Origin of the sequence: Aequorivita capsosiphonis DSM 23843, assembly GCF_000429125.1 — a bacterium.
Classification (GTDB): domain Bacteria; phylum Bacteroidota; class Bacteroidia; order Flavobacteriales; family Flavobacteriaceae; genus Aequorivita; species Aequorivita capsosiphonis.
On record NZ_AUBG01000010.1, the window covers coordinates 207,316 to 264,986 of the forward strand.

At 37.2% G+C, this 57,671-nt stretch carries 56 protein-coding genes; 36 read left to right on the forward strand and 20 right to left on the reverse strand.

Going from position 1 to position 57,671, the window contains the following annotated elements:
• Positions 1 to 244 precede the first annotated feature (244 nt).
• From G440_RS0108705 to G440_RS19715, 7 genes are all read left to right on the forward strand, one after another.
• Positions 245 to 670, forward strand: a complete 426-nt coding sequence (locus G440_RS0108705; protein ID WP_026450953.1) for an ATP-dependent zinc protease family protein — start codon at positions 245 to 247, stop codon at positions 668 to 670.
• Positions 667 to 1,539 carry a 30S ribosomal protein S6--L-glutamate ligase gene (rimK, locus tag G440_RS0108710; protein WP_026450954.1) on the forward strand — a complete coding sequence of 291 codons (873 nt, stop codon included), beginning with the start codon at positions 667 to 669 and terminating at the stop codon, positions 1,537 to 1,539. Before G440_RS0108705 ends, rimK begins: the two co-directional genes overlap by 4 nt.
• A gap of 2 nt (positions 1,540 to 1,541) precedes the next feature.
• Entirely contained in the window at positions 1,542 to 2,522 is a 981-nt protein-coding gene (locus G440_RS0108715; RefSeq protein WP_026450955.1) for a succinylglutamate desuccinylase/aspartoacylase family protein, read from the forward strand.
• Between the two features lie 230 nt (positions 2,523 to 2,752).
• Positions 2,753 to 3,217 carry a DUF4168 domain-containing protein gene (locus tag G440_RS0108720; protein ID WP_026450956.1) on the forward strand — a complete coding sequence of 155 codons (465 nt, stop codon included), beginning with the start codon at positions 2,753 to 2,755 and terminating at the stop codon, positions 3,215 to 3,217.
• A gap of 229 nt (positions 3,218 to 3,446) precedes the next feature.
• On the forward strand, positions 3,447 to 4,031 hold the full coding sequence (locus G440_RS0108725; protein ID WP_026450957.1) for a 5-formyltetrahydrofolate cyclo-ligase: 585 nt from the start codon (positions 3,447 to 3,449) through the stop codon (positions 4,029 to 4,031).
• 34 nt (positions 4,032 to 4,065) lie between these two features.
• The gene (locus G440_RS20650; protein ID WP_051285241.1) at positions 4,066 to 4,380 is read left to right on the forward strand and encodes a CD225/dispanin family protein; all 315 of its coding nucleotides are present in this window, start codon (positions 4,066 to 4,068) and stop codon (positions 4,378 to 4,380) included.
• 85 nt (positions 4,381 to 4,465) lie between these two features.
• Positions 4,466 to 4,777, forward strand: a complete 312-nt coding sequence (locus G440_RS19715) for a DUF2752 domain-containing protein (RefSeq protein ID WP_169718952.1) — start codon at positions 4,466 to 4,468, stop codon at positions 4,775 to 4,777.
• A 25-nt stretch (positions 4,778 to 4,802) separates the two neighbouring features.
• On the opposite strand, the gene G440_RS0108740 is transcribed toward G440_RS19715, so the two are convergent.
• The 5 genes from G440_RS0108740 to G440_RS0108760 all read right to left on the reverse strand — a co-directional run bounded on the left by G440_RS0108740 (position 4,803) and on the right by G440_RS0108760 (position 10,916).
• Positions 4,803 to 5,435 (reverse strand): lipoprotein signal peptidase, encoded by a 633-nt coding sequence (locus tag G440_RS0108740; protein WP_026450959.1) that lies wholly within the window; start codon positions 5,433 to 5,435, stop codon positions 4,803 to 4,805.
• A 219-nt stretch (positions 5,436 to 5,654) separates the two neighbouring features.
• Complete coding sequence (locus G440_RS0108745) at positions 5,655 to 6,284, reverse strand: DUF4097 family beta strand repeat-containing protein (protein WP_026450960.1); 630 nt, start codon at positions 6,282 to 6,284, stop codon at positions 5,655 to 5,657.
• 133 nt (positions 6,285 to 6,417) lie between these two features.
• Positions 6,418 to 6,801: a TraR/DksA family transcriptional regulator gene (locus G440_RS0108750; protein WP_026450961.1), complete on the reverse strand. Its 384-nt coding sequence runs from the start codon at positions 6,799 to 6,801 to the stop codon at positions 6,418 to 6,420.
• Positions 6,798 to 10,208, reverse strand: coding sequence for an isoleucine--tRNA ligase (gene ileS, locus G440_RS0108755; RefSeq protein ID WP_026450962.1), 3,411 nt, complete (start codon positions 10,206 to 10,208; stop codon positions 6,798 to 6,800). The genes G440_RS0108750 and ileS overlap by 4 nt, the downstream gene beginning before the upstream one ends.
• A gap of 171 nt (positions 10,209 to 10,379) precedes the next feature.
• Entirely contained in the window at positions 10,380 to 10,916 is a 537-nt protein-coding gene (locus G440_RS0108760) for a hypothetical protein (RefSeq protein WP_026450963.1), read from the reverse strand.
• Between the two features lie 651 nt (positions 10,917 to 11,567).
• On the opposite strand from G440_RS0108760, the gene G440_RS0108765 reads away from it, so the two are divergent.
• From G440_RS0108765 to G440_RS0108840, 14 genes are all read left to right on the forward strand, one after another.
• Entirely contained in the window at positions 11,568 to 13,640 is a 2,073-nt protein-coding gene (locus G440_RS0108765) for a protein-disulfide reductase DsbD family protein (protein ID WP_026450964.1), read from the forward strand.
• Positions 13,641 to 13,846: 206 nt separating this feature from the next.
• Complete coding sequence (locus tag G440_RS0108770; RefSeq protein ID WP_034259292.1) at positions 13,847 to 15,337, forward strand: aminotransferase class V-fold PLP-dependent enzyme; 1,491 nt, start codon at positions 13,847 to 13,849, stop codon at positions 15,335 to 15,337.
• Between the two features lie 60 nt (positions 15,338 to 15,397).
• Positions 15,398 to 16,312: a DUF6268 family outer membrane beta-barrel protein gene (locus G440_RS0108775; protein ID WP_034259258.1), complete on the forward strand. Its 915-nt coding sequence runs from the start codon at positions 15,398 to 15,400 to the stop codon at positions 16,310 to 16,312.
• A 114-nt stretch (positions 16,313 to 16,426) separates the two neighbouring features.
• On the forward strand, positions 16,427 to 16,780 hold the full coding sequence (locus G440_RS0108780; protein ID WP_026450967.1) for a DNA gyrase inhibitor YacG: 354 nt from the start codon (positions 16,427 to 16,429) through the stop codon (positions 16,778 to 16,780).
• A gap of 143 nt (positions 16,781 to 16,923) precedes the next feature.
• Positions 16,924 to 17,457, forward strand: coding sequence for a lipid-binding SYLF domain-containing protein (locus tag G440_RS0108785; protein WP_026450968.1), 534 nt, complete (start codon positions 16,924 to 16,926; stop codon positions 17,455 to 17,457).
• A 363-nt stretch (positions 17,458 to 17,820) separates the two neighbouring features.
• Positions 17,821 to 18,906: a sensor histidine kinase gene (locus tag G440_RS0108795; RefSeq protein ID WP_026450969.1), complete on the forward strand. Its 1,086-nt coding sequence runs from the start codon at positions 17,821 to 17,823 to the stop codon at positions 18,904 to 18,906.
• A 5-nt stretch (positions 18,907 to 18,911) separates the two neighbouring features.
• Positions 18,912 to 20,225: a sigma-54-dependent transcriptional regulator gene (locus G440_RS0108800; protein WP_026450970.1), complete on the forward strand. Its 1,314-nt coding sequence runs from the start codon at positions 18,912 to 18,914 to the stop codon at positions 20,223 to 20,225.
• Positions 20,226 to 20,686: 461 nt separating this feature from the next.
• Positions 20,687 to 21,982 carry a Glu/Leu/Phe/Val family dehydrogenase gene (locus G440_RS0108810; protein WP_026450971.1) on the forward strand — a complete coding sequence of 432 codons (1,296 nt, stop codon included), beginning with the start codon at positions 20,687 to 20,689 and terminating at the stop codon, positions 21,980 to 21,982.
• Between the two features lie 89 nt (positions 21,983 to 22,071).
• Positions 22,072 to 22,488 carry a GreA/GreB family elongation factor gene (locus G440_RS0108815; RefSeq protein WP_026450972.1) on the forward strand — a complete coding sequence of 139 codons (417 nt, stop codon included), beginning with the start codon at positions 22,072 to 22,074 and terminating at the stop codon, positions 22,486 to 22,488.
• 29 nt (positions 22,489 to 22,517) lie between these two features.
• Positions 22,518 to 22,904, forward strand: a complete 387-nt coding sequence (locus tag G440_RS0108820; protein ID WP_026450973.1) for a hypothetical protein — start codon at positions 22,518 to 22,520, stop codon at positions 22,902 to 22,904.
• A gap of 41 nt (positions 22,905 to 22,945) precedes the next feature.
• A complete protein-coding gene (locus tag G440_RS0108825; protein WP_026450974.1) occupies positions 22,946 to 24,076 on the forward strand; it encodes an NAD(P) transhydrogenase subunit alpha in 1,131 nt (376 codons plus the stop codon).
• The gene (locus G440_RS0108830) at positions 24,034 to 24,375 is read left to right on the forward strand and encodes an NAD(P) transhydrogenase subunit alpha part 2 (RefSeq protein WP_245574844.1); all 342 of its coding nucleotides are present in this window, start codon (positions 24,034 to 24,036) and stop codon (positions 24,373 to 24,375) included. The genes G440_RS0108825 and G440_RS0108830 overlap by 43 nt, the downstream gene beginning before the upstream one ends.
• 138 nt (positions 24,376 to 24,513) lie before the next feature.
• A complete protein-coding gene (locus G440_RS0108835) occupies positions 24,514 to 25,902 on the forward strand; it encodes an NAD(P)(+) transhydrogenase (Re/Si-specific) subunit beta (protein WP_026450976.1) in 1,389 nt (462 codons plus the stop codon).
• A 70-nt stretch (positions 25,903 to 25,972) separates the two neighbouring features.
• Positions 25,973 to 28,411: a T9SS type A sorting domain-containing protein gene (locus tag G440_RS0108840; protein ID WP_026450977.1), complete on the forward strand. Its 2,439-nt coding sequence runs from the start codon at positions 25,973 to 25,975 to the stop codon at positions 28,409 to 28,411.
• Between the two features lie 18 nt (positions 28,412 to 28,429).
• Here G440_RS0108840 and G440_RS0108845 read toward each other — a convergent pair whose 3' ends face one another.
• Positions 28,430 to 29,050: a hypothetical protein gene (locus G440_RS0108845; RefSeq protein WP_157417905.1), complete on the reverse strand. Its 621-nt coding sequence runs from the start codon at positions 29,048 to 29,050 to the stop codon at positions 28,430 to 28,432.
• A gap of 105 nt (positions 29,051 to 29,155) precedes the next feature.
• On the opposite strand from G440_RS0108845, the gene G440_RS0108850 reads away from it, so the two are divergent.
• Together G440_RS0108850 and G440_RS0108855 are read left to right on the forward strand one after the other, a co-directional pair.
• Complete coding sequence (locus tag G440_RS0108850; RefSeq protein ID WP_026450979.1) at positions 29,156 to 30,721, forward strand: serine hydrolase; 1,566 nt, start codon at positions 29,156 to 29,158, stop codon at positions 30,719 to 30,721.
• Positions 30,722 to 30,833: 112 nt separating this feature from the next.
• Complete coding sequence (locus G440_RS0108855; protein ID WP_026450980.1) at positions 30,834 to 31,289, forward strand: hypothetical protein; 456 nt, start codon at positions 30,834 to 30,836, stop codon at positions 31,287 to 31,289.
• 57 nt (positions 31,290 to 31,346) lie between these two features.
• Here G440_RS0108855 and G440_RS0108860 read toward each other — a convergent pair whose 3' ends face one another.
• Positions 31,347 to 32,732: an NAD-dependent succinate-semialdehyde dehydrogenase gene (locus G440_RS0108860; RefSeq protein WP_026450981.1), complete on the reverse strand. Its 1,386-nt coding sequence runs from the start codon at positions 32,730 to 32,732 to the stop codon at positions 31,347 to 31,349.
• Between the two features lie 123 nt (positions 32,733 to 32,855).
• Between G440_RS0108860 and G440_RS0108865 the strand changes: the two genes are divergently transcribed.
• The gene (locus G440_RS0108865; protein ID WP_034259261.1) at positions 32,856 to 33,434 is read left to right on the forward strand and encodes a GNAT family N-acetyltransferase; all 579 of its coding nucleotides are present in this window, start codon (positions 32,856 to 32,858) and stop codon (positions 33,432 to 33,434) included.
• Between the two features lie 2 nt (positions 33,435 to 33,436).
• Here the strand turns inward: G440_RS0108865 and G440_RS0108870 are convergent, their stop codons facing one another.
• From G440_RS0108870 to porZ, 3 genes are all read right to left on the reverse strand, one after another.
• Positions 33,437 to 33,991, reverse strand: coding sequence for a ferritin (locus G440_RS0108870; RefSeq protein WP_026450983.1), 555 nt, complete (start codon positions 33,989 to 33,991; stop codon positions 33,437 to 33,439).
• 105 nt (positions 33,992 to 34,096) lie between these two features.
• Positions 34,097 to 34,816 carry a DNA repair protein RecO gene (gene recO / locus G440_RS0108875; RefSeq protein WP_026450984.1) on the reverse strand — a complete coding sequence of 240 codons (720 nt, stop codon included), beginning with the start codon at positions 34,814 to 34,816 and terminating at the stop codon, positions 34,097 to 34,099.
• On the reverse strand, positions 34,816 to 37,128 hold the full coding sequence (porZ, locus tag G440_RS0108880) for a type IX secretion system anionic LPS delivery protein PorZ (RefSeq protein ID WP_026450985.1): 2,313 nt from the start codon (positions 37,126 to 37,128) through the stop codon (positions 34,816 to 34,818). Before porZ ends, recO begins: the two co-directional genes overlap by 1 nt.
• 492 nt (positions 37,129 to 37,620) lie before the next feature.
• On the opposite strand from porZ, the gene G440_RS0108885 reads away from it, so the two are divergent.
• Complete coding sequence (locus G440_RS0108885; protein ID WP_026450986.1) at positions 37,621 to 38,421, forward strand: THC0290_0291 family protein; 801 nt, start codon at positions 37,621 to 37,623, stop codon at positions 38,419 to 38,421.
• 76 nt (positions 38,422 to 38,497) lie between these two features.
• On the opposite strand, the gene G440_RS0108890 is transcribed toward G440_RS0108885, so the two are convergent.
• Positions 38,498 to 39,640: a cystathionine gamma-synthase gene (locus G440_RS0108890; protein WP_026450987.1), complete on the reverse strand. Its 1,143-nt coding sequence runs from the start codon at positions 39,638 to 39,640 to the stop codon at positions 38,498 to 38,500.
• A gap of 234 nt (positions 39,641 to 39,874) precedes the next feature.
• Here G440_RS0108890 and G440_RS19720 point away from each other — a divergent pair, with 234 nt between their 5' ends.
• Entirely contained in the window at positions 39,875 to 40,633 is a 759-nt protein-coding gene (locus G440_RS19720) for a DUF3298 and DUF4163 domain-containing protein (protein ID WP_051285243.1), read from the forward strand.
• Between the two features lie 9 nt (positions 40,634 to 40,642).
• A complete protein-coding gene (locus G440_RS0108905; protein WP_026450988.1) occupies positions 40,643 to 40,999 on the forward strand; it encodes an arsenate reductase family protein in 357 nt (118 codons plus the stop codon).
• A gap of 105 nt (positions 41,000 to 41,104) precedes the next feature.
• On the opposite strand, the gene G440_RS0108910 is transcribed toward G440_RS0108905, so the two are convergent.
• Positions 41,105 to 41,587 carry an acyl-CoA thioesterase gene (locus G440_RS0108910; RefSeq protein ID WP_026450989.1) on the reverse strand — a complete coding sequence of 161 codons (483 nt, stop codon included), beginning with the start codon at positions 41,585 to 41,587 and terminating at the stop codon, positions 41,105 to 41,107.
• A gap of 137 nt (positions 41,588 to 41,724) precedes the next feature.
• Between G440_RS0108910 and G440_RS0108915 the strand changes: the two genes are divergently transcribed.
• The 5 genes from G440_RS0108915 (at position 41,725) to G440_RS0108940 (ending at position 46,191) form a co-directional block, all read left to right on the forward strand.
• Positions 41,725 to 42,690: a YheT family hydrolase gene (locus G440_RS0108915; RefSeq protein WP_026450990.1), complete on the forward strand. Its 966-nt coding sequence runs from the start codon at positions 41,725 to 41,727 to the stop codon at positions 42,688 to 42,690.
• A 70-nt stretch (positions 42,691 to 42,760) separates the two neighbouring features.
• Positions 42,761 to 43,618, forward strand: a complete 858-nt coding sequence (locus G440_RS0108920; RefSeq protein WP_026450991.1) for a YicC/YloC family endoribonuclease — start codon at positions 42,761 to 42,763, stop codon at positions 43,616 to 43,618.
• Entirely contained in the window at positions 43,619 to 44,194 is a 576-nt protein-coding gene (gene gmk / locus G440_RS0108925; RefSeq protein ID WP_026450992.1) for a guanylate kinase, read from the forward strand.
• A 41-nt stretch (positions 44,195 to 44,235) separates the two neighbouring features.
• Positions 44,236 to 44,817 (forward strand): nicotinate (nicotinamide) nucleotide adenylyltransferase, encoded by a 582-nt coding sequence (gene nadD, locus G440_RS0108930; protein WP_026450993.1) that lies wholly within the window; start codon positions 44,236 to 44,238, stop codon positions 44,815 to 44,817.
• A 369-nt stretch (positions 44,818 to 45,186) separates the two neighbouring features.
• Complete coding sequence (locus G440_RS0108940; protein WP_026450994.1) at positions 45,187 to 46,191, forward strand: NAD(P)H-dependent glycerol-3-phosphate dehydrogenase; 1,005 nt, start codon at positions 45,187 to 45,189, stop codon at positions 46,189 to 46,191.
• Positions 46,192 to 46,251: 60 nt separating this feature from the next.
• Here G440_RS0108940 and G440_RS0108945 read toward each other — a convergent pair whose 3' ends face one another.
• The 7 genes from G440_RS0108945 to G440_RS0108975 form a co-directional block, all read right to left on the reverse strand.
• On the reverse strand, positions 46,252 to 48,411 hold the full coding sequence (locus G440_RS0108945) for a prolyl oligopeptidase family serine peptidase (protein WP_026450995.1): 2,160 nt from the start codon (positions 48,409 to 48,411) through the stop codon (positions 46,252 to 46,254).
• A 103-nt stretch (positions 48,412 to 48,514) separates the two neighbouring features.
• Positions 48,515 to 48,895: a hypothetical protein gene (locus tag G440_RS0108950; RefSeq protein WP_026450996.1), complete on the reverse strand. Its 381-nt coding sequence runs from the start codon at positions 48,893 to 48,895 to the stop codon at positions 48,515 to 48,517.
• Between the two features lie 231 nt (positions 48,896 to 49,126).
• The gene (locus tag G440_RS0108955; protein WP_026450997.1) at positions 49,127 to 50,116 is read right to left on the reverse strand and encodes an aspartate-semialdehyde dehydrogenase; all 990 of its coding nucleotides are present in this window, start codon (positions 50,114 to 50,116) and stop codon (positions 49,127 to 49,129) included.
• Positions 50,117 to 50,351: 235 nt separating this feature from the next.
• Complete coding sequence (locus tag G440_RS0108960; RefSeq protein WP_026450998.1) at positions 50,352 to 50,942, reverse strand: N-acetylmuramoyl-L-alanine amidase family protein; 591 nt, start codon at positions 50,940 to 50,942, stop codon at positions 50,352 to 50,354.
• A gap of 190 nt (positions 50,943 to 51,132) precedes the next feature.
• Entirely contained in the window at positions 51,133 to 51,543 is a 411-nt protein-coding gene (gene mscL / locus G440_RS0108965) for a large conductance mechanosensitive channel protein MscL (protein ID WP_026450999.1), read from the reverse strand.
• 69 nt (positions 51,544 to 51,612) lie between these two features.
• Entirely contained in the window at positions 51,613 to 52,737 is a 1,125-nt protein-coding gene (alr, locus tag G440_RS0108970) for an alanine racemase (RefSeq protein WP_026451000.1), read from the reverse strand.
• 104 nt (positions 52,738 to 52,841) lie between these two features.
• Positions 52,842 to 53,501 carry a thymidine kinase gene (locus G440_RS0108975; RefSeq protein ID WP_026451001.1) on the reverse strand — a complete coding sequence of 220 codons (660 nt, stop codon included), beginning with the start codon at positions 53,499 to 53,501 and terminating at the stop codon, positions 52,842 to 52,844.
• A gap of 182 nt (positions 53,502 to 53,683) precedes the next feature.
• Here G440_RS0108975 and G440_RS19725 point away from each other — a divergent pair, with 182 nt between their 5' ends.
• From G440_RS19725 to G440_RS0108995, 4 genes are all read left to right on the forward strand, one after another.
• Positions 53,684 to 54,511, forward strand: coding sequence for a hypothetical protein (locus G440_RS19725; RefSeq protein WP_051285245.1), 828 nt, complete (start codon positions 53,684 to 53,686; stop codon positions 54,509 to 54,511).
• Positions 54,512 to 54,522: 11 nt separating this feature from the next.
• Entirely contained in the window at positions 54,523 to 54,879 is a 357-nt protein-coding gene (locus tag G440_RS0108985) for a DoxX family protein (protein ID WP_026451002.1), read from the forward strand.
• A 3-nt stretch (positions 54,880 to 54,882) separates the two neighbouring features.
• Entirely contained in the window at positions 54,883 to 55,554 is a 672-nt protein-coding gene (gene rsmI, locus G440_RS0108990; protein WP_026451003.1) for a 16S rRNA (cytidine(1402)-2'-O)-methyltransferase, read from the forward strand.
• Positions 55,555 to 55,655: 101 nt separating this feature from the next.
• Positions 55,656 to 56,852, forward strand: a complete 1,197-nt coding sequence (locus tag G440_RS0108995) for an ATP-binding protein (RefSeq protein ID WP_026451004.1) — start codon at positions 55,656 to 55,658, stop codon at positions 56,850 to 56,852.
• A gap of 195 nt (positions 56,853 to 57,047) precedes the next feature.
• On the opposite strand, the gene G440_RS0109000 is transcribed toward G440_RS0108995, so the two are convergent.
• A complete protein-coding gene (locus G440_RS0109000) occupies positions 57,048 to 57,638 on the reverse strand; it encodes a carboxymuconolactone decarboxylase family protein (RefSeq protein WP_026451005.1) in 591 nt (196 codons plus the stop codon).
• Positions 57,639 to 57,671: the final 33 nt, after the last annotated feature.

Below are 57,671 nucleotides of genomic sequence, written 5' to 3' on the forward strand. Positions count from 1 at the left end.
TGGTCAAAAATTAAAATAAGTTGGCGGCTTTACAACTTTGCGCGATAAAAAAGCAGCATTATTTAGTATTCAAAATTTATAACCTTGACGTCCATGCGTTGTCGGCAGGTAGGTGACTTTGTGCGAGATAAAAAGTAGCAGTTTTCAAATAAAATTTAATTTGAATTAGTTTTAGTCGGTTTTCGATTTCGATTTCGATTTCGATTTCATTTTCATACCTTGCAATTATAAAACCCCTAAAGCATTGAAAATAAATATAGGCAGAATTGATAAAGCAGATTTTCCATTGCTAAATCTCTTTGATATTGAAGTAAAAATAGATACTGGAGCATACACCTCTTCCATTCATTGTAGAAATATAAAAGTGGAAGACAACTACCTAAGATGTATTTTTTTAGACCAAGAACATCCCAGTTATCACGAAAGGGAAATCATTTTTGACGAATATGACGTAAAGGTCGTAAAAAGTAGCAATGGCCAATCTGAAGCCAGATATAGAATTAAAACAGAAATCGTTCTTTTCGGAAAAACACAACCCATTTATTTAACATTAAGCGACCGTGAAGAAATGCGTTTTCCTGCACTTCTAGGACGAAGTTTTTTAAGTAAAAAATACATGGTTGACATTAACAAAACCAATCTTTCCTTCAAACTAAAAACCAAAAAATGAAAATCAGGATATTATCGTCTAATGCAAATTTATATTCCACCAAACGTCTTGTGGAAGCGGCTAAAGCAAGAAAGCATGACGTGGAGATAATAAACCATGCCAAGTGCGATATCGTAATTGAAAAGAAGAACCCGGTAATTATTTACAAAGGCCATAAACTGGACCATACCGACGCTGTTATCCCGCGTATTGGAGCTTCAGTAACTTTTTATGGAACAGCCGTGGTGCGACAGTTTGAGATGATGCGCGTTTTTACAACCACAGAATCCCAGGCGCTGGTTCGTTCCCGAGATAAACTGCGAAGTTTGCAGATACTCTCCCGTGCCGGATTGGGATTACCGAAAACGGTCTTTACCAACTATTCCAAAAACGTAGAGGAAATCGTAGATCAAGCCGGTGGTGCGCCCGTTATCATTAAGTTGTTGGAAGGAACACAAGGGATAGGCGTTATATTGGTGGAAACCCGAAAAGCGGCAGAATCTGTGATTGAAGCTTTCAACAACCTGCAAGCCCGCGTGATTGTTCAAGAATTTATAAAGGAAGCCGGCGGTGCAGATATCCGTGCCTTTATTGTGGACGGACAGGTTGTTGGCGCCATGAAACGACAAGGGAAAGAAGGTGAATTTAGAAGTAATTTACACCGTGGCGGATCGGCTTCAGTGATAAAGCTTACCGATGAAGAAGAAACCGCCGCCCTTAAAGCTGCCAAAGCCATGGGCCTTGGGATTGCGGGAGTAGATATGCTCCAATCTTCTCGTGGCCCTTTGATCTTAGAGGTGAATTCCTCCCCAGGTTTGGAAGGAATAGAGACTGCAACAGGCAAGGACATTGCAAATACAATCATAAAATATATTGAACGGAACGTGTAAGTATGGCCAAAAAAGAAGAACGTGATATCGTTATTTTAAATGAACGCATCGCTTTGGGCGAAAGCCGCACGGTAGATTTTAGCATTGCGAAACTCTACACCTCAACAAAGGTTGAAATCCCGATTATTATAGAACGTTCAAAAATTCCCGGACCAACGGTTTTGATTACGGCTGCAATTCATGGCGATGAAATAAACGGTGTTGAAATTGTGCGTCAGCTTATTGCCCGAAAATTGAACAAGCCAAAACGAGGGACTATTATCTGTATTCCTATCTTAAACGTTTTTGGATTTTTGAATGGCGATCGTTCATTTCCTGATGGAAGGGACCTCAACAGAGTTTTTCCTGGAACCAAATCGGGGTCTTTGGCAAGCCGAGTGGCATATCATTTTACTAAAAAGATTTTACCGCACGCCGATTATTGTTTAGACTTTCATACAGGTGGCGCAAGTAGATTTAATGCAGCGCAAATTAGAATAAAACCTGGCGACGAAAAATTGCTAGAACTCGCAAAGGTTTTTAATGCTCCTTTTACGGTCTATTCTAATACACTTGATAAATCATACCGCAATACCTGCCAAAAGATGGGAATACCAGCTTTACTTTTTGAAGGAGGAAAAAGCCAAGAAAGCAATAAGCACATTGCCAAGGAAGGTGTTGATGGCATATTGCGATTCCTGGAACACTTGGATATGTTGGGTAAAAAACTACCTGCTCCAGCACCAAACTCAAAAACAGTTATAATTGAAAAAAGCAAATGGATTCGCGCGCACCGAAGTGGTTTACTCCACGTAAAAGTTGATTGCAACAAACACGTAGAAAAAGGCGAGTTCCTTGCAACAATTACCGATCCGTACGGAAAAATGCGATTTAAAGTCACCTCCCCTAACGAAGGTTACATCATCAATGTAAATCAGTCGCCCATTGTAAATCAAGGAGATGCTATTTTTCATATCTCCACTTTAAATACTGTAGACAACTAAGGTCAGGAATTGTAGGATTGAGATTTTAGCCTCGATTATTAGCAATAAAATCATAAAATTCTATTAATTTAAAGTTAATGATGGTCTTTTAATTGTCAGTGTTTCCTGATGCCATTAGATTTGAACTTTTCTGGATTGTACCTAAAAAATTTAGGGTCGCTGGCTTTAAGTGAATTGCCTATTTTTCAATCCTAATTAATCAAATTTGATATTAATTTTAAAAAACAATTATGTTTAAATCAGTAAAAGTTAAAAGCTTATTTTTATTTGTTGCCATGATGGGAACTTTTGGTCTTTTTGCACAAGTTGCACAGGAAACCGAAGTTAGCGATGCCGAATTGACGCAATTTGCGAATGCATACAAAGAAATGCAAGTTCAGAATCAAGAAGCACAACAAGAAATGGTGAAAATTATTGAAGCCGAAGGAATGGACGTACAACGTTTTAGTACAATTCAACAAGCTTCTATGGATCCAAACCAAGAAGTTGAGGCTACGGACGCTGAAATGAAAATGCACGACAATGCGATTGCGAAAATGCAACAAATGCAACCTGAATTGGAGAAAAAAGCTTCAGAAAAGATTGTTGCAACAGGTTTAACTATGGAGCGTTTTGAAGCCATAGCTGCTGTTATACAAAAAGATCAAGGTTTGCAACAACGCTTACAGGCGATTTTAATGAAAAATCAGGGATAAAAAATTATTCCTTAAGAATTATGAGAGAGGTGATTTTCACCTCTCTTTTTTTATGGAATTCACTTTTATAGCAACAGTCTTCTAAGTTTAAAACTAACTTTATAATACTTGATTCTAATGGATGACAATTAAGAACTTCAAAGAATAAATCAATTCATCTATATTTGTGTGAATTTCCTTTTAAGAATTTTCTCAACTTGAAAACTTTTGAAGCCATTCAAATAAACCAATGACTGATAAACTTACATTAAGAAAAAAATATAAAAAACTTCGCGAAACAATTTCGGAAGATTCCATGGAAGAAATGAGTCTTGAAATTGCAAATCAAGCCTTAAAACTGTCCATTTGGGATAAAACGTATTATCATATCTTCCTTCCTATTTCAGAAAAAAAAGAAGTAAACACAGAATATCTTATGCATATTCTACAAGGGAAGGACAAAAGCATCGTGGTTTCAAAAGCGGATTTTTCAACCGGTGAAATGACACATTTTTTACTACAGGAAAACACAGTTTTAAAAAATTCGAAATACGGGATTCCAGAACCAGTATCCGGGATTGAAATTTCCGCCGAAATAATTGAAGTAGTCTTTGTGCCGCTGTTGGCTTATGGCAAAAACGGGCATCGCATAGGCTACGGAAAAGGGTTTTATGATCGATTTTTAGAGAAATGTAATCCCAACACAAAGTTTGTTGGGCTTTCTTTTTTTCAACCCGAACCAGAAATTTCTTTTGAAGCAAATGATGTTCCTTTAGATTTTTGTGTCACCCCACAAAATATATTTGATTTTACAGATAAGAAGCTATCTTTATAAATTCATGTAATACTTAACCAACCAATTAAAAATTATGGAAACACCAAGCAACCCACCAATGGGAACTCCCGAGCCTAATCAACCTATGAGTCCTCCACCCGACAACAATTTAGTATGGGCAATACTTTGCACCGTATTATGCTGCATGCCTTTAGGAATTGTATCGATTATTAAATCTACCCAAGTAAAAGAACTATGGCTCAAGGGTGATACTGCTGGAGCGCAAAAAGCAGCTAATGACGCTAAGAAATGGGCCATTTGGGGCGCCGTTATTGGCCCGGTTATTTATATCCTTTTTTTGGTTGTGTATTTTTTGATTTTTGGTCTTTATGCTCTTGGAAGCTACTAAAACATTAAAGATAGCCCTCATCTTTACAGTGCTTGGGGGCTTTATTCTTATATATTATTTCTTCAATCCTTCCACGAACTTTTTTTTGCCCTGCCCTATTTATTACACCACAGGCTTCTACTGTCCTGGCTGTGGATCGCAAAGAGCCATTCATTTACTGTTGCACGGGAACATTATTGGTGCTTTTAGGTTTAATCCGTTAATGGTGCTAACATTGCCACTACTAATTTACGGCTTAGGAATTACGGTTGCCAATTGGATTTTTGGAACAAGTTATCGGTTTATGCTTTTTTACAGCAAGCTCTTTATTTTCGGCTATTTCGGAATTGCTATTCTTTATTGGGTGCTTCGGAATTTGCCCTTTTATCCGTTTAACCTTCTTTCACCCAGTGGATAAATTCTAAAATCAGTTTCGCTCAGAACTAATCTACTTGCGCCGCTAGTCTGGTTTTTGGATCTCGATTTGGAAAAGCAGTTTTGTTGAAAAGAAGCAACAATATTACACCACAACTTATAGAGGCATCTGCAATATTAAAAACCGGGTCGAAAAAAGTGAAAAACTTTCCTCCCCAAAATGGCACCCATTCGGGTAGAGTCCCTCCGTATAAAGGGAAATAAAGCATATCTACTACCTTCCCGTGGAAAAGAGTTCCATAGCCGCCTGCTTCAGGAAACAAGGTAGCCACTTGATGATGGCTATCGCTGAAAATTAAACCGTAAAAAACCGAATCTATAATATTCCCCAAGGCGCCAGCAAAAATAAGAGCTATACACAAAATCAAAATACGCGACATGTTTTTACGTACAGAGTCCCATAACCAATAACCAATACCACCGATTGCAACTATTCTAAAAAGCGTCAAAAAAAGTTTTCCGTATTCACCAGGAATTTTTGCACCCCAGGCCATTCCTTCGTTTTCCACAAAAAGAATTCGGAACCAGCCAAACACGGGGACTTCTTCACCTAAAACAAAATTTGTTTTAATATAAAATTTTGAAATCTGATCTATCAATAAGATCAAGATGATTATAATTGTAGCTTTTTTTAGGCTCATAAAAAGATTCATTTCTATTTCCGAAACAGTCTATACTTAGAATAACTCTAGTTCTTCGAGGTTTTGGAGGATGATGGCTCACTTTCGCTTAAGCGAGCGATGGCATCCCTTCGCTAGCCTCCTTCGCCATAGTAGCATGGCTACGAAGGCCGAAAGGCTTCGGAATGCGATGGCATCCCTTCGCCAAGGCTTCGGAATGCGAAGGCAAAAGTAACAATATTAATTGGTTTGTAACATGTAAATATCACCATTGATACTTTCGGCTTCAACAAGGAATTTTCCTTCCTTGAAAAGTGTATTTACCACAGTTCCATTCCGTGAAACGGCTTTTCCAGAAACTTCTTTTTGGGCCTTAAGCTCGATGTTTCCAGTTATTGTTTTTAAACGGGCCCTTCCTGAAAAATCTGTTAAAATACAACTTCCATTTTGTAAGGAAACCGAAAGATTTTGAATCTTTCCTTTTGTTTCCAAGGAGGCAAGTTTCGATTTTATTTCTACGGAAATAGTTTCGGGAATATACATTTCTACTTCAATTGCCATTACTTTATGCACGGCGAGTTTATCTTTTTCAAAAGTAAAGTAAGGCATTACCGCTGTTTTTAATGCAAGCTTCCCTTGGAAACGATTTTCTTCAATTATAATAGCTTCTGCATGCTCCCCAGAAACATGAACCTTCATCTTAATGGATTCTCTTTTTGATGAATTAATTTTTATACTGAAAATAGAATCATCAGCTATAGACAATCTATGGATCCCTTCGGCAGAAAATTCCTTTTCAATAATTTTTTGAGCCATTGCAGAATAACTTCCGAAGAAAAGAAAAGCAATTATAAAGGTTATTTTATGCATAGTTTAACCACAAAGCTACAGATTTTGCAAAGGCCAAGAATAAATTTTTTCAATGAAAAAGCCCCACGAGATTGCGGGGCTTTAAAAATTATCCATTCAACTTCCTTCCCTTTGGGAAGAGCTGGGGATGGGACTACTTTTGTAAGTTTTTCGCCTCAATACTCAAAGTAGCGTGAGGAACTAACTTTAAACGCTCTTTGTTTATCAACTTCCCAGTTACTCTACAAACGCCGTAGGTTTTGTTTTCAATACGCACCAAGGCATTTTTAAGGTCACGGATAAATTTTTCCTGACGAATGGCTAGCTGCGAGTTTGCCTCTTTGCTCATCACCTCACTACCTTCATCAAAAGCTTTGAATGTAGGTGAAGTATCGTCGGTTCCGTTATTGCTGTCGTTTTTATAGGAACTTTGAATCATCTCCAATTGTTCCGAAGCCTTCTTTATTTTTTCATTTAATAGTGTTCTAAACTCTTCCAGTTCGGCATCTGAATATTTTGTTCTTTCTGTGTCTGTCATGATTTGTGTTTTTTAATGCTGATTAGCGTTTCAATGTCATCGAATGCAATTTCCGTTCCTTGATCAATTTTTGTTTGAAATTGCAAAATCTCCGTCAATGTCTCTTCTTTAATATAATCCAGATTTTGGTTTACGGCCTCTTTCAGTCTTTCATTATCCTGAAGCCTAACCTCAACCCTATCCGTCACTTCAAAACCACTGTCCTTTCTAAGGTTTTGAATTCTGTTAACTAGCTCTCTTGATATGCCTTCATTTCGCAATTTAGGTGTTATAACCACATCAAGCGCTACGGTAACTCCGTCTGCATTTGCAACCAACCAACCCTCAATATCTTGGGAACTTATGATTACATCCGCAAGCGCCAAAATAGTATTTTTTTCGTTAATAGAAACTGATATTTCCCCGTCTTTCTCTAAAATACCAATTTGTTTCTGATCGAAGGCTGAAATGGCTGCAGCCACTGCTTTCATATCTTTTCCAAATCTTGGACCTAGGGCTTTAAAGTCTGGTTTTATTTGTTTTACCAACATTCCAGATCCTTCGTCAATCAGTTCTATTTCCTTTACGTTTACTTCGCTCTTTATTAAATCTGAAACCGCTAAAATCTCTTCTCCTTCCGAAGCTTCCAAAATGGGAATCATTATTTTTTGAAGCGGCTGACGCACTTTTATTTTCTCTCTTTGGCGTAACGACAATACCAATGACGATATTGTTTGCGCCTTTTGCATTTTGTGCTCTAACTTTTTATCGATAAAAGCACTATCTGCTTTTGGGAAATCGGTTAAATGCACCGATTTCATTCCTTCTTTTGTGGTTCCAGAGCTTAAATCTTTATAAAGCCTATCCATAAAGAATGGCGCCACAGGAGCACTTAGTTTTGCAACTGTTTCCAAACACGTGTAAAGGGTTTGATATGCCGAAATCTTATCGTCGTTATAACTACCCTTCCAGTATCTTCTTCGGCTTAAACGAACAAACCAGTTGCTGAGGTTTTCCTGAACAAATTCTGAAATAGCTCGTGTTGCTTTTGTAGGCTCATAATCTCCATAATAATCATCTACTTTTTGAATGAGCGTATGCAACTCTGAAAGTATCCAACGATCTATCTCTGGCCTTTTCTCTAGCGGAATATCGTCTTCAATATACTCAAAATTATCTAGATTGGCATACAGACTGAAAAAACTATAAGTGTTGTATAGCGTTCCAAAGAACTTATTACGCACTTCGGAAATTCCGTCTTGGTCAAATTTTAGATTATCCCAAGGGTTGGCATTGCTTATCATATACCAACGCGTGGCATCTGGGCCAAAAACGTCCAAAGTTTCAAATGGATCTACCGCATTACCGAGACGTTTGCTCATTTTTTGACCGTTTTTATCTAAAACTAGTCCGTTTGAAACTACGTTTTTATAAGCAACATCGTCAAAAATCATGGTTGCAATGGCGTGCAATGTATAAAACCACCCACGGGTTTGATCCACACCTTCCGCTATAAAATCTGCCTTACGCCAAGTTTTTTCAACTTTCTCCTTGTTTTCAAAAGGGTAATGCCATTGCGCATACGGCATGCTTCCGCTGTCAAACCAAACGTCTATCAAATCGGCTTCGCGCTGCATTGGCTTCCCACTTGGTGAAATAAGCGTTATTCCATCAACAATGTTTTTATGAAGATCGACATTAGCATAGTTTTCTTCGGAAAGATCCCCAACTTTAAATTCTTCAAAAATATCCTTCTCCATCAATCCAGCCGTAACTGCTTTTTGCATTTCGGCTTTAAGTTCTTCAATAGAACCAATTATAATTTCTTCCTTTCCATCTTCGGTTCTCCATATTGGCAACGGGATTCCCCAATAGCGTGAACGAGAAAGATTCCAATCGTTGGCATTTGCAAGCCAGTTTCCAAAACGGCCTTCCCCGGTTGATTTTGGTTTCCAGTTAATCCCTTTGTTCAATTCGAACATTCTATCCCGAAATTCGGTCACTTTTATAAACCAAGAATCTAGCGGATAGTATAAAATGGGTTTATCAGTACGCCAGCAATTAGGGTAACTGTGGACGTATTTTTCTACTTTGAAAGCTTTATTCTCCGTTTTTAGTTTTATCGCAAGCTCAACATCTACAGATCTCTCCGGCACATCGGCATCTTCATAATATTCATTTTTCACATATTTTCCAGCCAGTTCCTTCATTTCCGGACGAAACTTCCCTTGAAGATCCACAAGTGGAACAAGGTTTCCGTTGTCGTCTTTTACTAACATAGGCGGAATTGGCGGCACTGCTTCCTTCGCAACCTTGGCATCATCAGCACCAAATGTAGGTGCTGTATGTACAATACCAGTTCCATCTTCCGTAGTCACAAAATCTCCAGCAATTATTCTAAAAGCGTTTTCAGGATTGTCATGCGGTTTGGCGTAATCTAGTAACTGTTCATAGCGGATGCCTAATAAATCTGAACCTTTAAATTCCTTCGAAATGAAATATGGAATCAATTTATCGCCTTGCTTAAAAGCCTCCAAAGATTCCTCATTCGGCTTTTCTTCGAATCTATTAGCAAATTGGCTCGTAACCAAATTTTTCGCCAAGATCACATTTATAGGCTGAAAAGTGTATTGGTTAAAGGTTTTTACCAACACATAATCAATTTTAGCACCAACGGTTAGGGCCGTATTACTCGGAAGCGTCCAAGGAGTAGTGGTCCAAGCAATGAACCAAATATTGTTTGATTCTTCAGCTAAGAAATCTGGTAAAGTTTCAGCCATTGCCTTAAACTGGGCAACCACGGTTGTATCTGTAACATCTTGGTAGGTTCCAGGTTGGTTAAGCTCGTGCGAACTTAGTCCCGTTCCCGCTTTCGGGGAATACGGCTGAATAGTGTAGCCTTTATAAATTAAATTCTTGTTGTAAATTTCTTTTAACAGCCACCAAACGGTTTCCATATATTTGGGTTCGTAGGTAACATAAGGGTCACTCATATCTACCCAATACCCATAACTTTCGGTCACTTTATTCCACACATCGGTGTAGCGCATCACTGCTTTTTTACAAGCTGCGTTGTATTCTTCCACCGAAATCTTTTTGCCGATGTCTTCCTTTGTAATACCAAGTTCTTTTTCAACACCCAATTCAATTGGCAGACCGTGTGTATCCCACCCCGCTTTTCTATCCACTTTAAATCCTTTTTGGGTTTTATAGCGGCAGAAAATATCCTTTATGGCGCGGGCCATAACGTGGTGAATTCCCGGCAAACCATTGGCAGAAGGCGGTCCTTCAAAAAACACAAACGGCGTTTGGCCCTCGCGAATGGAAATACTCTGCTCAAAGATGTTTTCTTCCTTCCAGAAATCGAGTATATCTTCCGCCACTTTAGGGAGGTTTAGCCCTTTGTATTCTTTAAAATTCTTGCTCATAATGTGATTGTTACAATAAAGTCCTGCCCAATTTGGCAGGCAGGCTGCAAAAGTAAGGTTTTTTGGAGAATTAAATGATTTCTTTAGCCTTGGTGATTTCACACATTTATAAATGAAAAAACGCCACTTTTATAAAAAGTAGCGTCTTCAAATTTTAATTAAACAATAAGCCTATCTAGAAAAACGATATTCTCGTGTTGTTTTTGTGGAACTATTATCTAAAAGAGTTGTCTCTTCAGAATAAAGTGTCATTCCCGTTTCATTATAATCTCTGATTTCAAATGCACTTGACTCATCTTCATCATTAGTAATTGTTAATGTACTATTTGCAATGTTCAATGTATAAGTGCCTGACTGGTCTAAACTCACAATCACGGGATCTCCAACTGTGGAAGTTCCATTTGTATTAGTAACTGTAGTCACCGTATTATACAATCCATTAGCTGTAAAACTATTGTTGGAATTGAACGTATAGTTAACATTTTGAAAAACACTCCCTACTTTGGTAGAAGTTGAAGTTGAGGTAGTTCCATTACCGAAAGTAATCGTTTCAACTTCTTTAACTTCCAAAAATTTCATTTTGTAGGAATCTACAAAATTTGTAGTGGACAGCGTATAAGGTTCTGGTCCATTGTCATCATCATTTTTACTACAACTTACCGTTGCAATAGCAAGGGCAAAAAGAAAAACCAATTTTGTAATCTTCATAGTTTGATTATTTGTTAGGATATATTAGTTATTTGTTTGTAATTCAATTTTACAAGCCAAAAAGGAAAACTTTACATTGTCCATTTTATTGTATAATGTTCCTTAAGCATGGCGCAAATTTAACATACTTACTTGTTTTATAGTAGAATCTGTTAAATTTTATTTGTCTCAAAATGAGTTAGAAGCATCCACTTTAATGAATCTCCTTTCCTATAATCTTCAGAGACCAAAGATTTTAAAACCTATGGCACTTTATTGCATAAAGGCTTAGCTTAATTGATTGTATCAAAATTCATCAGAACAACGAATATATCTTGCTGGCGTATAGCAATGGTGAAATAATAGTTGTTGTTACATTTTCTTGAATTTAAATTAATAATGCTTTCACAGCGTTGAAGAAGCTTTTTTTGAAATGTAACCAATTAAATATTACGATTTGACACATTTTATTGTTAAACTTCTCATTCTTCCGCAATTGGTGATAGGAAAGAAATTGGAAAAAACAACTTTTGGTAAATAAAAACCCACAGCTATCAGTATATTTGTGGATTATCTTTTAAGGGTTTCACAGAAAAAGTGGCTCTTAAACATAGTATTTCATGAGTTACTGCTTTCAAGCCATTCTTTTGTGGGCAAAAAATTAAATCGACAATGAATAAAATTTTTCTCTACCTCCTCTTAGTATTTGTTTCAACTACTTCCATGCAGTCGCAGATTTTGGATCCCGTAAAATGGTCCACTAGCGTAAAAAAAATATCGGAAACTGAATACGATTTAATTTCCAAGGCTACTATCGATGAAAACTGGCATTTGTATTCTCAAGAAGTTCCAGAAGATGGCCCGCTGCCAACGGTATTTACTTTTGAAGAAAATAGCGCATACAAATCGGTAGGAGAAGTAAAGGAAAGCAAAGGCACCACGGAGCACGATCCGGTCTTTGATATGGTTATTACCTTCTTTTCAAATACCGCTACTTTTACGAAACGCATAGCCTTAACAGGTAATGAAGGCACGACGGTTACAGGCGAAGTAGAGTTTATGGTGTGTGATGATACGCGTTGTTTACCACCACATTATGTAGATTTAGAATTTAAAATTCCAGCTCCAGGGAAAGGCTCCGAAACTGGCATAGTTCCAGTAGGTTCTGATAATTCAGCCGCCGCCGAAACTGGCGCTGAAACTACTGACGAAGCAGTTACAAGTGACACCGAGAAAACAGATGTTGTAAAAGACAGCGATCAATCCTCAGACTCGTCGAAAGCAGCGGTTGAACAAACAAAAAAACAAGAGAATAAAGGACTTTGGACCATTTTTTTAGTAGCCTTCCTTTTTGGGTTTACGGCCCTGCTAACGCCTTGTATTTTCCCAATGATCCCGATGACGGTCAGCTTTTTCACAAAACAAAGTAAATCGCGAGCTGAAGGAATTAGAAATGCGATAATTTATGGTCTCGCAATAATTATAATCTACGTAGTTCTAGGAGCAGTTGTAACGTGGTTCTTTGGTGCTGACGCTCTTAATGCACTCTCCACCAATGTATGGTTCAACATTGCCTTCTTTTTATTATTGGTGATTTTTGCACTGTCTTTCTTGGGAGCATTTGAAATCATGTTACCTAACTCTTGGGCAAACAAAGTAGACAAGCAAGCCGACCGAGGCGGGTTGATTGGAATCTTCTTTATGGCATTGGCGCTGGCAATTGTTTCCTTCTCGTGTACCGGTCCAATAATTGGAACACTACTCGTTGAAGCCGCCTCCAAAGGTGGAATTGCACCGTTTGTAGGTATGTTTGGGTTTTCATTAGCCTTGGCTATGCCGTTCGCGCTATTCGCAGCATTCCCAGGATGGATGAATTCACTGCCAAAATCGGGCGGATGGTTGAATACCGTTAAAGTATTTTTAGGATTTTTAGAATTGGCTTTTGCTTTCAAATTTCTTTCGAATGCCGACTTGGTTCTTCAATTACACTGGTTGGAAAGAGAAGTTTTCTTAGCAATTTGGATCGTAGTTTTTGGAGCACTGGCTTTATATTTATTTGGAAAATTCCAACTTCCGCACGATTCTCCTATGAAACACCTGTCAGTTGGGCGCTTAAGCTTAGGCCTTATTGTAGGAGCATTTACCATCTATTTAATTCCAGGTTTATGGGGCGCACCTTTAAAATTGATTAGTGGTTTCCCACCTCCAATGCAATATAGTGAATCTCCTTATGGTGTAGGTTATACAAAGCTAGGCTCTGGTGGTGGCATATCTAGCACTGCAGAATTCCCGGAAGGTGCCCATCTTGGACCACACGATATTATAGCTTTCCACGACTACGACACCGGACTGGCCTATGCCAAAAAAGTTGGCAAACCAGTACTGGTAGACTTTACAGGCCATGCTTGCGTAAACTGTAGAAAGATGGAAGAGCGTGTTTGGAGCGATCCAAAGGTATTAAAGCTACTAAACCAAGATATTGTTCTTATTTCGCTTTATGTAGATGATAAAAGACCACTTCCCGATGATGAAGTCTATATTTCTGAATTATCTGGGAAAAAGTTGAAATACATCGGTCAGAAATGGAGTGAGTTCCAAATACTAAAATATAAAGCAAATGCACAACCCTTCTATGTCTTGATGGATCACAATGAAGAAAATCTGATTGATCCGGTGGGTTATACTCCAGACATAGAAGAATATTATAGCTGGCTTCAGAAAGGAACGGGTGCTTTTGAAAAATAAGAAGCCGTATGCATTTAGTTTTGAATAGTATTGATTATTTCTATTCAGAATCATTTGTTATCGAACCCAAAGGGTTCAAATATTTATAGAAAAAAGCATCTTATAATTATTCGACCCCTTCGGGGTCGTACAAATCAATAGCAAATGCGTTTCTATAAATATATCATCCTTTCAGGATGCTAATAAGAAATAAAAAATTAAAAATGATGATTTCTTCACAGGAAAAAGTAAAAGCTACAGCGCTGGAAAAATATTTTGAACCTTTCCGAAATAACATCGTGGGCATTGATCAAGAATTTGACTCCCCATTCGGAAGAAAAAAAATTATCTATACAGATTGGACGGCAAGCGGGCGCTTGTACGCTCCAATTGAGGAAAAAATACAAAATGATTTTGGGCCGTTTGTGGCAAATACCCACACAGAAACTTCTGTTACGGGAACGGCAATGACGAAAGCCTATCACGAGGCTCGAAAGATCATTAAAAAGCACGTAAATGCTAGTGAAAATGATGTTCTCTTAACTGCTGGAAGCGGAATGACAGGCGCCATAAACAAGTTTCAACGTATCTTAGGATTAAAAATTCCGGAGAATATAAGAGCCTATACCAGCATTCCAGATGAAATAAGACCTGTAGTGTTTGTAACTCATATGGAACACCACAGCAATCAAACATCTTGGTTGGAAACTATTGCTGATGTAGTGGTAATTCCGCCCAATGATGATGTTCTAGTTTGTCTAGAAACCTTTGCTGAAATTGTAGAAAAATACAAAGACCGACCAATTAAGATCGCGGCTGTTACTGGTTGTTCGAATGTTACCGGAATTCAAACCCCGTATCACGAAATTGCAAAACTGATGCATAAAAATGACGGTTTGTGTTTTGTTGACTTCGCATGTTCTGCACCTTATATTTCAATAGACATGCATCCTGAAGAGGAAGACGCGCATTTAGACGCCATTTTCTTTTCACCACATAAATTTTTGGGAGGTCCCGGAACCAGTGGCGTTCTTATTTTTAACAATAATCTTTATAAAAACACCATTCCAGATAATCCAGGAGGCGGTACTGTTGAATGGACCAATCCGTGGGGAAACCATAGATATATTGACGATATTGAAACTCGAGAAGATGGTGGAACACCGGGTTTCCTTCAAACAATTCGCACCGCGCTATCTATTAGATTGAAAGAAAAAATGGGGGTCGAAAACATCCTTAAACGCGAACACGAACTCTTAGCTATTGTTTTTGAAGAAATAAACAAGGTTCCGAATCTTAAAGTTCTCGCACCACAAACGCAAGATAGATTGGCGGTAATCAGTTTTTATATTGAGGATCTGCATTTCAATTTAGGAGTAAAACTTCTCAACGATCGCTTTGGAATCCAAACTCGTGGAGGTTGTTCTTGCGCCGGAACCTACGGGCATTATTTATTACACGTAGATCAAGAAACTTCAAACACTATTACCTGCGAAATTGATGGTGGCAATCTCACCCACAAACCGGGATGGATACGAATGTCTTTCAATCCAACGAGCACAAATGCCGAAGCACATTTCGTTTGTAATGCGCTAAAACAATTAGCAGAGAATTTTCAACTTTGGAGCAAGGACTATAAATACAATTCAAAAAGCAACGAGTTTTTTCATAAGAACGAACCTGCCGATAATAAAATGGAGAACTGGTTCACGTTCTAGTGATTATTTATTTTATCTTTAAAACGATAAAATTTAATCCATACCAATTCACCATTTAATTTGAAAAAACTATTATTTCTAACGCTTCTTTTACCATTTTTCACTTCGGCACAGGAATATGTGGATCTTTTCCGAATTGGCTACGGACAAACCCTAAACAATAATTTTGAAGGTGTTGATAGCAGTACTAATGTAGCATCATTTGAAGTTGGGTTTACGCTTCCGGTTGTTCTCAATGAAAATCACGCCTTAATAACTGGCGCCGATTTCAGCTTCAATAAAGTACAGCTTTTCCCCAAAGAAGATTATTCCAGCCTTTTCAGCACCAATCTTAAATTGGGAATGGCCAGCATTTGGTCTGAAAAATGGAGTTCGACCATTGTTTTACTTCCAAAAATAGCTTCAGATTATAAAAATATTACCAGCGCAGATTTCTATTTTGGTGGGTTCGCACTTCTGAAATTAAAGAAGAATGAAAATTTTAAATATCGTTTTGGGATTTATGCCAGTCAAGAAGCTTTTGGTCTTTTCACTACACCTATTATAGGTTGGTATTATTTAAGCCCAAATAAGCGTTTTGAAATGGATATGAGTTTACCTATTTCAGCAGATGTTAGCTATAAATTTGGCACGACAACACTAGGCGTGGATTACTTCGGAATTGGACGGAGTTATAATGTTCATTATGAAAACGCTCCTACCCTTTATGCAGATTTGAGTTCTTTGGAATTTGCTGGGTATTTACAGTTTAATACATTTGAAGAAAGTATTCTTTTACGTGCAAAAGTGGGCTATTCCAGCAACAATTATGAAATGTATCCCGAAGGAGAAAAAATAGATTTAGGAGTTTCCGCATTTAGCTTTGGTGATGATAGAACACAATTAAACCCTTCCATCAACGGTGGGATTTTCCTGAAATTTGAAGCGATCTATAGGTTTCACATAAAGGAAAAATCCAAATCCCAATCCCGATAGAGTTATCGGGATCAAATAACAAATAACTTACTGATTTCAAGCATCAAACACAAAAAGACCAACATTCAGTTTTGGAATTTGGAATTTGTTGCTTGAAATTTTTATATTTAGACTATGGAACGAACCTGTCCAGAATGTGGTGATAAGATTGTGGGGCGCGCTGACAAAAAATTTTGCAGTGATGCCTGTCGCAATGCGCATAACAATTCCCTAAATAAGGACAATAAAAATTTGGTTCGCAATATCAATAACCGTTTACGTAAAAACTACCGAATATTAGAAGAGCTAAATACTGAAGACAAAACGAAAACTACTAAAAGTAGATTGTTACGATTGGGATTTAGTTTTGAGTATTTTACCAGTATTTATACAACAAAATCAGGTTCTACTTATTTTTATTTATATGATCAAGGTTATCTTCAATTGGATAATGACTTTTACCTTTTGGTGAAAAAAGATCTTAAATAATCTCCATAAAATCATTGATATATCTACAAAAAAACATTTATTTCATTAAAATTGGCATATTCTTATGCTTAATGTAACAATACCTTAACCTACAGCACTTTCTATAAAAGGTATCTTTATAATCGAATAAATAAACCTCAATTATGAAAACAAAAAATCTTTTAATGATGATGATGCTGTTTTTCAGTATCTCAATTTTTGCCCAAAATGCAGACGATAAAAAAGTAATTAAAGATGCCGAAAAAGCAAAGACTGCTTTTCTTGAGGCCAATCCAAAATTACAAGGATACTTTGACGATGCCAAGGCTTACGCTATTTTTCCAAATGTGGGAAAAGGTGCTATTGTAATTGGAGCTGCCTCCGGAAATGGGGTAGTTTATGAACGTGGCGTTCTTGTGGGAATGGTTAGTATGAAGCAATTGGACATTGGTGCCCAAATTGGTGGAAAAGCTTTTAGCGAAGTGATTTTCCTTAAAACTGACAACGCGGTTCAAGAATTTATGGACGATGAATTCAGTTTTGGATCTAACATCTCAGCTATTGCAGCAAACCAAAGCCCGCCATCATTGGATGTAACTTATACTGATGGAGTTGCTGTTTTTACGCTCCCAAAAGACGGTTTGATGGCTGAAGTATCAGTTGGAGGACAAAAGTTCGACTTCGAAGACTTCGACTAATTAATAAATTCAACTCCCTCGGGAAATAAATTTGAACCGTTTTAAACATAAAAATGTTTAAAACGGTTTTTTTATTCTTCAAAAGAAAGAGAGTACTTTAAAAAACTACTACCCCAAGGAATTTTTTTAAGCGTCTCTCTTCCAAAATAAAGTATCATTAAAACCACATCGGAAAAAGCTTAGGAATGTCATCAACTTTGTAATAAAAAATCCAGCTTATTGTTGCTTCCATTATCAATATTGGCCAGAAATTTATAGATAAAGTAAATAATTTTCTTTTCCCAACCAAATATTGATGTGGCGCTTCACCTAAAGATACAAGCATTTATTTGATACCTTTGAAAAAGATAGAAAAGCTACTAAATGACTTTAGAAGAAAACCTTAATAAACGTATCAAGGAGCTTACGTGTTTATACGAAGTATCTTCCATTATTGTAAATAACGACTACAAAGAACTTGACAAAACGCTATATTCCATAGTGTTAAGCATCAGAAAATCGTTGCAATACAACAAAAAAGCTATTGTTGAAATCCAATCTGGACCGTTCCATCTCATTTCATCTTCGCTTCCAGAAAGTGTTTATATAGAAAGTGCCATAAAAGTTTTTAACGAACCTAAAGGCTCGATAAAAATTCATTATCCATCATCTAAATATGTTCTGGAAGATTTTTTAACCGAAGAAAAAAAACTTCTGCAAAATGTTGCCATAAATGTTGGCGATTTACTGGAACGCGCATCCATTCGTGAAAATGAGGCAGTACTAAAAAGAAAAATGGAACACGCCGACCGCTTGAGTATTTTAGGTGAAATAACTGCGGGAATTGCCCACGAACTCAACACCCCATTGGCTAATATTTTAGGCTTTGCAGAACTGCTAAAAGCTAAGGAAACTGATGACGATCAAACCACTAAAGACCTTGATAAAATTATAAATAGCGCTATCTTTTCTCGTGAAGTAGTAAAAAAACTAATGTTTTTTGCCTGTGAAATGCCACAGAATCTGGACGAAACAAATATCGTTCCAGTGATAAAAGATGCGATGAACTTATTGGATCCAACATTCAAAAAAAATGAAGTTCGTTATAAAGTCAATCTCCCCGAAGAACCCGTGCTTCTAAAGGCTGATACCATTCAACTGACTCAGGTGATTTTTAATTTAGTGCTAAATGCTATTTATTTTTCACCTAAAAATGGATTGATTGAGGTAAGCTTAGAAGAAATCAATAAAAAGATAAGGCTTAAAATTATTGATGAAGGCCCTGGGATTGCGCCAGAAAATGTAGATAAAATTTTCCAGCCATTCTTCACTACCAAAACAGTTGGTGATGGATCTGGTTTGGGATTGAGCGTGGTTCATGGGATCATTAGAAGTCATCGCGCTACTATAGATTACCAGTCCAATAAACCTTCAGGAGCCATTTTTATTATTAATTTTCCTAAACAATAAAGAAAATGCTTCACAAGGAAAACATACTGATAGTTGATGACGACATCAATATTCTCGAGCTAATTCAGCGGCATTTACATTCTCTGAACTATCACACTTATAAAGCTGTTTCTGTAAAAGAAGCCGTTGCGATTCTTCGTGACACAGAAATAGATTTGTTGATTACCGATTTAAAAATGCCAGAGGTGGATGGTTTTCAACTAATCCAATTTGCTTCAGAACATTATCCAAACATGCCAAAACTAGTTGTAACCGGCTATCCTTCGGTGCAAGATGCACTTTCTGCAATAAAATCTGGAGTAGTTGACTATTTGGTAAAACCATTTACAAAAGAGGAATTAAAACAAGGCGTTATAAAATCACTCTCTTCAAGGCCCAAAAAGAAAATTCTGGATCATGAAGATATAAAGTACACCTATAACGAAATTATTGGGGAAAGCGACGCCATCAAAAATGTAACTCAGATAATAGAAAGGGTAAAGGACAACAAAGCCACCATTTTTATAAGTGGTGAAAGTGGCACCGGGAAAGAGCTTGTAGCACGTTCCATTCACTATAATGGCAAGTTTTCGCGCGCTCCATTTATTGCGGTAAACTGTGGTGGAATCCCTGAAAACCTTTTAGAATCAGAACTTTTCGGTTATGTGAAAGGAGCTTTTACAGGAGCTAATGAAAATCGTGATGGATTTTTCCAAGCTGCAATTGGCGGCACCATTTTTTTAGATGAGATTGGAAACGCTCCACTTTCGGTACAATCCAGACTTTTACGCGTACTACAAGAAAAAGAAGTGATGAAAGTTGGCCAACGGAAGAGTGAAAAAATTGATGTTCGGGTGATTGCGGCAACCAACAGTAACTTACGCGAAATGATTGCAAAGGAAACTTTTCGTGAAGATCTTTATTATAGACTTACCGTAGTAGAAATAGCAGTTCCACCACTTCGAGAGCGGAAAGAGGATATTCCGTTAATAGCAGATAAGTTTCTTTTTAAATATGGAAACGAATATAAAAATCGCTATATAACTATGGATAATGAGGCTCATACCCTGTTACAGCGTTATGATTGGCCAGGAAATATCCGTGAACTCGAAAATGTAATTCAGCGGGCGGTCATTATGTGCGATAGAACCATCAGCATAAAAGACTTTCCCGAAACTTTAAAGTACAAAATAGATTTTCCCGAAGAAGCCTTGCTCTCTTTAAAAGAAATGGAGAAAAAATATATAGAAAAAGTACTTGGTTCAACAGATAATAATCAAACCAAAGCCGCCGAAATCCTCAAAATTGACCGGAAAACACTTCGAGGAAAAATTAAGTAGTAAAACATCTACACGCTTTACTTTAATCTATGATTGACTCCAAAATTTACATTCACTTTTCAGGAGTTCATCTTCAACTTCGGTTTCAATTTCGATTTCGATTTCAGAAAAAGGGTAATTTCTCCCCACCAAAGGAAATATTCCCCTCAATTCGCATAAAACACCTTTTAAGAATAAATAATCAATAAGCTGAATATTAGCCTCTTGACTCTAATCTTTAAAAACGGGTCATTGTTGGCATACAGCTTGAGCATTAGAGAGGCAAACAAAAAGTGCCTATGGATTCGAACTCTAAAAATTTCGCGCCTATTTTGTGTAAACACCGCACATCTTATGAGTTAAGACATAATAAGGGTGCTATTTTCTTCTGTAGCGAGTTCGACAAAATTTAACTTCAGATTCGATTTAGGAAGGATAACAACAAACAAGCATTAAAATAATTCACTAAAAGAATAATAACGATGACAAACGAACAAACTGTGGAAAAACCAAAGCCTGCAAAAAAAGGAATGTTGGACAATGTGTTGGAGCAATTCAACCATGCGGCTGACAAAATAGATTTGAACCCAAACGTTCGAAAAATTCTTAGTATCACAAACACTGAAATCATAATTCACTTTCCAGTGCGTATGGATAATGGCGATGTAGAGATCTTTACTGGATATCGAGTACAGCACAACAATGCTTTAGGTCCTTATAAAGGTGGACTTCGTTATCACCCAACGGTAGATATTGATGCAGCACGCGCTTTAGCTATGTGGATGACTTGGAAAACCTCTTTGGCTGGTTTGCCTTATGGAGGTGCAAAAGGAGGAATCCAAATTGACCCTTCTAAATATTCAAAAGGCGAATTGGAGCGTATAACCCGTAGATTCACTTATGCTTTAGGTGAAAATATTGGACCAGAACACGATATTCCTGCACCAGACGTAAATACCAACGCACAAACCATGGCTTGGATCGCCGATACATATATGAGTACAAAAAGTACTTCAGAGCGTTCTAAAAACCAACACGTAGTTACCGGAAAACCTGTTGGAAGCGGTGGCCTTGAAGGTCGTGACCGTGCTACTGGTTACGGTGTGTTTTTGACCATTAAATTTTGGTCAGAAAAAAATAAGGAAAGTCTAAAAGGCAAAAAATTCATCGTGCAAGGCTACGGAAACGTTGGCTATTGGGCAGCGCACTTTCTTCAAAGCGAAGGAGCGAAAATGGTGGGTGTTCAAGATGCCTTTGGAAGTATTCAAAATAATGAAGGAATTAAAGTTGAAGATCTTTTTAACTACGCAAAAGCTAATGGCGGTAGCATTGTAGATTTTCCAGAAGCAACGTCCTTGGACGGAAAAGAATTCTTTAGTTTGGATTGTGATATCTGTATTCCTGCAGCTTTGGGGAACCAAATTACAGCAAGGAATGCACATTCCATAAAAGCAAGTCTTATTGCGGAAGGAGCCAATGGCCCAACAGATGTTGAAGGTGAAAAAATATTGATGGACCGTGGCATTACTATTATTCCAGACATTATGTGTAATTCTGGTGGGGTAATTGGAAGCTATTTTGAGTGGCTTCAAAACCGTAATGGAGAGCTTTGGCAAATGGACGAAATTTTGGAAAAATTAGAGAAAAAACTTTTCACTACATTCAAAAAAGTGACAGCTTATTCTGAAGAAAATAATGTAGATATGCGTACGGCAGCTTTTAGTCTTGCCATTGGACGTATTGAGCAAGCTTATATTTTAAGAGGAATTTTCCCATAATCAATTAATAATACTTGAAAAGATGAGGCTGACTAAAAAAAATTGTTAGTCAGCCTCATCTGTTTTAAGTAAACAATGAATTTTGAACTATGAAATATGGAAATTTGATATTGGAAAAAAAGGAATATGTTTTCTTAAAGCGCCTATTGAATGTCTCTGGGTTTTATAAAGATGAGAACACAAAAGTTTCTCTAAATAATTTAAGCTCGGAATTAAAGAGTGCAATTATATATGACCACGAAGAAATGCCGGAAGATATTATTCGTTTTAATAGTGTAGTAACTGTTGAGTCTGGCGCTTGGCAAAACCAATTCCAGCTAGTAATTCCAACAGAGCGAGATATTGCAGCAAACAAGATTTCCATTTTAGCACCAATGGGTTCAGCCGTTATGGGCTATGCAGAAGGTGATTCTGTAACTTGGAACTTTCCAAACGGTACTAAAGAGTTAACAATTACAAGCGTTAAGCAGGCCACAAGACCTATTGACATTGACGTACTATTATAGTATAATAATTTACAATTTTTATTAAAATCATGGAAATTTACAATCACGATTCCCCAGAAGCAATAACATATAAACACAACTCAATAGAATCTGAAAATTGGGTTGAGCACCTCAACTATATAGATAAGGAGATTACCAATCTATTAAATATTGGGAAGGTTGAGCTCTCTAAAAACAAGGAACTTCAAAACGTTATTTTAAAATTAAAAAACGAGAAAGCAGATAATACGGATGCTATCGATACTTTTTTAAAGTATCGAGAGAGCCTTCCAAAAGCTGCAGAATGTGAAGATGTGGAATGTGATATGTTCTATGTTGGGGAACATGAAAAATTTAGAAAAGCCTATACTTCACATCTCAAAAAATACCGACAGGTAAAAGAAGCGTATTTTAATGTTTTAACCTTGGAAGCTTAAATCAGCTTTAAAAGTAGTAAAAATCAATTTTGAAGAAATCTATGAGCGAACAATTACGGTCAAAAACAATAGGAATTCTAAAAACACCAAATGATCCCAGGGTGTGTTTGTTACCCAAAGAAATAAAGCGACTTATTTCAGAATTTGACCTCAAGATTCTCTTTGAGCCAGACTTGGGAAGTTCATTACAAATTAAAGACGAAGAATATGTGCAAGCGGGTGCAACTTGCCTTCCACGTGAAACCATCTTTAAAGATGCGAATACTATTGTATCGATAAACCATACTTTTAGCGAAGGGGAAATGAAAAAGGGCTGTAAATTCATTGGAATTTTCAACCCTTTATTTCATGATTCCAAATTCGCAATATATAAAGATCACGCTGCAACTGTTTATAGTTTAGATTTACTGCCAAGGACAACCCTAGCACAATCTATGGACGTTCTCTCTTCTATGGCATCATTGGCAGGTTACAGAGCGGTTATAATAGCTTCAGAATTATACAATGGCATCTTACCCATGTTAACCACTGCAGCGGGAACACTGAGACCTGCAAAAGTTTTGGTTCTAGGTGCTGGAGTAGCCGGTTTACAAGCCATTGCTACTGCTCGTCGTTTAGGTGCTATAGTTGAAGCATTTGACGTTCGTAAATCTGCAGGCGAGGAAGTTAGAAGTTTAGGAGCAACCTTTATTGAAGTTGAAGGTTATACCGAATCTGCGAGTGCGGGAGGATATGCTGTTGAACAAAGCAAAGAATACCAAGAAAAACAAAAAGAATTAATTCACGAACATATTGCTTCAGCAAATATTGTGATAAGTACAGCTAATATTCCTGGAAGGAAAGCTCCGTTACTTATTGAAACTCGCTCTGTTGAAGCCATGAAAGCAGGTAGTATCATTGTTGATCTTGCTGCCGAACAAGGTGGAAACTGCGAGCTTTCAAAAAATGGAGAATACATAAAACACAATGGAGTCACTATTTTAGGAAATTCAAGTCTTTCGGCTGATATTCCTGCGGCAGCTTCACAATTACTCTCAAATAACTATTTTTCATTTTTAAAGTATATGGAAAAATCTGACAATCCAGATGACCCTTTGCTTTCTGCCTCCAAAATATTAGACAACGGCGAATGGAAACATCCGCATTTCATCCAAAAACTACAACCAGCCTAACTATGGAATTCTTAAATCAAAACATTGAAGATATTTATTTTGTAATCTTCTGTATCTTCATCGGAATTGAAGTAATCTCAAATGTTCCAGCAATTTTACACACTCCATTAATGTCTGGAGCAAATGCCATTAGCGGTGTAATTTTAGTTGGAGCTGTATATATGATGCTAACCATTCCGGCAGATGACTACCTCAATTTAACTTTAGGTGGTATCGCAATTTTTCTAGGCACATTAAATATCTCTGGTGGATTTTTCGTTACCGGACGTATGCTTAAAATGTTTAGTTCTAAAAAATAATCTCAGACTAAGATGAAGTTAATTCCTTGCGAATCGACAAAAACTTACGCCTTACGAGGTTCTATTTTACAAATTCCAATTTTCAACCAAATCAAACAACCACCTGTCATTGTCAGGTTCTGAAAACAGCAATACTCGATGGAGATAATTATTAAAGTGGGCTATCTAATAGCCGCAGTTTCCTTTATACTGGGACTAAAATATATGAGTTCCCCCAAAAAAGCAAAAACCGGAAACCTCATCGCCGCCATGGGGATGGTTCTAGCAGTAGCACTAACCTTCTTTACCCCAATAGGGCATTCAATTCCTACTACTAATTTAATTATCATGCTTGTTGCTATAGCAGCTGGTACTATTGTAGGGAAACGATATTCGGACAAAGTACAAATGACCGGAATGCCACAATTAGTATCCTTATTTAATGCAACTGGAGGTGGATGTGCCATGCTTTTGGGATTGGTAGAAGCCAATCCAATGGAGCCGAGACCCGAAATATTAAGTATGCAAATTTTACTTATTGCAGGTCTGATAACCGGTGCAATAGCATTTACAGGAAGTATCATTGCAGAACGTAAATTGGCAGGTAAAGTAAAGGATTATCGCACCATGGGCGTAGTTTTTTCAGCAAGAATTCTCTTGGTGCTCATGATTCTTCTACCTGTAGTTTATTTCTTTGGGCTAATTCCTCTTGGCTTCGCGCCTTTTATGTATTTCTTGGCCTTTTTGGCGATGATTTATGGAGTACTCTTCGTTCTTCCCATTGGAGGAGCAGATATGCCCGTAGTCATTTCATTATTAAACAGTATCACAGGAATTGCGACAGCATTTACCGGTCTTGTTTACGGAAACAAGGTGATGATTGCTGGAGGTATTTTTGTTGGAGCTGCAGGTATCTTCCTCACGCTATTAATGTGTACTGCAATGAACCGTTCCTTGATGAAAGTACTGGCTGGAAAATTCAAGAAAAGCAGTGGAACCGGAACAGAAGAAGAGCAGGAAATTAAAGAGATAAGCGTTGCTGAAACCGCGCTTTCGCTCTCATACGCTCAAAAAGTTGCTATAATTCCAGGGTACGGACTTGCAGTAGCCCAAGCGCAACACGTATGCGGTCAATTACAGCAAATGTTAGAGAAAAGAGACTGTGAAGTAGATTACATCATTCACCCTGTTGCAGGCCGTATGCCTGGACATATGAATGTTTTGTTAGCTGAAGCCAATGTAGACTATGCCTCTTTAAAAGAAATGGACGAAGGCAATGAAAATATGTCTCAATATGATACCGTTCTAGTTATTGGAGCCAATGACGTAGTAAACCCAGCTGCAGAAAACAAACCAGACAGTCCAGTTTACGGAATGCCAATTATTCGCGCCCACGAGAGCAAACAGGTTATAGTTATGAAACGAAGTATGGGGAAAGGTTATGCAGGAGTTCAGAATGATCTTTTTGGATTGGACAATTGTAGTATTTTATTTGGCGATGCGAAGGCTTCGTTGCAAGAGATTATAAATCAGTTGAAGCTGATATAAACAGAGATATTCTCAATGCCCTTTTAATCAAGAAGTTTTAATATATTGCGATTCTATTTAACAGAAACGTATGAAATTAACAATACTTCCTGCAATTATTGCCTGTGTCCTATGCATTAACGCTATGGCACAGGTAAATTTTCAACCTCATTTAATTATAGATGAAGGTAGCACCAATGGCCCACGTGCAGTTTTTGCCGCCGATCTAGATGGTGATGGCCATTTAGATCTGGTTTCTGCCTCGGAATACGACAGTAAAATTGCTTGGTACAAAAATGATGGTGCCGGCAATTTGGGAGCGCAACAGATTATTTCCTTGGATGTTAAATCTCCCATAGAAGCACACGCTGTCGATTTTGATGATGATGGCAATGTGGACATTTTAGTTTCTTCTTCAGAAAATAGTAAAGTAGTTTGGTTCAAAAATAATGGTTCCGGTAGTTTCAGTGTGCCACTATTAATAACGGATAATTTAGACGGTATCTCTCACAGTATTCCTGCTGACATCGATGGAGATGGAGATCTTGATGTAGTGGTCAGTTCCTATGGTGAAGAAAAAATATTTTGGTTTGAGAATATAGATGGACAAGGTACATTCGGGACCCAGTTAATGGTGTCGATTAATATTGAAAGGACTGGTGAAATTGCAGCTTTTGACCTCGATAATGACGGCGATTTGGATATAATTGCTTCAACTATATATCAGCAAAAAACGGTTTGGTATGAAAATCTGGATGGACAGGGAAATTTTGGAAGCGAAAATTTGATTGACACCAACGCTTCTGCAGCATATGCATTTTATGGATTTGACATAGATGACGATGGTGATACCGACATCATAACAACTAAATCCAATTCACTTATATATTATGAAAACCTTAATGGACAAGGAAATTTTTCAACGGCAAGAACGCTACTACCAGATGAAATAAGTTATTTTCTTTTTCAAGATATTGACCAGGATGGAGATAAGGATATTCTTTCCATTGTGGGAAAACAAGAAATTGCCTGGTACGAAAACTTAAACGGTCAAGGCAATTTTGGAAATAAGCAATCCATCGTATCCGTTAAAAGAATTAGTTTTTTGAATATGGCAGATGTTGATGAAAATGGTAGCTTAGATATTCTTACTGCCAAATTTGCTAAAGACGAAATATCTTGGTATCCCAGTAGCGTTCCGGGAACTTTTGGCAATGAAAACGTTATAAGTGTTGTAGATGGTGCACAAGGAGCTTATAGTGTTCAAGAAGCAGATATAGACGGTGACGGTGCTATAGACGTTGTTTCTGGCAATATTGACGCTGAAACTATTACCTGGTACAGAAATATAGATGGACAGGGAACTTTTGGACCCCAAATAATCGTGGGGTCAAATATTCAGTACGTGCAATCTATTTATATCGCTGATTTAGATGGTGATGGCGATATGGATATTGTTTCTTCATCTGATGAAGACAATCTCGCCACTTGGTACAAAAATGTAGATGGACAAGGAAATTTTATTAAGCAACAGCCTTTTTCCGTTGAATTCGAAAGCCCCATGTTTGTAACCTCAGATGATTTGGATGGCGATGGCGATATGGATATTATAGTTTGGGACTTTAATTTTAGAATGGCCTGGTTTCCGAACATAGACGGTTTGGGAAACTTCGGCTCAGCACGAACTATAGATGGACAAGCGGATTATTCCGAATCTATTCATGCTGTAGATTTGGATAATGACGGCGACAAAGACATAATTACAGCTATCAATGGTGATCGATTATTCGCTTGGTATGAAAATTTGGATGGGCAGGGAAATTTTAGCACTCAAAATATCATTGAAGATAATTTAAATGGGGTTATTGAAATATATTTCTCTGATTTAGATGCAGACGGTGATATGGATATTTTAGGCTCCATAATAAGAGACGACTTGTTAGTGTGGTATGAAAATATGGATGGCTTGGGAACTTTTGGCCCACGAAAAATTATTTCCGACACTGCTCAAACTCCCGAAGAAATCAGAACTTTTGATGCAGATCTAGATGGCGATTTGGATGTGTTTGTTGCAGATTATACAGAAGATAATATCTATTGGTATGAAAATATAGATGGTCTCGGAAATTTCGGTTCTCAGCAAATAATAGACACAAATATGAACGGCACCCTATCACTCGGCGTTGCAGATTTTAACAATGATGGAAAAATAGATCTTTTGGCAGGCGCATGGTTGGGAGATAAATTAAAATGGTACGAAAACTTGGGTTCTTTAGGTTTGCAAGACAACAATCTAGATATTACAATACTTTTCCCTATTCCCTCCAATGATATTTTAAATATCAAAAGCAATTCAAAAATTGTAGAAGCAGTAGTTTATAATGAATTGGGGCAACTACTCTTAAAAAGTCAAAGTCTTGAGGGCATAAGTACAATAAATATTGAGATACTTTCCAGCGGAATTTATTTCATTAAACTAACAGATTTAGAACAAAACACGATTACGAAAAAGTTTATAAAGCAAAATTAAGAAAGGTGTCAATTAAAGTTATTCAAAACTGTTAAGGCAGACTTCAAGCATTTCTAACTCAAAAAATTCGTGCTCGGAAGTTGCGTTATGGGTAAAGAAAAGACAATTAATTTTTTCGCCTACAAAACGTTCTCCCCATAATTCTTCAAAAATAGCCATAAAAGCATTTTCCAGTTCGGTATCATCTATTTCTGCAAGGTTCAATGGAAGTAGCAACAAAAGATCAAAAATATCTTTCTCTGGATCCCAGGAATACACTGTAAATCGGATATCTTTTGGGGTAATGGAAAATCCTTCAAAAGTAAATGGCTCCAACAGCATTTTAGGATCCGTTTCTATCTTCCCGTCTACCAGTGCTTTAATATCCCAATGCTCTATTTCCGGTACCAAGTCTATCAAACGATTCACATATAGTAACAAGTCTCTATTTCCAGAACAGGATACACTTAAAATATAATTTTTGCTTATATCTTTTTCTGGAGCTGAGATATTTGGAGTTAGCCCATGACAATAAGACTCCAGTTGAGAACATAGATATGAAAATGTCTCCATTTTTTTATCTTCTTTTACAAATTCTAACTCGTGCCGAAGCCCTTCCTCGTAACCTTTGAACTCTTCCCAAAATTCCTTTGCCGTCATAAGATTAATTTTTGCAGCCGCAATCTTTGCAGGTGAATGATTAGTTGTTCTAAAATTAAGCAAAAGATTTAATACCTTTAACCTCTGTATTTCAAACCTATATTTATGAAGCTATCTGTATTTAAAATTGCAACAATTTCCATTTTTTTTCTATCCCTAAATCTATCGCTAAACGCACAAGCATTAAGTGGTTCTCAAATAGATAGTCTGGTTGAAAAAACTATGAAAACCTTCGATGTTCCGGGAATGGCGGTAGCGGTTTTAAAGGATGGCAAGATTTATCATAAAAATACTTATGGAGTACGTTCACTAAAAACAAATGCCGAGGTAAACGAAAACACACTGTTTGGAGTCGCTTCAAACACCAAAGCTTTTACTGCCGCAGCATTGGCACAACTTGTTGATCAAGGAAAACTTAGTTGGGACACCAAAGTGAATGATATTATTCCTGAATTTAAACTTTATGATTCATATGTTACAGCTGAGTTCACAGTGCGTGATCTTATTACACATAGAAGTGGTTTAGGCCTCGGCGCCGGCGATTTAATGGTTTTTCCTGCAACAAACACCACCACATTGCCGGAAATGATCCATAACCTTAGATATTTAAAGCCTGTTTCCTCTTTCCGTTCAAAGTTTGATTACGACAATTTACTATACATAGTTGCCGGAGAAATAGTTGCTCGTGTTTCAAAGGAATCTTATGATGATTATATTAGAGAAAACTTCTTTAAACCACTTGGCATGACTCGTTCCTTGCTTTCCATTCCTAAAATTGCTGCTGATGACAATCGAATTGATGGCCACGCTCCAGTAAATGGAAAACTGGAAATAACAGGAAATACTTTTACACAAATTGCAACGCCAGCAGCGGGTATCTATGCATCCATCAATGATATGACTACTTGGCTACAAGCTCAGTTGGACGAAGGAAAATACGGGGCTCAGCTTAAGGACAGTCTTTTTAGCAAAAACGCACATCTTGAAATGTGGACGCCGCAAACGATTGTAAGAACAGGAAGGGGACCTTACAACACTCACTTTTTAACTTATGGCTTGGGTTGGTTTTTAAGTGATATAAATGGTTATTTCCAAGCTACACACACTGGAGGATTATTAGGTATCGTCAGTCAAGTAATTGCCTTTCCTGAACTCGATTTGGGTATTATCGTACTTACCAATCAACAAAGTGGCGCAGCGTTTAATGCGATTTCCAATTCCATTAAAGACGGTTATTTCGGTATAAAAGGTGAAAATAGAATAAAGGAATACAACGAACGTCGCCTGGCGGGAGAACGCAAAGCGGACAGTATTGTTTCCGCAGTAGAAAAAGATATTACCACTCAACTTAAAAGCAAAACAGCGAAACCCGATCAAGCAAATTATCTAGGGACTTATCAAGATCCATGGTTTGGAGATGTTATCATCAGCAGTGAAAACAAAAAACTTCATTTTAGAGCGGTAAAGCTTTCTGATCTAACTGGAACTATGACTTTTTATAAAGGAACAACTTATGCAGTTCGATGGAACGATCCTTCGCTTAAAGCGGACGCCTTTGTTACTTTTAGCTTAGATATTGAAGGTAAGGCAAACGGTTTTACTATGAGTCCTATCTCGCCATTGACAGACTTTAGCTATGATTATCAAGATTTGGATTTTAAGAGAAAGTAAAATATCGAGCTGAAAATTGAGTTACAACTATATATTTAGCTAAAAATATCAAAAAATTGTTTGATTTCTTCTTCACATCTATTAATTTCATAAGAGATTAAAAGGATGGATGATGAAAACGACAAAAAGACTGGATAACGCATTAAATAAACTCTACACTGCATTCCACAAAGGAACGTTAAATGCAGAGTGCTGCAACAATTGCGCTGTTGGAAACATTTGCGATAATACCGATAGTTGGAAACACCTCAGCGATAGTCACGGCTCGCTACAATTGAACTATATTGGACAGGTACACCAAGGTTTAGGACGCAAGTTTCACGGTTATACTCCTTTAGAACTCTTAAGTATTGAAGCCAAATTTTTAAAAGCTTGTGGTTATATACTTCCGTTGAACTACACAAACCCAAAACCGAAAGACCCCACATCTAAAGAAACACTATTTAATGGGCTATGCGCGGCTGTTGAGTATTTGTGTTTTCTGGATGGTGTTCAAAATGTTATGGAATACCAACAGCTACTTGAACAAGAAGTTCAAGAAAATTATAGCTTAGAAACAGTTCAATAAAAAACCCCTTTCATTGCTTAGGCAACAAAAGAGGTTATTAGTATATTTCTTAAAGTTTTACAGGCGCATTATCGCTTTTTCATTTACAAATTCCTTCATCCCAAAACCTCCGTGCTCTCTTCCATAACCGGAATCTTTCACGCCGCCAAAGGGCATATTTGGTTGTGCCAGACCAAAGCAGTTTATGAAGATCATTCCTGTATCAAAATATTTTGAGGCAAGCTCCATGGCTTTCTTTTCATCTTTTGAAAAGATTCCACCACCAAGACCATACTTACTATCGTTGGCAATTCGCATAGCATCATCTGTATCCTTCGCTTTAATGAGGGAAGCTACTGGGCCAAAAAGTTCATCATCATAAGCCGGTTGTCCCGGTTTTACATTTTCGAGAACTGTAGCTGGATAATAATATCCTTTCCCTTCAGGCAATTCACCACCACATAAAATTTTCGCTCCATTTTTCACGCTTTCTTCAACTTGCTCATGAAGTTTTTCACGCAGATCTTTTCGTGCCATGGGTCCAATTCTAGATTCTTTTTCCATTGGATCGCCGTGATTGGTTTTCTTCATTCTTTCTACAAAAGCATCCCGAAATTCATTATACACTTTCTCATCTACTATAAAGCGTTTCGCTGCTACGCAAGTTTCACCATTATTGTAAACTCTTCCCTGAACACAGGTTTTGACGGCTAAGTCTATATCTGCATCTTCTAAAACAATATAGGCATCATTACTACCCAATTCCATAACGGTTTTCTTTAGGGCGGCTCCCGCTTTTCCAGCAATTTTTCTACCCGCACCGGGACTTCCTGTTAATGTTACGCCACGCACTAATTTGTGCTCAATGATTTTATCGCTTTGATCATGGGTTATTTTTAAAACCGTAAAAAGATTTTTGGGCAATCCAGCATCTTCGTAGATTTTCTGTAACATCATGGCACAGCCGGTTACGTTTTCTGCATGCTTCAATAAGATGCCATTACCAGTCATTAAATTCGCAATAGAATAGCGAATCACCTGATAAACAGGAAAATTCCAAGGTTGGATTCCATAAATAACGCCTATAGGAGAATAAGTTACAACTCCTTTTCCACCGCCGGGAATTTCGCGATTTTCATCTTTTAAGTTTTCGGGGCCGTTTGTGGCTGTCCAATCACAGATTCCCGCACAAAGCTCAATTTCCTGGTTACTCTGTTTTAAGAGCTTTCCCATTTCATTGGTCATCAATTTGGAAAGTTCATCCGCATTCTTCTTTAATTCTTTCCCAATGGCTGCAATAGTTTTTGCTCTTTCTTTTGCAGGAACCATGCGCCAATCCAAAAAAGCTTTATGACAATTTTCAACAGCTTCATCTGCTTGTTTGTCTGTCATAAGTGGGTACTTCTTAATTTCTTCTCCAGTACTTGGGTTTATGGTAATTAAATTCTTTTGTTCTTCTTTCATAGTATTTTTCTTTTTGTTGAATATATTATTTTGTGAAAGAAGTCTATCATAAAAAACTGTTATACTTTTATTGCTTCCTAGATGAAGTGCTTCTCATGCATTTCATTTATTAAATTTGTGAATATGGAAATTGAAGTAAACCAAAATATACGTCCCGCCCGTACTGAAGATTTTAAACAGGTGGCGCCACTTATTGTACAAGCCATGGAAGATTTGGCCTGCACTTTTGCGAATACAGATCAGATTGAAAATTCCTATCCACTTTTTGAACATTTTTTTCAGAAAGCATCAAATCAATACAGTTATGAACATACGTTGGTGTTTGATGAAAATCAAGAGGTAATTGGTTCCATAACATTTTATGATGGCAAACTTCTTCCTAAATATCGCAAGCCTTTTTTAGACTATATAGCAGAAAAATACAACGTGAAAGATCTAGTGATTGAAGATGAAACCGTTCCAGAAGAAGTTTATATAGACACGCTTAGTGTTTCTCCAAAACACCAAGGAAAAGGAATTGGCAAAAAATTAATTGTGGCTGCAATTGCGCAGTCAAGAGCGGAAAATCAGAAAAAAGTTGGCCTCTTAGTGGATCTAAAAAACCCCAAGGCCAAAAAATTATATTCAGCTTTGGGGTTTGAAAGTGTTGGAAAAAAACAGCTCGGCAACAATGTTTATGAACATTTACAGCTCGAACTGTAATCTTATTGTGGGCTCTCTACACTCGCGTCTCTAGCAAGGTCGGCGTCGTCATCTTGTTGACCAATTTTACTGTCCAAGTAAAGCAAGGATTCGCTTGTAGCTTTAGCACCTCCAGCAATTTTAAGTTTGTCGAGAAGATCCATAACAAGTGTTTCTTCCTCAATTTGTTCTTTTACAAACCATTGACCGAAATTCCATGTTGCCCAATCTTTTTCATCGTGCGATAAGCTTACAATTTCATAAATGGCGTTTGTGTTATCCACTTCGTGCTGAAAGATTTTTTCAAAGCATTCCTGAAGGTTTTTAGGATCTTTTGGAGGAGCAGAGAGCGCTGTAACCTTAGCTCTTCCCCCGCGTTCTTGAATGTAATCGATAACTTTCATCATATGGTCACGCTCTTCCCCGGAATGCCTAAAAAGTAAGTTGGCTACTCCTGCGTAACCTTCGCTGTCGGCCCAAGTGGCGTAAGAAAGGTAGATTTGTGCTGCTTCGGCTTCCTTTTTCACTTGGTTGTTTAAAATATCTGTAATCGCTTTTGATAGTCTATTTGTATCCATAATTTAAGTTTTACCTCTAAATTACTGAATGTTATGGAAACCTCGTTTTACCTTAACAATATGTTAGCGGTATTTTTTCCACGAAATTATTTAGAAGAGTTTGTGCTACGAAAACAATTGGTTCAACACAGCCAAGGATTTTGGTTTCTGATATCCCTGTACGTGGAAACTGTAATAGGACAAGACTAATTCCAACACGTTTTGACGCTCTGTTTTGGATAATTTAATTGAACTCAATGTTTCCGGGTTTATATTGAAAAAAAGCTTAAAACTTTCTATTTGAGCGCCTTCCAAACAATAATCATTTGTATTTGTAGCTTGAAAACTTCCTTCCATTACATTAAAGTATTTTTCTTCAATATTGGCAGCATCGGGATAAAAACCTAAATACATACTTAGTTGTAATAAAAAGAAGATATGAAAATTGGCAACCTCTTCATTTTGGTCAAGCCAATTAAAGGAATTTTCCAAAAAAATATAGAGCGCTTTATTGGGTTCCTCTTCGCGAATGCAATTTTTGAGCATTTCAGACAAAAACATAACTAACCCCGATTTTAAGATGGTTGTATGAAGGGTTTTATAGGGTTCAAAGACTTTTGCTTCTTTGATATATTCAAGCGTTCCCTTGTTTTTATGTTCGGCAATAAGCTCCAATTGGGTTAGTGGCTGGAAATAGGAAACCTTTAATTTTCCCTTTTTTGATTTGAGAACGCCTCGTAACAAATAGCTTTTAATCCCTGCGACTTCGGTATAACAACTAACAATAAGATCTGCTTCTGAATATTTTATTGCTGAAAATACAATGGCTTTCGTAGCAACAATCATTAGCGGATAATCATTATTTTAGCAACTTTCGTTTCCATACTGTCATCAGTTGTTACTAACACAAGATATACTCCGGAACGAACTTTATATTTGCCAAAAGCTGTAGTGTCCCATAGAACACTTCCCCCTTGAGACGTTTCCTCAAAAACTAGATTCCCAGTAATATCCGTAATTTTCACATTAGCTCTAGCCGTAAGACCATCAATAGTAACGTCTCCACTGAAGCCTGGACGTACGGGATTCGGGAAAGCGTGCAGATTATCTAAGTTGTTGCCAGGTGCCGTGGCCGTTCCCTTATAGGCAACAAGCCCTTGCGTAGTGGCAAAATAGACAACTCCAGTAAACGGATCTATGGCAATATCCTGTACATTATCTGTTGGCAGAGGTGAATTATCTTTTGTAAAACGAAGCAGCGTTTCTTGTCCATCCGGAGTTAAATAAAACACTCCAGAATTTGTTGTCGCGATCCATACATTGTTGGAACCATCCACTTCAATATCCGTAATGGATTGTTCATACAAGAGTTCTTGTGCTACACCATTTTCAACAATTATAATGGGTCGAGTTTCAGGAATTTGTTCTGAATCAAAAAAACTGCCCGGACTGTAAAGCACTCTCAATCCCTGTACGGTTCCAATCCACAATTTATTTCGAGCGTCAATTGCTAAAGCTCTTACTATAAGAGAAGGCAAATTGCCAGCTCCTTGACCTTTTCCTATTTTATTGAATTTATCTGTTCTGGTATTGTAACCAATAAGTCCATTTTTATTGCTGCCAAAAAAAATGTTATTATCATTACTCACCACTAATTTGGTCAAGGCCAACTCACTTTCTGCATTAATTAAGTTTGATAAATCGTATTTTTGAAACTGACCGCTCGGTGATAATTTAATAAGGCCTTCATTTATCCTACTCTGTACAAACCATAAATTACTCTGTTTGTCAAACTGTGAACCATAAATTCTTATTCCAGCATCTGCAGGTTCACCGTTGGGTTGTGGTATAAGTACTCTCTCCAAAGGACTATTGGTTTCATCATAAAGAACCGCAGGAGTATCTTCGATAATTTTTAAAAGTCCTTTTTGAAAAGAGCTCATATAAACCTCATCAGGATTTTGAGGATTAATGGTGACCTTAACCAGATCCGTAGGTTCTCCTCCCACTTTTAAGCTCAAATCTTCGTAGGAAGTATTTGTCCACAGTGTATCTTTTAACTGACTAATTCCAAATCGTGAAAGCGGATACGGATTATAATCAACATCTACTTCTCCGAAACTCACCCAAAGTTGACCAGGAGATGCGTCAATGGCAAAGGGTGAGTTCTTTATTGGGCCATTCGGTAGCACTTGACTAGGTTTTGTACTTCCAAAAGGAACAATTAACAGACCATCATCCTTGGTTCCTAAATAAAAATTACTTCCAAAAGCATAGCCAGACTGAAGGTCTAAATCAAACTCCTGAACATTTGTTACCGAAGCTTCCTCCACAAAACCTTCGGAATATGAATGAATGGAATTACTAGTGGAAATAGTAAGCAAGCCATCCACCGATCTGAATTTCTGAATATTAGAACTGAAATTTTGTACAGTAGTCATGTTTCCTTCCGAAGTAAAACGCACTACAGTATTCGCTCTATTGGAAGCATATAGCTCACTTCCCACTTTCTCCATGGCTTTAAAGCCCCCTCCCATAATGGTTGTCCAATTTCTATAATCAATCAAATTGTCGTCGTCCACCATGGCGCGTCGCACTCCATCACCTGCACTAGCAGCAAAAATATACGGCTCTTGGACCGTAGTTTGTACAATATCTATTTGTCCTCCTCCGTCACCAATAAAATAGGTGTCCCCAAATTCAAGTCGCGCAAGGTCATAAACTGAAATACCATATTGCGTAGAAATAAAAAGCTTGCCATTGTATTCCTCAAAATTATTGATGCGTTTTTTATTGGGCGGAATGGTCTGTTTTTCGAATATATCTACTACTTTCAATATATTTTCCTCGCCATCCTTTATTATGTCCATCAAACCATTTTCATAGCCAATGATCAACAATTTATATTCTTCGCTGTAATGAATGGTTGTGATAAATTCACCTGAAAGTCCATTTACGGTTGAAAGGGTTTTGATTCCCAATGTTGAGAGATCATAGGTAAACACGGCATTTTCTGCCCCTACAAAAACTTTGTTGTTGCCTCTAGAGATATCTTTTACGGAAACATAAGAGAAGTGACCAGTCCAGCGATCTTCGAAATTCTGGGAACTAGCCAGAAACGGAATTAGTAAAAGGAAAGCAATAGCCCACCGCCTCATATAAAATGGTTTTGTTTATTAACACACGAAAATACTATTTATTGCAGTATATGAGGTAAAAAGCCCTTTCTAATATTCTATTTATAAGAATGAAAGATTGTTTCCTTTTTATTACTTTCTATGTTTTACATCACATTTTGGAGAAACATAGCCTCGGAAATTTTAAAGAAGCTCGCCATGTTTAAATTTCTTATTTAATCAATAAAGCTTCATAATCTTTCCAGTAGCTTATGAGCCCTCATAAATCGATGAAATTTTTTACACTTTGCCTTATTGTTTAATTTTTGTCTTACTTTTAACATTTTTCATCAACATTTTTTAAATAAGATGTTTTTCACAAATCATTTTTTAAATTATTCTAAAAAATGCTTAACAATCATTATTCAGTCATCAATTCATTTTTTTGTTGATATTCGAAATAGAAATAATAAATTCCCCTGTTAAATATGTTTTTATATATTTGTTATGTTTCAACCTAAACCCATTTTATTAATGAATACCAGATATTTATTAATGGTATTTCTCCTTTTGTTTTTTGCAAAACAAGAAGTTTACAGCCAATTTGGCTTTTCTCATGAAGTGGGTGTAATAACAGGTCCTGTTGTTTTTTATTCCGATTTTGGCCAACGCAATAATTTTGAAACCAACTCAAAAAATGTAGGTTTTGGAGTCGGGCTAATACATTATCTCAATTTTTCGTATCGTGCTGACTGTAATTGCTACACACGAGATACATATTTTAATGATCACTTTAAGATTAGGAATGAGCTTGACTATCACCAAACAAATTTTGAACATTACGGTCGTTGGGTGGCTCCAAACAAGACCTCACTATTTGCAGATCAACTCCGCGCGATGAGTGGCACCACTACCGTTTTTGAAATAGGTTCCCAGCTCGAATATTTTCCATTTAGCATTCGCGATTTTGCAGCACGCGCATACAAAATTGCACCTTTCATCAGTTTAGGGGCGCATTGGGTAAATTATGAGACAAAAGTTAAATCGGCTTTTGGCGCTTTAAACACGCCTATAACCACTCCAGATAAATACTATAATTCATTTCAACAAGGTCCCGCTTCTACTTGGGCAATAGTAGGTAGTGTGGGCATTCGCTATAAACTAACTCAAATGAGCGATCTGATGCTAGACAGCCGTTGGGAGTATTACTTTTCAGATTATGTAGATGGACTTAAGCCAAGTTTAGAAAACAACGGAACGACGCCTGTACCTGAAAATAAGGCCAATGATTGGATATACTGGTTGAATCTTGGATATATTTATTATATAAATTAAGGCAACTTGGATTAATAAAAAGAGGCTTGGATTATAACTAATCCAAGCCTCTTTTTATGTCAACATTTATCAGGACCTACTCAATTGCCTGCTCCAAATCCGCAATTAGATCATCTACATCTTCGATTCCTACAGATAGGCGAATTAATGAATCTACAACTCCAATTTTTTCACGCGCTTCTTTTGGAATGCTCGCGTGGGTCATACTTGCAGGATGACCGGCAAGACTTTCCACACCACCAAGACTTTCTGCTAAGGTGAATATTTTAAGGTTTTCTACTATTTTTATAGCGTCCTTATAATTGTTTCCTTTCGTTACAAATGAAATCATTCCTCCAAAGTCTTTCATTTGCACTTTAGCAATTTTATGGTTTGGATGATTCTCAAAACCCGGCCAATACACTTTTTCGATTTTTGGATGTTTGGCTAAATATTCAGCTATTGCCTTTCCATTTTCACAATGGCGCTGCATACGAATATGAAGTGTTTTCAAGCCACGCAAAACAAGAAAACAATCCTGTGGTCCACAAACAGCTCCACTTGCATTTTGAATAAAATACAATCTTTCTGCAAGGCCTTTATCGCTTACAACCAAAGCGCCCATAACTACATCGCTATGGCCACCAAGATATTTTGTAGCGCTGTGCATCACAATATCAGCTCCCATTTCTAGCGGTTGTTGTAAGTATGGCGTTGCAAATGTATTATCAACCGCAAGTAGAACCTTATGTTTTTTAGCGACACTAGCAACTTTTTTAATATCGATAATATTCATCATCGGGTTGGTTGGAGTTTCTACCCAAATAAGCTTGGTTTTATCATTTATATGTTTTTCGATATTATCAGCATTCTCCATTCCCACAAAATGGAATTTGATACCAAAACCCTCAAAAATCTTTGTAAACAAACGGTAAGTTCCTCCGTAAAGATCACTTGTTGAAACAACCTCATCTCCTGGCTTTAATAGTTTCATAACAGCATCTATTGCTGCCAGACCACTTCCAAAAGCGAGTCCGAATTCCCCGTTTTCAATACTGGCAAAAGCACGCTCTAAAGCGGCTCGCGTAGGATTTCCACTGCGTGAATATTCAAAACCTTTATGACCGCCAGGTGTGGTTTGTGCATAGGTTGAAGTTTGATAGATTGGTGGCATTACAGAACCATAAGCAGGATCTACATGCTCCTGGCCGCCGTGTATTGTCTTCGTGTTGAATTTCATATAAGCATCATGTTTTTAAATATGTTGGAACTCCGATTATCTAGCTTCCATTTCAGTTCTATTACAGCACATTTTAAAAGTATTCCCAAGAATTTAAGGATATAGTCAACCATTGCAAACTATATTCTATGATTTAATATAACTTTCACAATACCTGATTTTAAAGTTATTACTTTTGAAAAGCAAATGTAATCGTTTCATTTGTGGTAACTAACCGTCTATTTCTTTTAATGTATGAATAACAAAATTGTACTATTGGCTTTAATTGCAACTATTTTTATTGGTTGTAATGAAGAAAAAGGTATTGAAATTTCCTCAGAAAGTTTTACAGAAAAAGAACTTTCTATTTGCGAAAACAGCAGTTGCCCCGAAATAACAATCAACTATGTTGAAGTTTTGGGCAATGAAAAAATTGCTGAAAAGATAAATAAGAAACTAAACGATTTTATTTTTAAATCTTTATTGATGGGTGAAGACACCATCCCTAAAGCCAAAACCATCCCAGAAGCAGCTACTGACTTTGTGGAGTCTTACAATGCAGACAAAGCAGAATTTCCAGATATGGCTGGCGAGTATTTTGCTGAAATTTCCGTAAATGAAATTTACTCCACCCCAGATCATCTTTGTTTTGAGTTAATTCAATATCTGTATACTGGCGGTGCGCACGGGTATGGCACTACTTCCTTTTTAAACATTGATCCAAAGACGGGCGAAAAGCTTTCTAGAGATCAACTGTTTAAAAATAAAGCCGAATTAACAAATTTCGCTGAACAGAAATTTCGCAACCAGCAAAAAATCAGCAAAAATGAATCCATCAACGCAACTGGATATTGGTTTGAAGATGACAAATTCTATTTACCGGAAAGCGCAGGTTTTACAAAAGATAGTTTAATTTTTATCTACAATCAATACGATATCGCTAGTTATGCGGACGGACCAATAGAACTGAAAATAGCGATAAAAGATATTGAACCTTTCTTAAGTATTGACTAGTTTTGAATTATGCAAAAAGTATATTATTTATCAAGTTGCGATACCTGTAAAAGAGTGATGAAGGAAATTGAAATTCCTTCATCTTTCATTAAACAAGACATCAAAGTCCAAGGTATTACTGAAGAAGAATTGGATGAACTTTTCAATCTTACCAATAGTTATGTAGACCTTTTCAGCCGAAGGGCAAAACTTTATCAAGAGCGAAATCTAAAGAATGAAAACCTGATAGAGCAAGACTACAAGCGCCTGATTTTGGAGCACTATACTTTTCTAAAACGTCCCGTTATCGTAAACAATGATAAAATCTTTATAGGTAGTAGTGCAAAAACAGTTGCCGCTGCCAAAGAATCTATTCATTCTAACTGACAGCACATCATCATAAAAACTCTTATACCGATACCTCAGCACGATTTTTAGCTATGTTTTTCTTTCTATCTGAAAACCTGAAGAAATTTTTATACCAAATTAATCCTAAACTTCCGTTAAATCTTGTGGCCGTTGGCTGTATTTGCGGGTATCTTCCTTTGTAAGAATTTTAAAATCTTCTGTTTTATCCAGCGCCTCGAAATTTATTAAAAGCTCTTGTGGAAGACCTGATAACTTGCGTTTATTTAAATCTATCCAACCTCCCATCATTTCGCAACGGGCAAAGTTTTTCCCTTTTTCATCATAAAAATTATGAAGAAACTGAAAATACATGCCATCTTCAGAAATTCCTTTTAGCTGCAGTGAAACTCGCACTGGTTTTCCTGGAAATACTTCACGGAAATAATACATATGTTCATAAAAAGCCACCGGACCCAAATTATATTTCGCCAAATGTTCTTGATCCAAGCCGTTTTCCATTAAAAAGCTCATTCTTGTGTGGCTCATATAATCTATATAGGCGCTGTTTCGCAAATGACGGTTCGCATCTACATCACTCCAGCGTATTTCGAATTGTTTTGTGTACATATTAAATTTTTTTTACAAATTTAAGCTACTTTTGTTATGCAAGCATAGCAAATTTGTTTAGTTTGTGTTAAATGTATTTGCGAGATGCTTACACGCTACGATCGCAACATATTTATACTTACACCTTTAGTTAAATTATGCCCTTAATCTCCAGTAAATTTGAGCCTTCCCTACCTTTTAGAAACGCCCATTTTTCTACTATTTACTCTGCTAAATTTCGTCCATCTCCTACTATAATCCAGGAGCGCGCACGAATTCAACTTCCAGATGGCGACTTTCTGGATATTGATTGGACTTTTGCTAAAAATCCCTCCCAAAAAGTTGCAATCCTACTGCACGGCTTAGAAGGAAATGCGCAAAGAACCTATATAAAAGGGCAAGCTAAAGTTTTAAATGAAGCAGGTTGGAACATTGCCGCGGTAAACTTTAGAGGTTGCAGTGGCGAAGCAAATCTTTCATATCAATCATACAACGCCGGAAAAACTGATGATTTGGAAGCCGTGGTAAATGCAGTGCTGGAAAAAGAGAGATTTAACGAAATTGCTTTAGTAGGTTTCAGTTTAGGAGGAAATTTACTTTTGAAATATTTGGGAGAACGGGAATCCGTTCCAAAGGAAATAAAAAAAGCAGTTTCAATTTCAACGCCATTGAGCTTAAAAGGTTCTTTGGAATCTCTGAATCAATTTGAAAATTGGGTATATCGCAGTTCTTTTCTGGTAAATCTTCGGAAAAAATACAAAGTAAAAATGCAGGATTTTCCCGAGCAGATGACAACAGCAGATTACAATAAAATCACTTCTCTTTTAGAATTTGACAACGTTTACACGGCTCCAGCCCACGGTTTTAAGGATGCTTATGATTATTACGAAAAAAATAGCAGTCTCCAATTTCTTCCGAAGATTCAGATTCCTGTCTATATTCTAAATGCCAAAAACGACAGCTTCCTTTCTGCGGAATGTTATCCAACTGAATTGGCTTCAAGGATGAAAAATCTTCATCTCGAAGTCTCCAAATATGGCGGCCACGTAGGTTTTCATAAAACAAACAAGTTATATTATAGCGAAGCAAGGACCTTGGCGTTTTTAAATGAATTAATAAGTTGAAAACCACTCCCCGCTATCCACTCCTCCCTACAGACTATTTTATTACCTTTGCCTTCTCAAAATCAGGAATATGATCCAATCCATGACCGGATACGGCAAAGAAGTTGTTCAATTGCCTTCCAAAACAATTAGCATTGAAATAAAATCGCTCAACAGTAAAGGGCTCGATCTCAACACGCGCGTGCCTTCGGCCTATCGTGAAAAGGAGCTTGAAATCCGCGATCTACTCGCAAAATCCCTTCAACGAGGAAAAATAGATCTTTCACTTTATATTGAAGTTACCGGCGAAGAAGTTACAACCATATTAAACGAAGGCGCCGTAAAACAATACATAAAGCAATTGGCCAATGTGGTTAACGGCGATCCCGTTGAACTTTTAAAAATGGCCGTAAGAATGCCAGATGCTTTAAAAACCGAGCGTGAAGAAATTGACGAAAAGGAATACGAGAGCATTTTAAAAGGAATTGAAAAAGCACTTGCAGCTATTAATCAATACAGAACCGATGAAGGTTCGGTTTTGGAAAATGATTTTTTGGAACGTTCCAAAAGCATTTCAAATTTACTGGATGAAGTAATCGCTTTAGATCCAGAACGTATTGACGGGGTTAAAGAACGCCTTCGCAAAGCGGTAGCCGATCTAAAGGAAAAAGTAGATGAAAATCGTTTTGAACAGGAATTGATCTATTATTTAGAAAAATATGACATAACTGAAGAAAAAGTCCGACTTAAAAACCACTTAGAGTATTTTGAGCAAGCACTTAATTCGGAAGATTCCAACGGGAAGAAACTAGGTTTTATAACGCAAGAAATTGGTCGCGAGATAAACACTATTGGCAGCAAAGCTAACTACGCTCCAATGCAACAAGTGGTTGTTCAAATGAAAGATGAGTTAGAAAAAATTAAGGAACAAGCTTTAAACGTACTCTAGATGGGAGGAGGAAAATTAATCGTGTTTTCGGCACCCTCCGGAAGTGGAAAAACAACAATAGTTCAACATTTGCTGAAACAGGAAGACCTCAATTTAGAATTTTCTGTTTCCTGTACTTCCCGAGAAGCCCGTGGCGACGAAAAGCACGGCGAAAATTATTACTTTATTTCGTTAAAGGAATTTAAACAACATATAAAAAATGACGACTTTCTGGAATGGGAAGAAGTGTACCGCGACAATTTTTACGGCACTTTAAAAACAGAGGTCGAGCGTATCTGGAGCCACGGCAAAAACGTAATTTTTGATATTGATGTGGCTGGTGGTCTTCGAATAAAAAAGAAATATCCCGACAAAACCTTGGCTGTTTTCGTAAAACCGCCGAGCATTGATGAACTAAAAATTCGTCTTAAAAAACGAAAAACCGAAAGCGATGAACGCATCAATATGCGCATTGCAAAGGCTTCGGTGGAATTGGCGACGGCACCTCAGTTTGATCACATTATCAAAAATCACGACTTGGAAACCGCATTGAACGACGCGCACGATTTGGTTGAGAAGTTTATAAAAACACCTTAGCAACGCACGACCATACGTCTCTAAGTGTGACATAAAAAACAATGAAAAAAACAGGACTCTACTTCGGCACTTTCAATCCCATTCATATAGGCCATTTGATTATTGCCAATTATATGGCAGAATTTAGCGATTTAGATGAAATCTGGTTTGTTGTTACGCCTCACAATCCGCATAAAAAAAAGAAAACACTTTTAGAAGATCATCACAGACTTGCAATGGTTGAAATTGCAGTAGAAGATTACCCAAAACTGGAAGCCAGCAATGTTGAATTTGCTTTGCCACAACCTAATTATACTGTGAATACCTTGGCTTATTTGGAGGAAAAATATCCTAAGAATAGTTTCTGTTTAATTATGGGTGAGGATAATTTGAAGAGTCTTCACAAGTGGAAAAATTTCGAAGTGATCTTAGATAGCTATTCAATCTACGTTTATCCTCGGATCTCTGAAGGAAAAGTTGAAACGCAATTTGATAATCACAAAAAAATTAAAAAGGTTGATGCGCCCATTATGGAGCTTTCTTCTACGTTTATTCGGAAAGCGGTTAAAGCTGGAAAGAATATCCAACCCATGCTTTCGCCCAAAGTATGGAACTATTTGGATGAGATGAATTTTTATAAGTAGGATTCTGGTTAATGAAGAGATTCTTGGTTGCGCAAAAATAGAAAACCGCCCCACCAAACTAAAGTTTGGGGAGCGGTCTCAACTAAATAACCAACCAAAATCATTGAAACTACATTCGTATTGATAGTAAATTTCATTTCAACAATCAAAGCCAATAACGTCCGAAAACATAGTATCATTGTATCGGCATTCTTAAGCTACTGTTAAATTTTTTAGAAGTATTTGTGTACTTTTGAAATAATGATTTTATTTCTTCTCTAAGAACAGAAAACATTTAAGACCAACCACAAAAGTTGAAATTGCACTCTATTTCTGAATGGAAGGTTTACATCAACATTTCTGGGTTAATAGAATTTCTAAAATAGGTAAATGACAGAAAAACCAAAATTTGCAGTCTTTGGAGGCGGAAGCTGGGCCACAGCAATTGTGAAAATGCTGTGCGAGAATCTAGATGAAGTGGGCTGGTACATGCGAAATCAAGAATCTATAGATTTTATAAAACAACACCGTCACAACCCGAATTATTTAAGCTCGGTAGAGTTCAATTTAAATCAGTTGAGACTGAGTAATGATATAAATGAAAGCGTTTCAAATTCTGATTATCTAATCTTCGTAATTCCTTCTGCTTTCCTACATAAAGAACTCGAAAAACTGACGGTTTCCTTAGAAAATAAAATCGTTATTTCGGCCATAAAAGGAATAGTTCCTGAAACTAGCTTGATTGTAGGGGACCATTTTAATACTTACTATAAAGTTCCATTTAATAATATTGGCGTTGTCTCTGGCCCCTGTCACGCTGAAGAAGTGGCACTGGAACGTCTTTCATACCTTACCATTGCAAGCGCAGATAGCGAAAAGGCCAATGTTGTGGCAGAAACATTAAGCAGTGATTATATTAAATGCACCACAAGCGATGATGTACTTGGCATTGAATACGCTGCCGTTCTTAAAAATATCTATGCAGTTGCTGCAGGAATTGCACACGGACTCGGCTACGGAGATAATTTTCAGAGTGTATTGATGAGCAACGCCATCCGCGAGATGAAAAAGTATGTGAAAAAGGTTCATAAAATGAAGCGCGATATTAATGACTCGGCCTATCTGGGGGATTTATTAGTTACCGGATACTCCATTTTCAGTAGAAATCGAACTTTCGGAACGATGATTGGAAAAGGCTACACCGTTAAAAGCGCACAATTGGAAATGAGTATGATTGCCGAGGGTTATTACGCTACCAAAAGTGCCTACTTATTAAATCAACAAAAGGGAAAGAAACGTGCAAAAACTCCCATAATTAATGCAGTCTACGCGATTCTTTATGAACACAAAGACCCACGAAAAACTTTTAAAAAGCTTACAGATAAGTTAGACTAACCAAAAAGAGCCTCGCAAAAAATTGCGAGGCTCTTTTTTTATTGCTTAGCATTTTGCGAATTACTTAGTGTCTTTTGATATATTTTCTGGCAAATCTTTAAACCCCATATTAAACAAGGTAAAGCCATAAATATCGGCATATTGCTCGATTGTTTTACTCACGGGCGTTCCCGCGCCGTGACCTGCATCTGTTTCAATTCTAATCATTACTGGATTATTACCGGTTTGTTTAGACTGAAGTTCCGCGGCGAATTTAAAGCTGTGCGCAGGTACTACTCTATCATCGTGATCTCCCGTAGTAATTAGAGTTGCTGGATATTCCACTCCGTCTTTTACATTGTGCACTGGCGAGTAGCCTTTTATATACTGAAACATCTCTGCACTATCTTCCGAAGTACCATAGTCATAAGCCCATCCAGCTCCAGCAGTAAATGTGTGATAGCGCAACATATCTAAAACGCCTACTGCGGGAAGCGCCACCTTCATTAAATCAGGTCTTTGCGTCATGGTAGCACCAACTAACAAACCGCCATTAGAACCTCCGCGAATGGCGAGGAAATCGCTTGATGTATAATTATTTTCGATTAAATATTCCCCAGCAGCTATAAAGTCGTCAAACACATTTTGCTTGTTCATTTTTGTACCTGCATCGTGCCATTTTTTTCCGTATTCACCTCCACCTCGTAAGTTTGGCACTGCATAAATACCGCCCTGTTCCATCCAAACAGCATTTGCAATACTGAAACTTGGGGTTAGGCTGATATTGAACCCACCGTAACCATAAAGAATCGTTGGGTTTTTGCCGTCCATTTTCAACCCTTTTCTATAGGTGATTATCATTGGAATTTTTGTTCCATCTTTAGATTTATAGAAAACTTGCTGACTTTCGAAATTTTCAGGATTGAAATCTATTTCTGGTTTTATGAATAATTCTGAATCACCACTCGCAATATCATATTTATAAATACTACCAGGAGTTACGTAATTTGTAAAAGAATAGTACAATTCCGTTTCTTCTTTTTTCGCTCCAAAGCCACCTGCAGAGCCAACACCCGGAAGTTTAATTTCGCGGATTAACTTCCCATCATAATCATACTGCATCACTTTTGAAACAGCATCTACCATATAATTGGCAAAAATAGAACCTCCACCCGTGCTAGGTGAAAGCACGTTTTCCGTTTCAGGAATAAAATCCTTCCAATTTTCTGGAATTGGATTTTCAGCATTTACAGTAACGATTTTTTTGTTAGGAGCATCCTTGTTGGTAACTATATAAAGCTTGGAATCTACATTCTCAAGAATAGAGGTATCGGTATCTGTATTGTCTAAAATTGTAATGAATTTTGCATCCGGCTGGGTAAGATCTTTTATAAAAAGCTTATTTCCAGAAGTAGAAGTACTTGCACTTATAATTAAGTATTTATTGTCTTCCGTTACCGAAGCTCCAATATACCGATGCTTCTCTTCGGGAGTTGCACCAAAAATAAGTTGATCGTCACTTTGTGGCGTTCCCATTTTATGATAATATACCTTATGCTGATCCGTTTTCGCTGAAAGTTCACTCCCTTTGGGCTTGTCGTAACTTGAATAGTAAAAACCATCTTCCGCCTTCCAAGATAGGCCACTGAACTTAACGTCTTTAAGTGTATCACCCAGTAATTCCTTGGTTTCAGTATTCATAACCAGTACTTTTCGCCAGTCGCTTCCGCCTTCTGAAATACTATAAGCCATCTTACTGCCATCTTTGGAAAAACTGGACCCTCCCAATGAAATAGTTCCATCCTCTTTAAAGGTATTTGGGTCTAGAAATACCTCAGCAGTTGAGGGATCTTCACCTGTTTTATATTGATATATAACGTATTGATTTTGAAGACCATCATTCTTATAAAAATAAGTATAGTTTCCTTCCTTAAAAGGCGCACCCACTTTTTCATAATTCCAAAGATCAGAAAGGCGGCTTTTTAGTTCTTTTCTGAAAGGAATTTCATTCAAATAATCAAAGGTTACTTTATTTTCGGCTTTTACCCAAGCTGCAGTTTCTTCGCTGCGATCATCTTCTAACCAGCGGTATGGATCTTTTACTTCTACACCAAAATAGGTGTCCACAGTATCAACTTGTTTGGTTTGCGGATAGGTCACGGAAATTGTTTCTTTTTTAGATTCCTCCTTACAACCAACAAGGCTAAGGATTAAAATTGCGGGGATGATTGAAAACTTCATGAAGTACGATTTTTTAGATCGGTAAAAGTACTGCTTTTTATATTCTAAGAAAATAGTAAAAAGGCTCCCTAGTTGGGAGCCTTTAGTTTAATAATTTTACGTTTTAATGAAATAGCGGCCTATAAGTTTTCCAATGTTTATAAATTAGGATTAGGTTCAATAAAATCACCACCATGGCCAGAATGAGTCCGGGCGTATCCAAAAATAGATGAAATAACAGGATATTCACCGAGATTGGTGCTAATAAAATTAATGCAAAGGGAACCGACTTATTAATTAGCAAGAGTAAGCCGATACAGATTTCTAAGACCCCAATCACTTTAAGGATATAGCCGGTCTCACTCAACGAGTCAATGAAAATGGCTGCTTCTCCAGTATAAATATGGGTTGGCATAAAATTAAAATGAATAAGCTTGCTGATTCCAAAGAAGAGTAACCCTAAACCTAAAACGATTCTCAGTATTTTTGTAAATGTAGAGTTCATAGGTTGTGTTTTTATGGTTAATCATTAAAGATAATGAAAAAATTACAGCCTTGAGTCAATCATATTATCAATTTTTTAAGAATTTAAACAACTTGTGCATAATGTTAATCGATTTATCGATAAGATTATCCATTTAAGGTTTTCATTTTCAACTGTGGTGAAAGGATTCATTTTGACGAGATGGTACGAAGGTTTTTTAAAAAATGCAGAACTTAATTTTCCGATAAAAACCTAAACCAATGAATTCGCAACCAGATATTCCGCGATCTGAATAGTATTGGTAGCAGCTCCTTTTCTTAGGTTATCACTCACGATCCACATATTTAGGGTGTTTGGCTGAGTTTCGTCGCGTCGAATTCTACCTACAAAAACCTCATCTTTATCATGTGCGTAAATTGGCATTGGATAAGTATTGGTGTCTGTATTATCCTGTAAAGTTATACCAGGAGTTTCATGAAGCAGCTTTCGAATATCGCCAAGAACAAAATCCTTTTCAAACTCTACATTTACAGCCTCACTATGTCCTCCAGCTGTTGGAATACGAACCGCAGTGGCCGTTATCGAAAAAGTGCGATCATCCAGTATTTTCTGGGGTTCGCGAGCAAGTTTCATTTCTTCTTTAGTATAACCATTGTCTTCAAAAACATCGCAATGTGGAAGTGCGTTTTTATGAATAGGATAGGGATAAGCCATTTCACCTTTTATTCCTGCCATTTCATTTTCCATCTGTTGAACTGCCTTTAACCCAGTTCCAGAAACCGATTGATAGGTAGAAACAACAACGCGTTTCATTTTATATTTCTCGTGAAGTGGTGCCAAAGCCATTACCAATTGTATTGTTGAACAATTTGGATTGGCGATTATTTTATCGTCTTTGGTCAATAAATGTGCATTGATTTCGGGAACGATCAGTTTTTTATCCTGATCCATCCGCCAAGCAGATGAATTATCGATAACCGTTGTTCCAACCTCAGCAAATTTTGGTGCCCATTCCAAGGATATGTTTCCACCAGCAGAAAAAAGAGCAATAGTAGGTTTTGCCGCAACGGCATCTTCTAAACCTACTATCCTATATGATTTACCTTTAAAGGATATTTCCTTACCTAAGGATTTTTCTGAGGCTACCAAAAGCAATTCGTCAATTGGAAATTTGCGTTCCGCTAATACTTTTAACATTACGTCGCCAACCATTCCGGTGGCGCCGACTAGGGCTAATTTCATATTTTGGGATTTGTTAATTCGAGATTCGTTAATTTGAGGCTTGTGTTCTAATAATTTCACCGCAAAGGTCGCAAAGTTTTCCGCAAAGAACACAAAGTGTTTAGGCTAATATTATAGCTCTGGAGTTAATATTTCTGAATAAAAAACAAAAAAGACCCTCCTTCGCGTAAAGCTCCGGAGGGTTTAGGGTTAATTTCAAGGTGTAGCGGTGAATTATCCCGATGAATCGGGAGCGCTATTTTATTGTATTGTAAATGGCTGCTGCAATTTTATCTTGTCCCTTTACGGATGTCAATAATTTCCAATCATCTGGATTGCTCAAAAACCCCATTTCAATGAGTGTAACTGGTGTTTTTATATTCTTTAAAATGAAAAAGTTCGCGTTTTTGATACCTTGACTTGAGAATTCCTTAGAGATGGAACTTTCAATATGTTGGGCAAAGGCCTTCGATTCTTCGCTTAAAGCATTCTCATCGCTTACGTAAAATTCGAATCCGTTGACTTTTGCATCCTTATGCGAATTAATGTGTAGCGAAATTACATAATCCGCATTCAAGGAGTTTATATGTTCAACCCGATCTTTTAGTGGAACAAAGTAATCTCCTTCGCGAGTAATAATTATTTTCACATCCTCGGCCTTATTCAAGGCAAGGATTTTTAGGCCGATTTCAAAAGCTAGATCCTTTTCCTTAAATCCATCTACTGCAAACCCATCGTCTTTTCCACCGTGACCGATATCAATAACAATTATTTTTTCGCCTGCATAGGAAAATGAAAACGTAAATAGCAGTAATGCAAATCCAAAAACTCTCAAGACTTTTTTCATTGAATTTTATAGTTAAGTAATAATAACGCTTAAAAAATTAGGAAATTACTTATTCCGGAGCTAATTTTTTGTAAAAAAAGAACCCTCCATTGCAAAAAGCTTTGGAGGGTTTAAAATTATAAAGTGCGACTTTACTTCGAAATCATTCAGCAACCTATTTTAAGCAAATAGATTTAAGGAGTGAAACGGATTATTTTTTTCTAAGCTCATCGCGGATTTCCAAAAGAATATCTTTTTCAGATGGTCCTGGATCTGGTGTTGGAGCTTCTTCCTTTTTCTTTTTGGTTTTTGCATAAGCTTTTACCATCATAAAAAGTACAAACCCAACAATAATCAGGTTGATGAGTGTATTGATCCATTTTCCCCACAATATAGCATTCTCGGGTTTTGTAATTTCGCCATCGGCATCAACTACTGCCGCGTCTAACACATATTTAAGGTCGGCAAAATCCATTCCGCCTGCGAAATGACCGACGATGGGCATAATCATATCGTTAGTGAATCCTGTAACAACGAGACCCACGGCTCCTGCTAGAATAACTGCGACGGCAAGGTCTACAACATTGCCCGTCATTATAAAATCTTTAAATTCTTTTAACATGATGGTTGGTTTTAATGATTAATATCGGCTAATTTACTTAAAACATTTTATTTTTTACAAATTGCATCTCTACTTTCTGCAAACAACGCGTTTCACACGTTGTGAAATTCCCGTTATCAATTCATAAGAAATAGAATTTATAGCTGCAGCTAATTCTTCAGCAGTTACAGAAGATCCAAAAACAATGGCCTCATCACCTTCTTCGCAATTGATACCCGTAACATCTACCATCATCATATCCATACAGATGTCGCCAAGAATAAAGGCTTTTTCGCCATTAATAGTTACCCAACCCGTGCTTTTTCCAAAGGATCGCGGAATACCATCTGCATAGCCAATAGGAAGCGTTGCGGAACGCGTTAGCTTTTTAGCGATAAAACCACGATTATAGCCCACGCTTTCTCCTGTTTTAACCGTATGAATTTGTGAGAGTTCTGTTTTTAAGGTTCCAACAGGTTTCAAATGTTTATTTTCTTCTTTATCGTTTCCAAAACCATAAAGACCTATTCCTGAGCGCACCATATCAAAGTGCGCTTCGGGATAATTTATAATTCCAGAAGTGTTTGTACAATGCAACAGTGGCTTGTAGCCTAATTTAAGAATCAATTCTTCGGAAAGTCTTTGGAATGTTTCAATCTGTTTTAGTGTGAATTTCTTTTCGTTTATATCTTCACTAGCTGCTAAATGCGAAAAAGCCGATTTCACCTTTACACTTTTGGTTTTAGCAAGCATTTCAGAAATTTTTGAAATATCATTTTCAGCAAAGCCCAAACGATTCAAACCTGTATTAAATTTTAAATGGATTGGATAGTTTTCTAGTCGATTTTCTTGATTGCCGGTGGCTTCTGTGAAAGCGATAAACTCTTCCAACATTCGCAGCGAATAGATACTTGGCTCCAGACATCTGTTTACAATAAGTTCGAAATTTATTGGAAGTGGATGTAGCACCAGAATAGGAGCTTCAATGGAAGCACCTCTAAGTGCTTCCCCCTCGCTTGGATAAGCAACTGCAAAATAATCTACGCCTAAATCTATCAATTCCTTGGCAATTATAACGGAATCGCTCCCATAGCCGTAAGCCTTTACAACGGCCATAAATTTGGTGCCGGGTTTTATTTTTGAGGTAATGTATTGATAGTTATTATCTAACGCATTAAGATCAATTTCCAGTAAAGTTTCGTTGGCTTTGGGCATTTAAACTTGAAGTTTAAGATTTTATATTTTATAATCGCATTTAAAAAAATTTCAATTTTTAGTGTATTGGGGCAGAGTCTTTTCTAAGATTGATCTTCGCTCTTTTAGGTCTTTTTATCCTCGGTTTTTTCTTGGCTTTCGGCAGGTATAGCTTCAACATCTTTAACGTCCAATTTCACCACTTTATCTCGAAGTTGCGCTTTAAAAAACGCTGCACGGCTCAATGGTTCATATTCTTCGGTTTCGCCTAAAAGCACCAGGGCTTCACTTTTAGCTTTCCGATAGCTGTAATTAGCAAGATTTCCAGTTCTAGTGCAAATGGCATGAACCTTTGTAACATATTCGGCAGTTGCCATTAAAGCGGGCATAGGACCAAAAGGGTTTCCTTTGTAATCCATATCCAAACCTGCAACAATAACCCGAACACCCCGATTGGCAAGATCGTTACACACTTTTATAATTTCATCATCAAAAAATTGTGCTTCATCAATCCCAACCACATCACAGTTATCTGCTAAAATCGGGATGTTTGCAGCTGCCGGAACGGGCGTGGAGCGAATGTGATTACTGTCATGGCTTGTAACTGAATCTTCAGCGTATCGTGTGTCTACAGATGGAGTGAAAATCTCCACTTTTTGACGCGCAAATTTGGCACGTTTCAGTCTTCGGATAAGTTCTTCAGACTTTCCTGAAAACATAGAACCACAGATAACTTCAATCCATCCAAATTGTTCTTTCTGATTTACGGTATTTTCAAGAAACATAGTTTAATTTTACAGACAACTTCGGTATTAATATTTTTTAAAAAGAAGGCTCAACTTGAAGTCTGTTTAAAAGCCTTTGTAAACAACGGATTTAAACAAGAAAACAAAAATAGTTGATGTTTACACAAAGGATGCGTAAATTTATAAAAACAAAATAGAAATTCGGTTTAATTTAAAAAGATATGAAGAAGAAACTCCGCGAGCAAATTACTAGGCTTGCAAAGCAAATAATTGAAGACGAAAAAACGTTTAAAGCAACTTCTGCAAAGGAATTGGTTTTTAAACTTTATGAAAAACTGGTAGTGCTTGAGTATCTCGAAAAACAATTGGAAGAAGATTATGACGATCAGACAGAAGAATCCTTAGACTCCAAAAGTTTCCGCGAAGAAAACTGGTTTACCGAACCAGAGCCCGTGCCACAACCTGAAAACAGAGAGGATATTATTGAGCCTTTAATGGAAAAAATAAAGGATATTGTTGCTCAAATGCCCGAAGAAGGAGAGCGTATTGATGAGCTACTGGACGAAATGCTCCCTAGAAATAGCGACGAAACTTCTGTGGAAGAACCAGTGAAAGAAACTGTGGAAGAACCAGTGAAAAAAGAGGAGGCACCAACTACAAAATATATTAAAAACGATCTGGAGGAATTTGCCTCTAGTTACCAACAAACCCCGGAATTTGAGCGAAAGCAGACTGAATTATTCCCAGAATCCGTTAAAGTAAAAGAGCCTAAAAAAACAACGACGGAATCTCGAGCAAAATCTCTAAACGACTCTGTAAACAAAGGGCTCAACATCGGTTTAAATGATAGATTGGCATTTATAAAACATCTTTTTGAAGGACAAGTAGAAGATTATACCCGCGTACTTTCACAAATAAATACGATGGAAAACTATGAAGAGGCACAAAGTTTTATAAAAGGTAAAGTAAAGCCAGATTATAATTATTGGATGGATAAGGAAGTGTATTCAGAGCGTTTTATGCATATTATTGAAAAACGTTTTAATTAGAATACACTTATATGAGAGCCCAAAAAATTGTTTATTGGATAGCTACTGGACTACTCAGTGCTCTGTTTCTATATTCTGCTTTTACGTATTTAACCGATACTGCCGTAATTGAAGGTGATTATCAGGATTATCAATATCCAAGCTATTTGGTAATTCCTATGGCAATAGCCAAAATCTTCGCTATTCTTTTTATTCTTATAAGAAAACCAAAGTGGGTAATGGAATGGGCTTATGCAGGCTTATTTTTTGATTTAGTGTTAGCCTCTTTTGCACATTATACTTTAGATGATCCGGCAATGACACTTCCTTTAATTGCAATTATTTTATTATTGACTTCTTATTTCTTCGGAAAAACCGTTCGCGCATAAACTATGGGAAAACTCTATCTAGTACCCACACCAATTGGCAATTTAAAAGACATGACCTTTCGCGCTGTTGAAGTGCTTAAAGAAGTAGATTTAATACTCGCCGAAGACACCCGAAACAGCGGAAAACTTTTGAAACATTTTGAGATTGGTACCCAAATGTACTCCCACCATATGCACAACGAACACCGAACGGTGGAAGGAATTGTAAAACGTATTCAAAATGGCGAAAATATTGCCTTGATAAGCGACGCGGGAACTCCAGCCATCAGCGATCCTGGTTTTTTATTGACGCGTGCCTGCGTAGAAGCCGGTATTGAAGTGGATTGTTTGCCCGGAGCTACAGCTTTTGTTCCTGCATTGGTAAACAGTGGTTTTCCAAATGATAAATTTGTATTTGAAGGTTTTCTGCCGGTGAAAAAAGGCCGTCAAACCCGCCTCGAACTTCTAGCCGAAGAAACAAGAACCATCATTTTCTATGAATCGCCGCACAAACTCTTGAAAACTTTGGCTCAATTTGTTGAATATTTCGGAGCTGAAAGATCAGTTTCTGTTTCTCGTGAGATTACAAAACTTCATGAAGAAACCGTGCGTGGAACTGCTGAAGAGGTTTTAAAACACTTCGAAAACAAACCACCAAAGGGGGAAATTGTGGTTGTGGTTTCCGGCAAGAAATAAGGTAATTCATCAAAATTGTTTTTCTTAAAAAACAATAATTAGCCTTAATTGTTCTTTAAAGAAAACAATTCTTGCTATATTTGTTCTTCATCAAGAACAATATGAACGATCTATTTATAATCAGCGAACGCATATTAGACGCTCTGGACACCCGAAAAGAGCGGTATCTTTTAAAAGAGATTGATTGGTCACAGCGACTTATAGGCGTAAAAGGCGCGAGGGGTTCAGGGAAAACCACCTTATTACTTCAACAGATAAAATTTCACCTTTCACCGTCTGATAAAGCACTTTACACTTCACTAGACAACCTTTATTTTTTAAATCACACACTGATTGGTTTGGCCGAGGAATTTGCCTTACAAGGGGGTACGCATCTGTTTTTAGATGAAGTTCACAAATACCCCAATTGGTCGCGCGAGCTAAAATTGATTTACGACCAATTACCTTCATTAAAAGTAATATTTACCTCTTCTTCCATTCTAGAAATAAACAAAGGAGAATCTGACCTAAGCCGACGTGCAGTAAAATATATTTTAAAGGAAATGTCCTTCCGGGAATATTTGAATATCAAACACAATTTGGATTTGCCTTCTTTCGACTTTGAATATATTCTGAAAAATCAAAAGGAAGTGGCCTTGGAACTTAAAAAACAAGTTGAATTCCCTGTTGCAGAATTTAAGGAATACCTTAAATACGGTTGCTACCCCTATAGTTTTGAAGGAATCGATAATTATTACCCTAAGCTTTTAGACACCATTAATCTCATGTTGGAAGTAGACGTAAGTTCTGTGGAAAACATGTCTTTTCAGGAAAGTCGAAAAATAAAAAAGCTGCTCGTGGCCATTGCACAGAGTGCTCCTTTTACACCTAATGTTTCCAAACTTAGTGAACGTTTAGGGTTTTCGAGGAATTTTTTATTGAATTCCCTTAAAATTTTAGACCGTGCCGAACTCATTCACGAATTTTTCACGCAATCAAAAGGAATAGGAGCATTCACCAAACCCGAGAAGTTATACCTTAACAATACTAACTTAATTTATGCCCTCGCCCAAAGTCAATTAGAGGAAGGAACGCTGCGTGAAACATTTTTCGCCAACCAGATGAAGCATCTTTATGAAATTCATTTAGCCAAAAAAGGAGATTTTATCGTAAACCGAAAATATACGGTTGAAATAGGCGGGAAAAACAAAACCACCCAACAGATTACAGGCGTCAAAAATGCGTACGTGTTAAGAGATGATATTGAAATTGGGGCATTAAAGATAATACCGCTTCATCTCTTTGGGCTCATGTATTAACTTTAACAAAAGATCAATGATAAACCCTGACTTTTGGCAGGCAGATCTAAAATCAAAGATGCTTTCCCTTATTCCATCCATGTTTCCCAAGATATTGTTCGCCAGTTTCCACGGCGCCATCCTTTAAACAACGGAAAGTTTTAAAAAAGAAAAAAGTTCTTAATTTTTTAAAACAACCACCATTGGGCTAAATTATTAGCCATGCTTCCCCTTATTCCAGCCAAGCTTTCCAAGAAACCGCTCCCCACTTTCCACAGCGCCTTCTTCAATAGAAGTTCCCATGGAATCGTTCCAACGGTTTAAATATCCAAAAAGCGAAATAACGCCCAACATTTCTACTATTTCCCCTTCGTTCCAGTGTTTGTAGAGTTGTTTTTTAATTTCATCATTAACTGCATTTGGAATTTGGCTAGCTGCCAGTGAAAAATCAAGGGCGGCGCGTTCTGCCTCCGAAAAAGCAGGATGTGTTCTATATTCCCAAATGTTATCGAGTTGCTCCTGTTCCGCGCCATAACGTTCGGCTGCGCGAATTGCGTGCGCTTGGCAATAACGACAACCTGTCGCGTTGCTACTTACCCAAGCAATCATCCTTTTTAATGCCGAAGTAACACGGCCTTCATTCGCCATTACAGCTTTATTAAGATTGATGAAAGCAGCACTTATTGCAGGTCGGTGCTGCATAGTGAGCACACTATTTGGGCAGAAACCGAGGGTTTCGTTAAAAAATTCTGCGAGTTCTTTTGTTTCTGTGTCGTGGTTTGGTGAAAGTGGAGTTACTAATGGCATAATATAATTATAAATGAGTTGGAAAATTTCGAA

Coding starts and splice junctions, on each gene's coding strand:
- rimK (WP_026450954.1), top strand. CDS start 667: ATGAAAATCAGGATATTATCGTCTAATGCAAATTTATATTCCACCAAA.
- G440_RS0108715 (WP_026450955.1), top strand. CDS start 1,542: ATGGCCAAAAAAGAAGAACGTGATATCGTTATTTTAAATGAACGCATC.
- G440_RS0108720 (WP_026450956.1), top strand. CDS start 2,753: ATGTTTAAATCAGTAAAAGTTAAAAGCTTATTTTTATTTGTTGCCATG.
- G440_RS0108725 (WP_026450957.1), top strand. CDS start 3,447: ATGACTGATAAACTTACATTAAGAAAAAAATATAAAAAACTTCGCGAA.
- G440_RS20650 (WP_051285241.1), top strand. CDS start 4,066: ATGGAAACACCAAGCAACCCACCAATGGGAACTCCCGAGCCTAATCAA.
- G440_RS0108740 (WP_026450959.1), bottom strand. CDS start 5,435: ATGAGCCTAAAAAAAGCTACAATTATAATCATCTTGATCTTATTGATA.
- G440_RS0108745 (WP_026450960.1), bottom strand. CDS start 6,284: ATGCATAAAATAACCTTTATAATTGCTTTTCTTTTCTTCGGAAGTTAT.
- G440_RS0108750 (WP_026450961.1), bottom strand. CDS start 6,801: ATGACAGACACAGAAAGAACAAAATATTCAGATGCCGAACTGGAAGAG.
- ileS (WP_026450962.1), bottom strand. CDS start 10,208: ATGAGCAAGAATTTTAAAGAATACAAAGGGCTAAACCTCCCTAAAGTG.
- G440_RS0108760 (WP_026450963.1), bottom strand. CDS start 10,916: ATGAAGATTACAAAATTGGTTTTTCTTTTTGCCCTTGCTATTGCAACG.
- G440_RS0108765 (WP_026450964.1), top strand. CDS start 11,568: ATGAATAAAATTTTTCTCTACCTCCTCTTAGTATTTGTTTCAACTACT.
- G440_RS0108770 (WP_034259292.1), top strand. CDS start 13,847: ATGATTTCTTCACAGGAAAAAGTAAAAGCTACAGCGCTGGAAAAATAT.
- G440_RS0108780 (WP_026450967.1), top strand. CDS start 16,427: ATGGAACGAACCTGTCCAGAATGTGGTGATAAGATTGTGGGGCGCGCT.
- G440_RS0108785 (WP_026450968.1), top strand. CDS start 16,924: ATGAAAACAAAAAATCTTTTAATGATGATGATGCTGTTTTTCAGTATC.
- G440_RS0108795 (WP_026450969.1), top strand. CDS start 17,821: ATGACTTTAGAAGAAAACCTTAATAAACGTATCAAGGAGCTTACGTGT.
- G440_RS0108800 (WP_026450970.1), top strand. CDS start 18,912: ATGCTTCACAAGGAAAACATACTGATAGTTGATGACGACATCAATATT.
- G440_RS0108810 (WP_026450971.1), top strand. CDS start 20,687: ATGACAAACGAACAAACTGTGGAAAAACCAAAGCCTGCAAAAAAAGGA.
- G440_RS0108815 (WP_026450972.1), top strand. CDS start 22,072: ATGAAATATGGAAATTTGATATTGGAAAAAAAGGAATATGTTTTCTTA.
- G440_RS0108820 (WP_026450973.1), top strand. CDS start 22,518: ATGGAAATTTACAATCACGATTCCCCAGAAGCAATAACATATAAACAC.
- G440_RS0108825 (WP_026450974.1), top strand. CDS start 22,946: ATGAGCGAACAATTACGGTCAAAAACAATAGGAATTCTAAAAACACCA.
- G440_RS0108830 (WP_245574844.1), top strand. CDS start 24,034: ATGGAAACATCCGCATTTCATCCAAAAACTACAACCAGCCTAACTATG.
- G440_RS0108835 (WP_026450976.1), top strand. CDS start 24,514: ATGGAGATAATTATTAAAGTGGGCTATCTAATAGCCGCAGTTTCCTTT.
- G440_RS0108840 (WP_026450977.1), top strand. CDS start 25,973: ATGAAATTAACAATACTTCCTGCAATTATTGCCTGTGTCCTATGCATT.
- G440_RS0108845 (WP_157417905.1), bottom strand. CDS start 29,050: ATGACGGCAAAGGAATTTTGGGAAGAGTTCAAAGGTTACGAGGAAGGG.
- G440_RS0108850 (WP_026450979.1), top strand. CDS start 29,156: ATGAAGCTATCTGTATTTAAAATTGCAACAATTTCCATTTTTTTTCTA.
- G440_RS0108855 (WP_026450980.1), top strand. CDS start 30,834: ATGAAAACGACAAAAAGACTGGATAACGCATTAAATAAACTCTACACT.
- G440_RS0108860 (WP_026450981.1), bottom strand. CDS start 32,732: ATGAAAGAAGAACAAAAGAATTTAATTACCATAAACCCAAGTACTGGA.
- G440_RS0108865 (WP_034259261.1), top strand. CDS start 32,856: ATGGAAATTGAAGTAAACCAAAATATACGTCCCGCCCGTACTGAAGAT.
- G440_RS0108870 (WP_026450983.1), bottom strand. CDS start 33,991: ATGGATACAAATAGACTATCAAAAGCGATTACAGATATTTTAAACAAC.
- recO (WP_026450984.1), bottom strand. CDS start 34,816: ATGATTGTTGCTACGAAAGCCATTGTATTTTCAGCAATAAAATATTCA.
- porZ (WP_026450985.1), bottom strand. CDS start 37,128: ATGAGGCGGTGGGCTATTGCTTTCCTTTTACTAATTCCGTTTCTGGCT.
- G440_RS0108885 (WP_026450986.1), top strand. CDS start 37,621: ATGAATACCAGATATTTATTAATGGTATTTCTCCTTTTGTTTTTTGCA.
- G440_RS0108890 (WP_026450987.1), bottom strand. CDS start 39,640: ATGAAATTCAACACGAAGACAATACACGGCGGCCAGGAGCATGTAGAT.
- G440_RS19720 (WP_051285243.1), top strand. CDS start 39,875: ATGAATAACAAAATTGTACTATTGGCTTTAATTGCAACTATTTTTATT.
- G440_RS0108905 (WP_026450988.1), top strand. CDS start 40,643: ATGCAAAAAGTATATTATTTATCAAGTTGCGATACCTGTAAAAGAGTG.
- G440_RS0108910 (WP_026450989.1), bottom strand. CDS start 41,587: ATGTACACAAAACAATTCGAAATACGCTGGAGTGATGTAGATGCGAAC.
- G440_RS0108915 (WP_026450990.1), top strand. CDS start 41,725: ATGCCCTTAATCTCCAGTAAATTTGAGCCTTCCCTACCTTTTAGAAAC.
- G440_RS0108920 (WP_026450991.1), top strand. CDS start 42,761: ATGATCCAATCCATGACCGGATACGGCAAAGAAGTTGTTCAATTGCCT.
- gmk (WP_026450992.1), top strand. CDS start 43,619: ATGGGAGGAGGAAAATTAATCGTGTTTTCGGCACCCTCCGGAAGTGGA.
- nadD (WP_026450993.1), top strand. CDS start 44,236: ATGAAAAAAACAGGACTCTACTTCGGCACTTTCAATCCCATTCATATA.
- G440_RS0108940 (WP_026450994.1), top strand. CDS start 45,187: ATGACAGAAAAACCAAAATTTGCAGTCTTTGGAGGCGGAAGCTGGGCC.
- G440_RS0108945 (WP_026450995.1), bottom strand. CDS start 48,411: ATGAAGTTTTCAATCATCCCCGCAATTTTAATCCTTAGCCTTGTTGGT.
- G440_RS0108950 (WP_026450996.1), bottom strand. CDS start 48,895: ATGAACTCTACATTTACAAAAATACTGAGAATCGTTTTAGGTTTAGGG.
- G440_RS0108955 (WP_026450997.1), bottom strand. CDS start 50,116: ATGAAATTAGCCCTAGTCGGCGCCACCGGAATGGTTGGCGACGTAATG.
- G440_RS0108960 (WP_026450998.1), bottom strand. CDS start 50,942: ATGAAAAAAGTCTTGAGAGTTTTTGGATTTGCATTACTGCTATTTACG.
- mscL (WP_026450999.1), bottom strand. CDS start 51,543: ATGTTAAAAGAATTTAAAGATTTTATAATGACGGGCAATGTTGTAGAC.
- alr (WP_026451000.1), bottom strand. CDS start 52,737: ATGCCCAAAGCCAACGAAACTTTACTGGAAATTGATCTTAATGCGTTA.
- G440_RS0108975 (WP_026451001.1), bottom strand. CDS start 53,501: ATGTTTCTTGAAAATACCGTAAATCAGAAAGAACAATTTGGATGGATT.
- G440_RS19725 (WP_051285245.1), top strand. CDS start 53,684: ATGAAGAAGAAACTCCGCGAGCAAATTACTAGGCTTGCAAAGCAAATA.
- G440_RS0108985 (WP_026451002.1), top strand. CDS start 54,523: ATGAGAGCCCAAAAAATTGTTTATTGGATAGCTACTGGACTACTCAGT.
- rsmI (WP_026451003.1), top strand. CDS start 54,883: ATGGGAAAACTCTATCTAGTACCCACACCAATTGGCAATTTAAAAGAC.
- G440_RS0108995 (WP_026451004.1), top strand. CDS start 55,656: ATGAACGATCTATTTATAATCAGCGAACGCATATTAGACGCTCTGGAC.
- G440_RS0109000 (WP_026451005.1), bottom strand. CDS start 57,638: ATGCCATTAGTAACTCCACTTTCACCAAACCACGACACAGAAACAAAA.